The 57,671-nt window shown below is 52.0% G+C and carries 46 protein-coding genes (1 of these 46 running past the window's edge); 27 read left to right on the forward strand and 19 right to left on the reverse strand.

Annotation, left to right across the window (positions count from 1 at the left end; genetic code table 11):
• The first annotated feature begins 304 nt into the window (after positions 1-304).
• The 11 genes from ON072_RS07805 (at position 305) to ON072_RS07855 (ending at position 10,900) form a co-directional block, all read left to right on the forward strand.
• Complete coding sequence (locus tag ON072_RS07805; RefSeq protein ID WP_107005516.1) at positions 305-613, forward strand: hypothetical protein; 309 nt, start codon at positions 305-307, stop codon at positions 611-613.
• Between the two features lie 272 nt (positions 614-885).
• Positions 886-1,266, forward strand: coding sequence for a Tox-REase-5 domain-containing protein (locus tag ON072_RS07810; protein ID WP_170946731.1), 381 nt, complete (start codon positions 886-888; stop codon positions 1,264-1,266).
• Positions 1,266-2,015, forward strand: a complete 750-nt coding sequence (locus tag ON072_RS07815; protein WP_107005518.1) for an Imm52 family immunity protein — start codon at positions 1,266-1,268, stop codon at positions 2,013-2,015. Before ON072_RS07810 ends, ON072_RS07815 begins: the two co-directional genes overlap by 1 nt.
• Positions 2,016-2,104: 89 nt before the next feature.
• Positions 2,105-2,467 carry a hypothetical protein gene (locus tag ON072_RS07820; protein WP_045283139.1) on the forward strand — a complete coding sequence of 121 codons (363 nt, stop codon included), beginning with the start codon at positions 2,105-2,107 and terminating at the stop codon, positions 2,465-2,467.
• 491 nt (positions 2,468-2,958) lie between these two features.
• Positions 2,959-3,156: a YheV family putative zinc ribbon protein gene (locus ON072_RS07825; RefSeq protein ID WP_025890053.1), complete on the forward strand. Its 198-nt coding sequence runs from the start codon at positions 2,959-2,961 to the stop codon at positions 3,154-3,156.
• A gap of 173 nt (positions 3,157-3,329) precedes the next feature.
• Positions 3,330-7,001, forward strand: a complete 3,672-nt coding sequence (locus ON072_RS07830) for an ATP-binding protein (RefSeq protein WP_274626013.1) — start codon at positions 3,330-3,332, stop codon at positions 6,999-7,001.
• On the forward strand, positions 7,001-7,651 hold the full coding sequence (locus tag ON072_RS07835) for a hypothetical protein (RefSeq protein ID WP_025011291.1): 651 nt from the start codon (positions 7,001-7,003) through the stop codon (positions 7,649-7,651). Before ON072_RS07830 ends, ON072_RS07835 begins: the two co-directional genes overlap by 1 nt.
• Positions 7,648-8,868: a hypothetical protein gene (locus ON072_RS07840; protein WP_028781085.1), complete on the forward strand. Its 1,221-nt coding sequence runs from the start codon at positions 7,648-7,650 to the stop codon at positions 8,866-8,868. The genes ON072_RS07835 and ON072_RS07840 overlap by 4 nt, the downstream gene beginning before the upstream one ends.
• Before the next feature lie 274 nt (positions 8,869-9,142).
• Positions 9,143-10,285: a transglutaminase-like domain-containing protein gene (locus ON072_RS07845; protein ID WP_071237224.1), complete on the forward strand. Its 1,143-nt coding sequence runs from the start codon at positions 9,143-9,145 to the stop codon at positions 10,283-10,285.
• 16 nt (positions 10,286-10,301) lie between these two features.
• Positions 10,302-10,619: a mercuric transporter MerT family protein gene (locus tag ON072_RS07850; protein ID WP_037468212.1), complete on the forward strand. Its 318-nt coding sequence runs from the start codon at positions 10,302-10,304 to the stop codon at positions 10,617-10,619.
• The gene (locus ON072_RS07855) at positions 10,616-10,900 is read left to right on the forward strand and encodes a heavy-metal-associated domain-containing protein (protein ID WP_025011288.1); all 285 of its coding nucleotides are present in this window, start codon (positions 10,616-10,618) and stop codon (positions 10,898-10,900) included. The genes ON072_RS07850 and ON072_RS07855 overlap by 4 nt, the downstream gene beginning before the upstream one ends.
• Positions 10,901-11,002: 102 nt before the next feature.
• Here the strand turns inward: ON072_RS07855 and ON072_RS07860 are convergent, their stop codons facing one another.
• Positions 11,003-11,422, reverse strand: a complete 420-nt coding sequence (locus tag ON072_RS07860; protein ID WP_025011287.1) for a CBS domain-containing protein — start codon at positions 11,420-11,422, stop codon at positions 11,003-11,005.
• A 247-nt stretch (positions 11,423-11,669) separates the two neighbouring features.
• Here ON072_RS07860 and ON072_RS07865 point away from each other — a divergent pair, with 247 nt between their 5' ends.
• The 5 genes from ON072_RS07865 to fdhE all read left to right on the forward strand — a co-directional run bounded on the left by ON072_RS07865 (position 11,670) and on the right by fdhE (position 19,587).
• Positions 11,670-13,433, forward strand: coding sequence for an alkaline phosphatase D family protein (locus ON072_RS07865; RefSeq protein WP_274626014.1), 1,764 nt, complete (start codon positions 11,670-11,672; stop codon positions 13,431-13,433).
• 706 nt (positions 13,434-14,139) lie between these two features.
• Entirely contained in the window at positions 14,140-17,157 is a 3,018-nt protein-coding gene (fdnG, locus tag ON072_RS07870) for a formate dehydrogenase-N subunit alpha (protein WP_274626015.1), read from the forward strand.
• Between the two features lie 2 nt (positions 17,158-17,159).
• Positions 17,160-18,065 carry a formate dehydrogenase subunit beta gene (gene fdxH / locus ON072_RS07875; protein WP_274626016.1) on the forward strand — a complete coding sequence of 302 codons (906 nt, stop codon included), beginning with the start codon at positions 17,160-17,162 and terminating at the stop codon, positions 18,063-18,065.
• Positions 18,062-18,685, forward strand: coding sequence for a formate dehydrogenase subunit gamma (locus ON072_RS07880; RefSeq protein WP_028781091.1), 624 nt, complete (start codon positions 18,062-18,064; stop codon positions 18,683-18,685). Before fdxH ends, ON072_RS07880 begins: the two co-directional genes overlap by 4 nt.
• 2 nt (positions 18,686-18,687) lie before the next feature.
• A complete protein-coding gene (gene fdhE, locus ON072_RS07885; protein ID WP_208185135.1) occupies positions 18,688-19,587 on the forward strand; it encodes a formate dehydrogenase accessory protein FdhE in 900 nt (299 codons plus the stop codon).
• A gap of 149 nt (positions 19,588-19,736) precedes the next feature.
• Here the strand turns inward: fdhE and ON072_RS07890 are convergent, their stop codons facing one another.
• The 4 genes from ON072_RS07890 to ON072_RS07905 all read right to left on the reverse strand — a co-directional run bounded on the left by ON072_RS07890 (position 19,737) and on the right by ON072_RS07905 (position 25,982).
• A complete protein-coding gene (locus tag ON072_RS07890) occupies positions 19,737-20,282 on the reverse strand; it encodes a hypothetical protein (RefSeq protein WP_274626017.1) in 546 nt (181 codons plus the stop codon).
• Positions 20,283-20,321: 39 nt separating this feature from the next.
• Positions 20,322-21,149, reverse strand: coding sequence for a hypothetical protein (locus tag ON072_RS07895; protein WP_025011282.1), 828 nt, complete (start codon positions 21,147-21,149; stop codon positions 20,322-20,324).
• Between the two features lies 1 nt (position 21,150).
• The gene (locus ON072_RS07900; protein ID WP_274626018.1) at positions 21,151-25,374 is read right to left on the reverse strand and encodes an ankyrin repeat domain-containing protein; all 4,224 of its coding nucleotides are present in this window, start codon (positions 25,372-25,374) and stop codon (positions 21,151-21,153) included.
• 143 nt (positions 25,375-25,517) lie between these two features.
• On the reverse strand, positions 25,518-25,982 hold the full coding sequence (locus tag ON072_RS07905) for a hypothetical protein (protein WP_096141968.1): 465 nt from the start codon (positions 25,980-25,982) through the stop codon (positions 25,518-25,520).
• Positions 25,983-26,264: 282 nt separating this feature from the next.
• Here ON072_RS07905 and ON072_RS07910 point away from each other — a divergent pair, with 282 nt between their 5' ends.
• Positions 26,265-27,752 carry a DUF6892 domain-containing protein gene (locus tag ON072_RS07910; protein WP_274626019.1) on the forward strand — a complete coding sequence of 496 codons (1,488 nt, stop codon included), beginning with the start codon at positions 26,265-26,267 and terminating at the stop codon, positions 27,750-27,752.
• Between the two features lie 57 nt (positions 27,753-27,809).
• Here the strand turns inward: ON072_RS07910 and mgtE are convergent, their stop codons facing one another.
• Positions 27,810-29,165: a magnesium transporter gene (gene mgtE / locus ON072_RS07915; protein ID WP_144224929.1), complete on the reverse strand. Its 1,356-nt coding sequence runs from the start codon at positions 29,163-29,165 to the stop codon at positions 27,810-27,812.
• Between the two features lie 22 nt (positions 29,166-29,187).
• Positions 29,188-29,844: a hypothetical protein gene (locus ON072_RS07920; protein ID WP_144224928.1), complete on the reverse strand. Its 657-nt coding sequence runs from the start codon at positions 29,842-29,844 to the stop codon at positions 29,188-29,190.
• A 543-nt stretch (positions 29,845-30,387) separates the two neighbouring features.
• Here ON072_RS07920 and ON072_RS07925 point away from each other — a divergent pair.
• From ON072_RS07925 to mtgA, 6 genes are all read left to right on the forward strand, one after another.
• Complete coding sequence (locus ON072_RS07925; protein WP_052657933.1) at positions 30,388-31,440, forward strand: endonuclease/exonuclease/phosphatase family protein; 1,053 nt, start codon at positions 30,388-30,390, stop codon at positions 31,438-31,440.
• 163 nt (positions 31,441-31,603) lie between these two features.
• A complete protein-coding gene (locus ON072_RS07930) occupies positions 31,604-32,794 on the forward strand; it encodes a class I SAM-dependent rRNA methyltransferase (protein ID WP_025011273.1) in 1,191 nt (396 codons plus the stop codon).
• A 194-nt stretch (positions 32,795-32,988) separates the two neighbouring features.
• Entirely contained in the window at positions 32,989-33,729 is a 741-nt protein-coding gene (locus ON072_RS07935) for a sporulation protein (protein ID WP_028781102.1), read from the forward strand.
• A gap of 80 nt (positions 33,730-33,809) precedes the next feature.
• A complete protein-coding gene (gene trxC / locus ON072_RS07940) occupies positions 33,810-34,235 on the forward strand; it encodes a thioredoxin TrxC (RefSeq protein WP_028781103.1) in 426 nt (141 codons plus the stop codon).
• Positions 34,211-34,879, forward strand: a complete 669-nt coding sequence (locus ON072_RS07945; RefSeq protein WP_144224926.1) for a lipase family alpha/beta hydrolase — start codon at positions 34,211-34,213, stop codon at positions 34,877-34,879. Before trxC ends, ON072_RS07945 begins: the two co-directional genes overlap by 25 nt.
• 206 nt (positions 34,880-35,085) lie before the next feature.
• Entirely contained in the window at positions 35,086-35,802 is a 717-nt protein-coding gene (gene mtgA, locus ON072_RS07950) for a monofunctional biosynthetic peptidoglycan transglycosylase (protein WP_037475400.1), read from the forward strand.
• 46 nt (positions 35,803-35,848) lie between these two features.
• Here the strand turns inward: mtgA and ON072_RS07955 are convergent, their stop codons facing one another.
• Positions 35,849-37,051: a porin gene (locus ON072_RS07955; RefSeq protein ID WP_045284007.1), complete on the reverse strand. Its 1,203-nt coding sequence runs from the start codon at positions 37,049-37,051 to the stop codon at positions 35,849-35,851.
• A gap of 631 nt (positions 37,052-37,682) precedes the next feature.
• On the opposite strand from ON072_RS07955, the gene ON072_RS07960 reads away from it, so the two are divergent.
• Entirely contained in the window at positions 37,683-38,885 is a 1,203-nt protein-coding gene (locus tag ON072_RS07960) for a NupC/NupG family nucleoside CNT transporter (protein WP_028781105.1), read from the forward strand.
• Between the two features lie 32 nt (positions 38,886-38,917).
• Here ON072_RS07960 and ON072_RS07965 read toward each other — a convergent pair whose 3' ends face one another.
• On the reverse strand, positions 38,918-40,660 hold the full coding sequence (locus tag ON072_RS07965; RefSeq protein WP_261753118.1) for a sensor domain-containing diguanylate cyclase: 1,743 nt from the start codon (positions 40,658-40,660) through the stop codon (positions 38,918-38,920).
• Between the two features lie 118 nt (positions 40,661-40,778).
• Complete coding sequence (locus ON072_RS07970) at positions 40,779-41,222, reverse strand: Lrp/AsnC family transcriptional regulator (protein WP_025011267.1); 444 nt, start codon at positions 41,220-41,222, stop codon at positions 40,779-40,781.
• Positions 41,223-41,330: 108 nt separating this feature from the next.
• Here ON072_RS07970 and ON072_RS07975 point away from each other — a divergent pair, with 108 nt between their 5' ends.
• Positions 41,331-41,915 (forward strand): LysE family translocator, encoded by a 585-nt coding sequence (locus ON072_RS07975; RefSeq protein ID WP_028781108.1) that lies wholly within the window; start codon positions 41,331-41,333, stop codon positions 41,913-41,915.
• Between the two features lie 77 nt (positions 41,916-41,992).
• Here ON072_RS07975 and ON072_RS07980 read toward each other — a convergent pair whose 3' ends face one another.
• Positions 41,993-44,020 (reverse strand): S9 family peptidase, encoded by a 2,028-nt coding sequence (locus ON072_RS07980; RefSeq protein WP_093982364.1) that lies wholly within the window; start codon positions 44,018-44,020, stop codon positions 41,993-41,995.
• Positions 44,021-44,323: 303 nt separating this feature from the next.
• Here ON072_RS07980 and ON072_RS07985 point away from each other — a divergent pair, with 303 nt between their 5' ends.
• Complete coding sequence (locus ON072_RS07985) at positions 44,324-45,691, forward strand: L-cystine transporter (RefSeq protein ID WP_028781110.1); 1,368 nt, start codon at positions 44,324-44,326, stop codon at positions 45,689-45,691.
• Positions 45,692-45,831: 140 nt separating this feature from the next.
• On the opposite strand, the gene ON072_RS07990 is transcribed toward ON072_RS07985, so the two are convergent.
• Together ON072_RS07990 and hipB are read right to left on the reverse strand one after the other, a co-directional pair.
• Positions 45,832-47,133, reverse strand: coding sequence for a type II toxin-antitoxin system HipA family toxin (locus tag ON072_RS07990; RefSeq protein ID WP_144166193.1), 1,302 nt, complete (start codon positions 47,131-47,133; stop codon positions 45,832-45,834).
• Entirely contained in the window at positions 47,133-47,381 is a 249-nt protein-coding gene (hipB, locus tag ON072_RS07995; RefSeq protein WP_025011264.1) for a type II toxin-antitoxin system antitoxin HipB, read from the reverse strand. Before hipB ends, ON072_RS07990 begins: the two co-directional genes overlap by 1 nt.
• A gap of 511 nt (positions 47,382-47,892) precedes the next feature.
• On the opposite strand from hipB, the gene ON072_RS08000 reads away from it, so the two are divergent.
• Entirely contained in the window at positions 47,893-49,584 is a 1,692-nt protein-coding gene (locus ON072_RS08000) for an ATP-binding cassette domain-containing protein (RefSeq protein WP_261753119.1), read from the forward strand.
• Positions 49,585-49,596: 12 nt separating this feature from the next.
• On the opposite strand, the gene ON072_RS08005 is transcribed toward ON072_RS08000, so the two are convergent.
• From ON072_RS08005 to ON072_RS08030, 6 genes are all read right to left on the reverse strand, one after another.
• Positions 49,597-49,971: a PH domain-containing protein gene (locus ON072_RS08005; RefSeq protein WP_014386412.1), complete on the reverse strand. Its 375-nt coding sequence runs from the start codon at positions 49,969-49,971 to the stop codon at positions 49,597-49,599.
• A gap of 10 nt (positions 49,972-49,981) precedes the next feature.
• Positions 49,982-51,907: a peptidase U32 family protein gene (locus ON072_RS08010; RefSeq protein ID WP_261753120.1), complete on the reverse strand. Its 1,926-nt coding sequence runs from the start codon at positions 51,905-51,907 to the stop codon at positions 49,982-49,984.
• 213 nt (positions 51,908-52,120) lie between these two features.
• Positions 52,121-54,646, reverse strand: coding sequence for a hypothetical protein (locus tag ON072_RS08015; protein WP_261753121.1), 2,526 nt, complete (start codon positions 54,644-54,646; stop codon positions 52,121-52,123).
• Positions 54,646-55,251: a hypothetical protein gene (locus ON072_RS08020; RefSeq protein ID WP_025011261.1), complete on the reverse strand. Its 606-nt coding sequence runs from the start codon at positions 55,249-55,251 to the stop codon at positions 54,646-54,648. Before ON072_RS08020 ends, ON072_RS08015 begins: the two co-directional genes overlap by 1 nt.
• A 944-nt stretch (positions 55,252-56,195) precedes the next feature.
• Positions 56,196-56,453, reverse strand: a complete 258-nt coding sequence (locus tag ON072_RS08025) for a DUF2999 family protein (protein WP_025011260.1) — start codon at positions 56,451-56,453, stop codon at positions 56,196-56,198.
• Between the two features lie 209 nt (positions 56,454-56,662).
• Positions 56,663-57,671, reverse strand: partial view of a hypothetical protein gene (locus ON072_RS08030; protein ID WP_025011259.1) — the 3' portion only. 494 nt of this gene lie beyond the right edge of the window; 1,009 of the gene's 1,503 nt are visible here — the last part of the coding sequence; the start codon falls outside the window, past its right edge — the gene reads right to left on this strand; it ends in the stop codon at positions 56,663-56,665.

Below are 57,671 nucleotides of genomic sequence, written 5' to 3' on the forward strand. Positions count from 1 at the left end.
TCGCAGTTTTTGTATGAAGCACGCAGATTACTCATCTCAGAGAGTCTCATTTCCAAAAATCCGTCGTTATTTATCAGAGACTGACACCCTGCAGTGAGCTTTTCCTTTTCCTTATAGCTCAGAAAGTGTTTAGGATGTCCTATATATCTCATATATCTTTTCCTATATATCTTATGCTATATATCTTATGATGTTGTCTATAACGATACTCGACATCGAATTAGTGTTACAATTTCCGACAATGGCTTTATTGTTGGTGCGAACCCTCAATCGCGTTTAACCCCATATATCTCGGAGTAAAAATATGCCTAATAGATTAAAGCTTTTACCTGATTGTGAATGTTATGCTCTTTGGGATGTTGATAGTCTAGATAATTTAGATTCGAGAAAGCTTTCTATATCGGATGAATTAAAAGAGAAGATATCTAAATGGGAAGAACTTTATGATTCAACTCTTAATAATCATGATCCTAGTCAATCTGGTTTTTCTAATCTTGATGAGGAGAAAGAATTCGACTTAGAAGGGAGAGACATTTGGAAAAAACTGAAACTGGAATTAGGGGAAGAGTACGAAATTAGTTACTTTAGTGTTGTGGAGAATAAGCTGATTTAGGACTGGGCTATTTCTTAGTCTGATTCAAAAAGCAGAAGAATATGGACACTCAGTCTTAATGCTGCGCTAGAGAAAAAATGGAGAAACCCATAATTCTTGGCAGATCGTAGGCTCCTTGTTCTAACTAACTGATTCTATTTGTGCTACACATTGCAGAACACTTGTGGCGCAAGGGTTTCCGAACTTGTGTTATTGAACCCAGCTCACCAGGCTTAGTGTTCTAACTGCGTCAAGTTACTACTTTAGACGATATCGGTGCAGTGCTCTATTATTTGGAGCAATTATTTAGTCGGCATACACCAGAAAAAGGCGCTGCATATCAAATTGAAGTCACGGGTGCTCCACGGCATACAGAGTATGTTGTAAAGACGGATTTAATGAAAAGCGGTGAAATCAAATTTGATGGATTCAACCCTGAACGTGGAGTTTTAATTGATGCTAAGGATTTTAATAAATGGCCCAAAGATGAGGCTTGGTCGCTTGATGTTGTTTTGCGAGATGCGAGAAAGCAGTCAGCTGTAGCATCACAGGTGAAAACGAAAGTCGAGTGGCATATACCTAATCAAGAAAAGTTTGATCTTGTAAGTCAGTTGTTAAGAGAGAATAAAGTTAAACATATTAAACCAGTTTATACGCCTAAGGGTGGTCAATAATGATTAGAGCAAAAGAATACATGGGATTCTATTGGCAAGACAGGCAACAGTGCCTAGATGAATACTTATCTTTCATCATTGATTTACTCATAGGTATTGAGGCAGCGGTAGAACGCCCGTGCTCATTTGAAATACTCTCAAAGGGACTAAAACTAGATGTGATGCCAGATGATTTTCTCGAACAAAAGAGTAAAATTATTAGTTTAGTGCTTGACCCTGATGTCGCATATACAGAAGTTGTTCAAGAAGATTCGACTGTTTCCCTATTGTCCCCTTTGGGGTTCACATCGCAGTGGAAAGTTAAATTGGACTGTGGGCCAGTTTTTTTTATTATAGTGAGTTCGGGAGCATATGGTACTGCTAGCCCAGGAAATTCTGTTGTATGTAAACTAGATTATCCTGTTGAAAGTAGAGTTAATGAATTGCAGTTTTTTAGGCAAGTTTGGAAGCTTTTAGTTACACAATGTAATCCAGAATTTGCAGTGTTCACGTCTCATGATTTGGCTTGCAAAATAGATCCTGATATGGAGTTTGACAATAGTGTCGGTTGGATTTCATACGTGAGTTCTACAGTCAACAGCCAGTCTATACCTAGTGATATCATAATTAGTAATCTAGCTAATGGTTGTCAGTTGGAGGTAATTGAACGCTTAATGGGTGTTAATGATTCTGAAGTTGTTAATCTATTGAGAAATACTCAGGTTGCATTGGTTAATGCAGGAATTATTTCTGTTGAAGATGATTTCTAGCTAGTTTATCTAACTAAAAGGTGTCTAGGAAAGAAATCAGTGGCAATTCATTGTATTATCATGGGTAGCTTGATTTTTTGTGATTGATTATGAAGGTTGAAAAGTTAAATTGGACTTCAAAGTCAGCTCAAGAGGCTGAACTGACAATTACTGATGGCGAATATAGCTGCATAGCATTTTGCCAGCCATGTGAGTATGAAGAGGGAGCAGAGGTTGATTATCTTCATGCATTCATGGCTAAAGAAGTGATGTTATCTAATTCTGGACTTGTATCTATTGAAGCACTTGAGGAGAAAGTCTTACCCCATCGAGTGACAGCAGTAGTTGAGGATCGATTAGAGAATATTGTAAAGGTTGGCTCCATCATTATAGAGCTAGACTGTGCAATACCTGCAGGGGTTGATAAAGGTATGTTGGTTGATTTTGAGTGTTCTAGGCTTGATGTTTGGTAAGTTGCAGATAACCAGTTGTTCCAAACAGAGAGCTTGAAAATGTAGTCAGCCTAAATAGCTGTTCCTAAATTGTAGTGCTTCAGACCTTATCTGACAGCTACTCCTTTTCATCGAGGCCTGTCAGATTAAATTTGAGCTAACCGTTCATCTACAAGAATTGATTTCCCATCAAGTAATGTGTCCATGGGGCGGTCACGATTCTATATCATTAACAGTTAATCCCGCTTCATCCCTAATAGATAGGCTCAGAAGAATGTGTGTGGTTCTATTGGCAGGAAACGAAACTGTACCGAGTTTTACCCTTGAACAGCAACTGCGCATGGCTAAGACAACGCCAGTAGGCCCGTTTTGCTAACGTCATCATCCGGCACAGGGATCCCCCGCTTTTCCAGCACCTTGGCGCAAACATTGCCGTAATGCTGTTTAAAATGCGCCACAGCGGCCACAGATATGGCAAAATAGCGTCATTGCTTATCAACTAGACTCAGAAGATGAACAGGATCAAGAAACGCTTTGTGGCCGGTGCCAAATGCCCCAAATGTCAGGCTCAGGACAGCATAGTGCTGTTCAAGGAGAACGGCATAGAAACGGTCGAGTGTGTCGAGTGTGATTACCGCGAGCAGCAGACCGATGACAAGGTCAGCCATAAGGCGACAGGTGAAGTGATAGGCCTGTTCAAACCTGAATAATATTCTTTGAAACCCGCAGCGGATCCCGCTTTCTTTACCGGCCCTTCAATTGCCAAGGGTGGGTCTTTCCATTAATTTAAGGGTTTTGCTGTATTGAGGCGGTTTGCCCGCCTGTTGCCGCGAGTGCCGGGGCCTCTGGCCGTTTGGTGCTTGCTGTCTGCATAAGGATTTATATGCCAAGCTTGATTCGAATAGTGCTGATCGACACCCATCTGCCGGGCGTGGTGGAACTGAAGCTCGATGGCCATACCAATATCTGTGGTACCAACGCCTCGGGTAAGACCACGCTGCAGCGTCTGGTGCCTGTGTTTTATGGTGAATACCCCAGCCGGGTCGTGCCTTCGACCCGTGACAGCTTCGAGCGCTGGTATCTGCCCAGAGAATCCAGCTATATCATTTACGAATACCAAAAGAGTGATGGCTTGCTGTATCAGGCGGTGCTGGCCTCGGCCGGCGACGGCAAAGGGGTCAACTACCGCTTTATCGCCAAGGGATTTGAACTGGAAGACTATATCAAGTCCCAAAACGGCGACACTATTTTGTGCCATACCATGGCCGAACTGGGCCGCGAGATGAAACGCGCCGGAGTGAACCATACCAAGCTTTTGAATACCCGAGAGTTTCGCGCCATCATCCAGAATGATCGCACCTTGCTCAACACAGGCACCAGCCGCACTGAGCTGCGCAGCTATGCCCGTTTGTTCTCTCTGTGCGAGGCCGACCATTCACTGCGCCATATTGAAAAACTGGCCAAGGCGGTGCATTCCAAAGAAGGCAAAATGGAAACGGTCAAGTCGATGATCGCCGCCATTTTGGAAGAGGATGGCGTTAACCCGCCGGCATCAAGGCTCAATCCACAACGAGTCGAGGCCTGGATCCGCGAGAGCCAGCTGATCGCCGGATTTGAGCAGATCCGTCCCGAATTTGACAAGTTGGAGCAGGAGTTCAACGAGCTGCTGTCGGCCGAACTGCGTCTTGGCAGCCTGGCCAAAGGTTATCGCAATGACGAAGTGCTGGAGGCCCAGCGTCAGGAGCAAAATCAGACCCTGTCGCGGGAGCTGAACTTCCGTCTCAAGGCATTGGACGATGAGTGGAAAGAGCAGCGCGACGAGCTTAACCAGGAGCTGTCTGCCGCCAAGGGCGATGTCGCCAAGCTGGAATATGAACTCGACGCCATCGAAAACCAGCATGCGGCGTTTCTCGATGCCGATATCGAACAGGCCAAGGCCAATCTGGAACAGCTGCCGTTGTGGCGTAGCGATCTTGAGAACCTCAGCGAAAGACACAAGCTGCAAACAGAGAAACACCAGGACATAGAAGCCGCCTATAACGCCCGCCGCAGCAAGATTGGTGAACAGCTCAACAAGGAGCTGGAAAAGCTGCAGCAGGAGCTGGATAAGCAACGCGAGGCCCGCGACAAGCAGCGTGAAGTGGCCCGGGAAGACTTGGCGCGCCTCGATGCCGAATTCCGTGAGCAGCAGGAAAACGGCAAGGCCAAATTCCAGGAGCAGGAGTACCAGCTCAAGCTCAATGCGGCCGAGCTCAAGCTGCAGGTCGACAGTGTGACTTATACCGAGGAGGAGAAGCTAAGCCTGGCGGTATTCGACGAGCGTATCGACCGTGCCGATGCCGAGCAGGAGGCTGCCAACGCCAAGGTGGAGCGGCTGATGAGCGAAGAGCGTAAGCAGCGCTCACTCAGGGATCAGGCCAGTGAATCTCTCAGAATTGCCGCGCTCAGAGTCACGGAGCGCCAGGGCGATCTGGACGATCTCAAACACATGCTGTTCCCCCAGTCCCACACCTTGCTGGAGTTTCTGCGAAAAGAAGTGCCGGGTTGGGAGCAGCACCTGGGTAAGGTGGTACATCCCGACTTGCTGCACCGCACTGACTTGCACCCCAATGTCGGCGCCGAAAGTGACAGCCTTTTCGGGATCTCATTGGATCTCAAGGTGCTGGAGATCCCCGAATACGCCAGTTCAGAGCCTGAGCTAAGGGCCAAGCTGGCCAAGGCCGAAGACGCGCTGCAAAACGCCTATGGGCTGCAGGAAGAAGCGGAAGAGCGCCTGGTGCAGGCCAACGAAGCGCTGGATAAACTGAGCCGTGAGCTGACCTTTGCCCGCACGGCATACAAGAATTTGCGTGACGATTTGCGGCGTCTGTTCGAGGAGCGCCGCACTGTGCAGGAGCAGATCAATAAGGCGTTGGCTGAGCGTAAGGCACAGGCCGGTAAACGCCTGACGCTGCTGGATCAGGAGATGAAACAGCTGCGCAACCAGCACCTGGAATGGTTGGAGGAGCTCAAAGAGCAGGCGCTGGATGCCAGAATGGAAAAGAACGCCTACTGGCAGGAAGTGGTCGGCGCGCTGGAGCAGCATCTGGAACAGCTCAAAGAGAGCATCAATCAGCGCCGCAGTCGTACCAAAGAGGAGCAAAAAGCCTGCGAACAGTGGTACAAGAACGAGCTTAAGTCCCGCGGGGTGGATGAAGACAAAATTCTCGCCCTCAAGCGGGAGATCCGTGAGTTGGAAGGTGCCATTGCCGCCGCCGAGCAGCGCCGCAGTGAAGTGCTGCGCTATGACGACTGGTATCAGCATACCTGGCTGGTGCGTAAACCCAAGTTGGTGACCGACTTGGGCGAAGTCAAGCGCGCCGCTTCCGAGCTGGATCAGCAATTGAAGACCAAGGCCAACGAAGTCAAACATGCCCGCCAGCAACTGGAGCTACAAAGGCGCCAGTCCGATGCCGCTCAGGTAGAGGCCTCGGAAAACCTCACCAAGTTGCGCGCCTTGCTGCGTAAGCTGGCCGAGCTGAAATTGCCGCGCAACGATGAAGAGCCCCAGGGCAGCCTGGGTGAACGTCTGCGTCAGGGCGAGGAGCTGTTGCTCAAGCGCGAGCATCTGCTGGGTTCGGTCAGGCAGTATGTGGATCATTTCGATCAGGTGATTGCCAGCAAGTCAGGCTCCAGCCTATCCGAGTTCTGGGAAAAGGCCCGTGAAGAGTCCAGCTCAGTCAATGACAAGGGCATACGCCTGCTGGATTACCGCAAGTTGGTGCCGCATCTGGCCCAACTGCTCAATGTGATGGTGCCGCAGTCGATTACCGCATTGCGTGAACAGGGCCGAATCTTCGGTGTCGACCTGACCGCCTTCTACGATGTCTTGGCCGATATCGACCGCCGTATTGCCTCCCAAAGTGCCCGTATTACCCGCGAAGTCGGGGAGGAGCTGTTCCTCGATGGCGTCTCTGAATCTGCGGTCAGGATCCGCTCGCGGATCAGCGAACTGGAGTTCTGGCCTGAGCTGGAGCTGTTCGTCAAGGCGTTCCGTGCCTGGAAGGCCGAAGGCTTCACCGGCCTGCCGGATGAGCACTATACCAACAGCATGCGCCGGGCACTGGATATCATAGGCCGCTCGGCCCTGACCGGCGGCATCGCCAAGCTGCTGGAGATTGAGCTGCGCCTCAAGGAGGGCAACTCGGATCTGGTGATCCGCACCGACCGTCAGCTCAACGAGTCATCCAGTCATGGTATGGCTTATCTGATTCTTTGTAAGTTCCTGCTGGCCTTTACCCGCTTGCTGCGGGGCAAGGCGGATGTCACTGTGCACTGGCCGATTGATGAGCTGGGCACCTTGCACCACGCTAACGTGAAGAAGATCTTCGATGCCTGTGAAAACAACAATATCAGCGTGTTGGGTGCTTTCCCCAACCCTGAGTCCGAGGTACTGAATTTGTTTGCCAACCGCTACATCATCAACAAGCAGACCAAGCGACTGCAGGTGGTTAAACCCAAGGTCGATCCCATAGCGCAAAAGCTCTCTGAGCGCTTGGCCAAGGAGGCGGTGTAATGAGCGAACTGCAAAGCACTATCGTCGGCTCAGGCGCCCTGATTGAGCGCCTGCTCAAGGGTGAATTTATCTGCCGCACCACTGACGAAGAGGGTTGGCGCTCACTCAAGAGTCCGGCCACCCGTGACAGAGTCGAGGCCTATCTCAACCAAATCAACCGCACTGTGGCCCAGGCCGCCGAGGGCGAAGTCTTTTTCTGCGGTTATCTGCAGTTGGGAGAAGACGAGCGCAAAGTGATTTCGGCGCAGTTTCGTGATATCTGCCAGGCGTTGATCCCCATGGTGGAATGGCTGGTATTGGTGCAGGAAGCCAGCGGCCAGGATGCCCCCCTGACCGAAGGCGCGGCGGTGCGGCTTACCGAATTGCAAAGCCGCATTGAGGATACGCCGGCGTTTCGCGAGCAACTGGCCAAGCTGAGCCAGTATCGGCTGTTCGGCTCCAGCTCAAGCAGTGTCGATGGTCAGATCAAACTGGTTTTCAAGCGCTTGCAGGAGCTGGGTTATCTGGTGCGGCCGAATCCGGAAAAACAGATCTATATCGCCACCGGCAAGCTGGATTACCTCTACGAAGTGATCCGCTTTATCGATGAAACCGAGGGCCTCAGTCTGGAGGCTCAGGCTGAAACCGCCACCCAGAGGGATCTGATATGAGCAGCAACCTGCATCAGGCCGGGGTCAAGCTGCTGAGGCTGCTTGGGCGTAACGCCGAACTGGTGATGGACGCCTATCTCTCCGGTAGTCTGGACGAGACCCGGCAGGAACCTGCGCTGCTGAAGAAGCTTACCGACAACGGCATTCTCTGGCGCCCCGAGCCGGATGAACCGCTCAGGTTGTCGCGTAATGTCAGGGCCCTGCTGGAAGAGGGCCTCAAGGATGAGCGTAACCGCCAGATCAACGCCAACGTCGGTTCGGCTCTGGCCACCATCAAGACCTTGGCCAATCACTACCGTGAGGCGCGCGCCAGTGTGGATTACAGCGCCGCCGAAGCCTATCTGGCAGACTTGACCGAACACGTATTCAGCTTCACCGAGAGCCTGCGTTACTCCATTCGTGTGCTCTGGGGCCGGATCAATAACGAGTTCGGTTATGTGGGTTCAATTAACGCCAAGATCCGTGAAAACGAGCTGGCCCAGAGCCAGGTATCGGAACTGCTTAACGGCCTGGAGCTGTTTGAGTTTACCGAGCTTGGCGAAATTGCCGGTGATATCCGTGAGCTGCGCCGCCTGCTGGTGACCATGTTGCAGGACACTCTCAGTGATTGCACCCAGGAGCTGAGCGTGGTGCAGGGGCGTCTACTGGAATTGCTGGGACGCTTCAGGCAGATCCGCGGTCGTACCCGTTTGCTCAAAGGCTGGTTGCTGTATACAGATTTGCACCCAGACTACCAGGTGGCCGACCATGTGGCGCACAAGCAGGTGCCTGTGCTGTTCAATCATGCTGAGGCCTTGCTGGCACCGGCATCTGTGGATGTGAACAACAGCGGCCAGGAACTGCAACTGATGGAGATGGTGGCCCGTATCAAGGCTATCAGTCGTGACCATCTGCCCAAGAGGTTGCAGGAGCACGATGTGCCGGTTGCGGTTAATCCTCAGGAAGACTTTGATATGCCGGATAACCCGCTCAAAGAGGCCGTGGATGAGTACTTCTGCGCCGTCATTGACTCGGGCCGCAACACTTCGGCGCTGGAATATCTGCAGCAGCAACAGCTGTCCTGGGATCCGGAAAGCTGGCTCTATCAGGTGATAGGCGGCTTCGAAGGGCTCAGTGAAGAGCACAAACGCTTCTTTGCCTTGGAGCCTTTGGGTGAACCCCATCCGCTTTATTCGGGGAACTTCATTATCCGCGACGTGGAAGTGGGGCTGAGATAAGCCCAGGTAAGAATGTGATCCGGCGCCGATTTTTCCCTCTGCCATACCGGCTTTACATTGGTAAACGTAAGGCGAGACAAGATGACCAATATGGTTGTTTTGTCTCGCAAACTTGTTAATTTTTCTTATTATTCCACCTTGCTGGTGACTCTGGCTGCACTGACCCTGTGTCTGCGGCTTTGTTGCGGTGCCAGGGGCCGCCACTTATAATGCTTCGGCCCGCCAGCGGGCACCTCATTGACTCGTCTGTTAATCAAACGTAAGGAATCGAATAATGCAAAGACGCAATTTTTTAAAAACTGCGGCTATTTTGTCGACGGCCGGTATCATCAGCCCTGTGATGGCGGCCACATCGAAGACCAAGGCCGTCGAGCATTATTCCGCCGACGGCCGCAGACATTTCACCCTGACTCAAGATTACCAACTGATCGCACCCGAGGGCTCAGAGGGCGTGGTCAAGTTGTGGATCCCGCTGGTGGAAGACACCCAGTTTCAGCAGCTACGCAAGCTGAACTTCAAAGGCAATTTCCAGGACGCCTATATCACTGCCGATAACAGCTATGGCGCCAAGACTCTGTTTGCCACCTGGCCTGATGCCAAAGGCAAGATGGAGCTGCAGTTGGTGATGGAGCTGGAAACCCTCGACTGGGAACCGCTGAAAAACGGCGAGTTAGAGCATTATCGCGCCCCAAAAACTATCCAGTACCCGGTAGATGTGGAGCGCTATCTGCTGCCCACCAAACATATGCCCATTGATGGCATAGTGAAGCAGACTTCAGACAAGATTGTTGGCAAGGAAACCGACCCGCTGAAAAAGGCCCGCCTCATCTACAACTGGGTCAGCGCCAATATGTTCCGCGACAACGATGTTATCGGTTGCGGTACGGGTGATGTGGCCACTATTCTCGAGAGCGGCAAACTGGGTGGCAAGTGTACTGATATCAACTCGGTATTTGTGGCCTTGGCTCGCGCCGCCGGCATACCTGCCCGGGAGATGTTCGGGATCCGTGTTGGACAGGCTATTAAGATGGGCAAATACTCCAAGAAAGCCTTCGGCAGCAGTGATGCCAATGGCCTGGCCAAGGTCAGTGGTGGTCAGCACTGCCGTGCTATGTTCTATCTGGCGGGTTACGGCTGGTTGCCGGCCGACCCTGCGGATGTGACCAAGATGCGTTTGACCGAGAACAAGCAACACCAGGATCCCGATGTGCAGGCGGTCAACGACTATCTGTTCGGTAACTGGGAAATGAACTGGGTTGGTTTCAACTTCGGTCGTGACTTTGATCTGGCGCCCATGGCCGAGCAGACGCCGCTGAACAACTTTGGCTATCCTTATGCCGAAGTGGATGGCGACCCTGTGAACTACTATGACCCCAAAGTTTTCGCCTATGATTTCCAGTCAACAGAACAGCTCTAAGGGTTTTTTGGCGACACTGGTGGCTGCAGTTGTTGCCGCTGTCGCCTCCAGTCTGTGCTGTATTGGGCCGCTGATCTATCTGGTGTTTGGGGTATCGGCGGCCTCGCTGTCGGGCATTGAACAGCTCGGCTGGCTGCAAGTGCCCATGCTGGCGCTGTCGACTCTGTTGATCCTGCTGGGCTTTTGGCGTTTGTATTTTTCCAAAAAGCCTCTGTGCACCGCGACCATGAGCCGCACCAGAATGTTGCTGCTCTACTGGCTGGCCGTGCCTGTGGTATTGGCGTTTCAGCTTTACCCTTTTGTATTACCTTGGCTGTTAGAGGTGTTTGAATGAGAAGCTTGTTACTGGTTTTACTGCTGCTGTGCACGCCGTTTGCCTGGGCGGGCAATCTGGTGGTTACCCTGGATGTTAAAGGCATGACCTGCCCTTTGTGTGTCACGGTAATCAACAAGGCGCTGCGCAAGACAGAGGGCGTGATTAAGGCCAAGTCCTCGCTCAAGACCCAGCAGGCCAGAGTGATAGTGCCTGAAGGCTTTGATATGGATGCGCTGATAAAGGCGGTGGATGAAACCGGCTATAAGGGCAGTATCAATAAGATAGAGCCAGAGGCCTAAGAACTAAGAATTAAGACCTGGTTCATTCAATAGGTTCAGCTTGCGCCAAAAGCAAAAGCTCAGTCCAAAAAAGCGTGCTCTAAGCACGCTTTTTTGATGGGTTCAAGCCTTGAGCAACGCCCGGCACAGTTTGACAAAGTCAGAAGAGGTGACTATGCCCTGCACCTTGTTGTGCTCGTCCACCACAGGCAGGCAGCCATGCTTGTTGGCGATAAAATAATCCACCACTTGGGTCAGTGGTGCATCGGCCTTGAGTGGTTCAAAGTCGGTTTCAATCAGATCGGCTATCAGGGTACCGCGTTCTTTTCGTTCCAGCGCCCCCTGACCGTAGCGGGTCAGCAGATTGACTACAGTGGCAATCATCTTTTTATGAGTGAGTATCCCTACCAGAGTGCCGCTGGCTTCTGATATCACCGGCAGATGGCGCACGCCCCGGGAATGCATCAGTTGGTGGGCGTCCTTGACGCTGGCGCCGTCACTGATACACACCACCTGGGTGCTCATGATGTCTTTGACTTTCATTGTCTTGTTCCTTCACCTGGGCCCTGAGAGGGCTAATTCTCTGTCCTGTAAGGCATTTTGCCCCCTGTTACCGCGGGCTGCAAGTGCCTTGGCCTAAAGCGGACGTCATTTTGTTTAACCGACTGAATTCGTTTGAATATCAACAGATGTTTACCTCGTTGTCACGATTGTGTAATAGTTTGACTTCACAATCTGGACATCCGACCTCATACCAGCATTATGAAGCGTTTTTAAAGGAATAATAACAATGACCCGCAACTTCTCCCGTCGTGACTTTCTTACCCTCTCAGCCAAAGGTGTTGGCGCTGCCGTACTCTCATATGGCCTGATGGGCTGCTCCAGTGACAATGATGACAATACTGTCGCCGCCGATTTTCTTCATGGTGTCGCCAGTGGTGATCCCACTCAGGATGCCGTGATTATCTGGACCCGGGTAACACCGCAAACGGCGGGGGATGTCAGAGTATCCTGGCAGGTGTCCCGTGATGGTGCCTTCAGCGACTTGGTGACCACAGGTGAAATGGTGACCAATGCCGAGCGTGACTACACGGTTAAAGTCGATGCCATAGGGCTGGAGAGCGGCAGCCGCTACTTCTATCGTTTTATGACGGGTGACAAGACATCCACAGTCGGTATGACCAAGACCCTGCCCGAGGGCGCGGTCGATTCGGTCAAACTGGCGGTTATGTCCTGCGCCAATTTCCCGGCCGGTTACTTCAATGTCTATGAACTGGCGGCGCAGCGGGACGATCTCGACGCCATGCTGCACTTGGGCGACTATATCTATGAATATGGCCGTGGTGGTTATGCCAGTGAACATGCCGCCGAGCTGGGCCGTGAGGTACTACCCGCGGGAGAGTTGCTGTCCTTGAGCGATTACCGTACCCGTTATGGCCAGTATCGCGGCGATGCCAGTTTGCAGAAGCTGCACGCCAAGCTGCCGTTTATTACCGTCTGGGACGATCACGAAGTGGCCAACGACACCTGGAAGGATGGTGCCGAAAACCATAACCAAGGGGAAGGGGACTTCGACGCCCGTAAACAGGCGGCATTGCAGGCTTACTTCGAATGGCTGCCTATCCGCCCATGGCGCGAGGGCAATCATGAAGAGATCTACCGCAGTTTCAGCTTCGGCGATCTGCTGGATCTGCATATGCTGGATACCCGGGTGTTGGCCCGTGACAAACAGTTGGACTATGGCAACTATCTGGATCCGGCTACCGGTGCTTTCAACGATCAGCAGTTTCTCGCCGACGTGACCGACACTCAGCGTACGCTTCTGGGCCAGACCCAACTGCTGTGGTTGCAGGGAAAACTGTTGCAATCCAGCGCCAAGTGGCAGCTTTTGGGGCAGCAGATACTGATGGGGCGGATGATGTTGCCGGCGGCGATAGCCACTCAGCAGCTGTCTATTCCGCAGTTTGCCGAGTTGGCGGCATTGGCCCAGCTGGCAGCTCGTGCTCAGGCCGGCGATCCGACACTGACCCAAGCGGAACTGACCTATCTGGCTGCCAACCAGGCCAAACTGACGCCGGAAGTGCTGGCACTTTTGCAACTGCCGTCGATCCCCTACAACCTGGATGCCTGGGATGGCTATGCCTATGAGCGTGAAGTCGTGCTGGCCACTGCCCGGGCCTCGGGTAAAAACCTGGTGGTGATTGCCGGTGATACCCACAATGCCTGGGCCAATGATCTCAAGGACAAAGATGGCAACATGGTTGGGGTTGAGTTTGCCACCAGTTCGGTTTCCTCCCCTGGGCTTGAGTATTACCTCAACCTGCCTTCAGAGCAGATCCCGGCGACAGAGGCGGCCGTTGTAGGGCTGGTGGATGACCTTAAATACGCCAACCTGTTGAACCGGGGTTATATGACGCTGACCTTCAGCAGCGAAGAGGTGGTCAGCGAGTGGTTCTATGTGGATAGCATTCTAAGCAAAGATTTCACTGAAGCAGAGGGGCGCCGTGCCATTGCCCGTTCTTTGGATGGAAAGCCGGGGATCTTGCTTGGCTGACAAGTGCTTCAGGCATAGATAGTTTCAGACATGCCTGAGGCGTTTGCACCTTTTTGGATGAGTTGGGTTTGAAATAGGTGCCAAACGAAAACTTAAAGTCATACCTGAAAAAAGGACAGTCCAAGAACTGTCCTTTTTCGATTCAAAATATGGCCAGAATCTTTAAATCATTTCAGTCTGCCAGGTTCATTTATCAGTGCTTTGTTGCCAGCCAATTTACCCAGTATCACCATGTGCTTAATTAGCAGTTCTCTGCTGTTTGATGCGAATTTCCCCTCTCTAATGAAATTAAAGATCCTTGAAGTGAGAAATGGGTCACAAATAAGCTTTTGCTGATTTAGCTCTGTTAACAGACTCTATATTGATTAATTGGTGATGTATGTCACGCTAATTAATTGCTTCACTATCAAAGTTATACATTATGGTCATTTTGACCGGACAATTTGACTAATGGCTATTTGGAGTTAAATCCTGTTGATTTGTGTTTTCAAATAGACTTTCGGTTTTTAATTCTTTTTCATAAATTAATTTTGGTTTTAATTTCTGTGGCTGTGATAGTGTGTTGCTGATCACATGTCTGTATTTGTTATTTATTGTCATTTCTTAGGATACTCCTGCTGTGAGTAAGGACTTTACCTGACTCGAGTCTGTGGCACCCATGCCGCAGTTGGAAATTGCACATAACAAGAGAGTGTGTGAAATGACAATGAACAGACGACAGTTTTTCAAACTCTGTGCTGCCGGAGCTGCAACATCTGCAATCTCTGCACTGGGATTGATGTCTGAAAAGGCATTTGCTGCGGTCAGACAATTCAAACTGCTCAGGGCGAAAGAGACGCGCAATAACTGCTGCTATTGTTCAGTAGGTTGTGGCTTGTTGATGTACAGCCAAAGCAGTAATGGCAAGAATGCCGAGCAGCACATCTTCCACATCGAAGGTGATGCCGATAACCCAATCAATCGCGGTGCCTTGTGTCCCAAGGGGGCCGGGTTGGTGGATTACGTGAACAGTCCTCATCGACTGAAATACCCTGAAGTCAGGGCTCCCGGCAGTGATAAATGGCAACGTATCAGTTGGGAGGAAGCGTTTAAACGCATCGCTCGCTTGGTCAAGGATGAGCGTGACGCGAACCTGGTTGAGAAAAACGCCAAGGGCCAAACTGTAAACCGTTTGACCAGTCTGGGGATGATGACCTCATCGGCACAGGCCAACGAAGGTTGCTTCATGACCCATAAATTTGGTCGTGCCATAGGCATGCTGGGCCTGGATAACATTGCCAGGGTATGCCATGCGCCGACACCGGCCGCCATGGCACCGACCTTTGGCCGCGGAGCCATGACCAACCACTGGGCCGATATGAAAAATACCGATCTGGCGATTGTCATGGGGGGAAATGCGGCTGAAGCACACCCGGTTGGCTTTGGTTGGGTAACCGAGGCGATGGAGCACAATAATGCGCGCTTGATTGTGGTAGACCCTCGCTTTAACCGCAGCGCTGCTGTGGCTGATACCTATGCTCCATTGCGATCAGGTACAGACATCACCTTCTTGCTTGGGGTCATCCGTTATCTGCTCAGCACCAATCAAATCAACCTTGAGTATGTTAAAGCCTATACCAATGCCTCGTTTATCGTGCGTGAAGACTTTGACTTCAACGAGGGGCTGTTCAGTGGTTTTGATGAAACGGCCAACACCTATGACAAGTCTTCCTGGTTCTATGAATTGGATGATGAAGGCTACGCTAAAGTCGATCCAAGCATGCAGCATCCACGCTGTGTGTTGAAACTGTTGAAAAAGCACGTTGAACGCTACGACCCGGATACGGTTTCGAGTATCACAGGTACCCCCAAAGAAGCCTATTTGGATGTATGCAAACAGCTTGGGGCTACCCATGTCGACAACAAAGCGGCCACCTTCCTGTATGCACTGGGCTGGACGCAACACAGTGTCGGCGCGCAGAACATTCGTACCATGGCGATGATCCAGTTGCTGCTGGGTAACATGGGGATCATGGGCGGTGGGGTCAACGCGCTGCGTGGTCACTCAAACGTGCAGGGGGCTACTGACTTGGCGTTGTTGTGCCAAGGTCTGCCTGGTTATCTGAAACTGCCACAGGATCAGGATATTAATCTTGAAGCCTACTTGAACCATTACACGCCCAAACCGCTGCGTCCCAATTCAACCAATTACTGGCATAACTACCCGGCCTTTACTGTGTCGCTGCTGAAATCTTTCTACGGCGATTACGCCACGGCTGAAAACGATTACGGCTATGACTGGTTGCCCAAATGGGATCAACAGTACGATATCAACAAACAGATAGACATGATGGTTCACGGTGAAGTGAATGGATACTTTATTCAAGGTATCAATACCCTGAACTCTCAACCAGATAAACAGAAAGTATCCAAAGGTTTATCAAACCTGAAGTTTCTGGTCATTCTGGATGCCTTGGCGAATGAAACTTCAAGTTTCTGGCGTAATGCGGGGCAGTTCAACGATGTTGATACCGCCAATATTCAAACCGAAGTATTCCGTCTGCCAACCACCTGTTTTGCCGAAGAAAGCGGCTCTATTGCCAATTCCAGCCGTTGGCTGCAATGGCACTTTAAAGGTGCCAATCCACCGGGAGAAGCCCTGTCGGATCCTGCCATTCTCTCCGGCATCATGCTGGAACTGAAACGCTTGTATCGTGAAGAAGGCGGCCGTTTGCCAGAGCCTATAGCAGCAATCAAATGGGATTATGCCATCGAACATGAGCCAAGTTCGGAAGAGCTGGCGAAAGAGATGAACGGCTACGATCTTAAAACCGGCAAGCTGCTGAACAGTTTCACTGAATTGAAAGCCGACGGCTCAACGTCCTGCGGTATCTGGATCTACTCAGGTCAGTGGACAGAGCGGGGCAACATGATGGCCCGCCGCGACAACAGTGACCCATCGGGTAAGGGGATAACGCCCAACTGGTCATTTGCATGGCCTGCCAACCGCCGCATTCTGTACAACCGTGCTTCATGCGATGTGCAAGGAAAGCCGAGGGATCCCAGCCGTGTATTGCTCGAGTACAAAGACGGTAAGTGGCAAGGCATAGATGTGCCTGACTTCAATGCCAAGTTGAATGCTCAGGATTCGGCACACCCATTCATCATGCAGGCCGATGGGGTGGGGCACTTGTTTGCACTGCGTGATTTGAAAGATGGTCCTTTCCCTGAACACTATGAACCCTTTGAATCACCGCTGGCGAGCAACCCCTTGCATCCCAAGGTCACCAACAACCCCGTGGCCCGTATGTTCCAGGGGATGCGTGAAACCTTCGGGACCAATGAAGAGTTCCCATATGTAGGCACAACCTATTCAATGACAGAGCACTTCAACAACTGGACGACTCACTGCCGTTTGGCGGCCATTACCCAGCCACAACACTTTATCGAAATCGATGAAACCCTGGCGGCTCAGAAGGGCATTGCCAATGGGGATTGGGTGAAAGTGACCTCCAAACGATCCCATATCATCACCAAGGCTTATGTGACCAAGCGTCTGCAACCCATGATGGTACAAGGTAAAGCTGTGCACACCATAGGTATTCCACGCCATGGCAGTTATGAAGCGCTGACGCAAAAGAGCTATATCGTCAATGAGCTGACTTCTGCAGTGGGGGATGCCAATACGCAAACTCCTGAATATAAAGCATTCCTTGTGAATATTTCTAAAGCGGAGGGCTTTTGATTATGGCTTCTCAGGATATTATTCGCCGCTCGGGTACCGCAGATATCACTCCGGCCGCTCATGCCCGCATCGGTGCGGTACAACAAGTGACCAAGCTGTTTGACGCGACCAAATGTACCGGCTGTAAGGCTTGTCAGGTTGCCTGTTCAGAGTGGAACGACCTGCGTGAAGACGTTGGTACTTTCCAGGGCAGTTACCAGAATCCTATGACTCTGTCTCCGGACAGCTGGAACATAATGCAATATCACGAAGTTGTGGATGACAACCAACTGCGTTGGCAGTTTACCCATACCGCCTGTATGCATTGTGCCGACCCGGCTTGTTTGAAAGCTTGCTCAACCGCCGGGGCCATAGTGCAGCATGCCAACGGCACAGTGGACTTTGATTCTGACAAGTGTATCGGCTGTGGTTATTGTGCCAGCGCTTGTCCATTCAATGTGCCCAAAGTGAGCGCAAAGGATAACAAGGCCTATAAGTGTACTCTGTGTTCAGACCGGATCGCCGTGGGTTTGGAGCCGTCATGCGTGAAGACCTGTACCACAGGGGCTCTGCGATTTGGAACCCGCGAAGACATGTTGTTCTACGCAGAAAAGCGGGTCGCACAGTTGAAAGAGCGGGGTTATGCCAACGCCGGCCTGTACAACCCTGAAGGGGTTGGCGGCAGTCACTACATGATGATTCTGCACAATATCAATAAGCCAGAAACCTATGGCATGCCGATAGAACCTCGGGTACCGGTTGCAACCGAAATCCGCCAGGACTGGTTGAAGCCTTTGGGCGCTGCCGGCCTGTTGGCCACAGCGGGTATTGCCTTGCTGCACAGGATTACCGTGGGTCGCAATATCGTTGAGGAAGATCAGCCCGGATATGCAGAGCCTGTCACCGAAGCAGAGGAGGAAAAACAATGAGTAACCAGCCGATGATTGTTCGTCATAAGCTCATTGACCGGATCTGCCATTGGGTCATTGTCTTTGTGGGCCTGGTCACCTTCCTGACCGGGTTTGCCTTCTTCTTTCCATCGTTTCAGTGGCTGAGTGGCATAGTGGGTACGCCACAACTGGCGAAAGTGATGCATCCCTTCTTTGGCATAGCTATGTGTGTGCTGCTGGCAGTGATGCTGCTGCGCTACTACAACCACAACAAATGGAACCGGTATGATCTGCCGTGGATGAAGGCCATTGTGTGGGTTTTGCTTCAGAAAGAGGAAAACATTCCTCCAGTTGGTCATTACAACCCTGGCCAAAAGATGTTGTTCCGCTCGTTTGTGGTTTTCGTGTTGGCGTTTATCGTCACCGGCTTCATGATGTGGCAGCCCTACTTTGCTCCTATGTTCTCTGCCGAAGCGGTGAACTGGGCCACCTTGATCCACTCGGCCTGCGGCATCCTGATGCTTATAGCCTTGGTGGTGCATGTATGGATGGCTTGTTGGATTGAAGGTTCTATCACTGGCATGTTGTACGGCAAAGTGTCGAAGGCCTGGGCCCGCAAACACCATCCGGCCATGTTGAACGAACACGAGGATAACTGACCATGAGTCTTGCCGGCGAGATCCCATCAAGTTTTACCGACAGCTCCCCTTTGGCTTTGAAAGTGCTGATCACGGCCGATCCCAAAGAGGTTTACCTACGCCGCGCGGAGCGCTTGGCCGAGCTTGCCAAGGATTCTTCGCTGGAAGATTATTTGGCGCTGTGTCGCTCCATGGTGTTGGTGCAGCATAAACTATGCGACACCCTAATGGGGCCGGCACCGGATATCGACACCGGCGCCACTATGCCACTGCGCGGGATCCAGAAAAATGGCTACTGGATAGCACTGTTGCAACAACTGCTCAGTGAACTGCTGGATACTGTGCCTACCAATGTGGCGCAAGTGATACGGCAGTTGATGCGTCAAACACCCGAGCAACTGCAACAGTGGGCAGGCAGCCTGTTGGATGGCCGATTCAGCCAGGTACCGGCAGAATACCGCTTGTTTTTGTGGGCTGCGTTATCTGTTTATTGGAGTCATTGGGCAGCGGCCGTAGCCAGCCGTATGGATACCACTGAGATTAAACAGCAATCCATGTGTCCTGTGTGTGGCAGCCATCCGGTAGCCAGTGTGGTGGTTGATAAACCCCGTGAAGGCCTGCGTTATTTGCACTGCAGTTTGTGTGAAACACAATGGCATTTTATTCGGGCGCATTGCAGCAGTTGCAATCAAGCAAAAGAGATGAGTTTGTGGTCGTTTGACAAATATCAGACGCCGGTTCGCATTGAAAGCTGCGATGATTGCCACGGCTACAGCAAGATGCTGTTTATGAACCTAGATCCCAGGATGGATGCGGTTGCGGACGATATTGCCTCTATGGCTTTGGATGCCAAGTTAAACGCAAAAGGCTTTCATGCTACTACGGTAAATCCGTTTTTGCTGGCAGATGAGCTCTCTGATTAGTTTGGTTATTGGTGTGAATGGCTAAAAACGCGAACTAAGCTCATAGCAACAAGGACAGCTCAGGGCTGAGACACAACAGCTCAGGGCTGTCCTTGTTTTTTTAGTTCTTGCTTTTTGACGCCTGCCGGCTCAGAAGGTTGTTTCCCTGCTCAGGGATGCTGCCGATGGAATTGATATCTGGCCTGATGGAACTCATCCGGGCTGTCCGGCGCTTCGCTCTCGCAGTAGTCGCTCAAGTGGGCTTGGCTCAGTTGCCATCCTGCCCGCTCGGCGATTTTCCGCAGTTCATCCAAGAGTGCTTCTTCCATGTCGAAATGCAATGCCTGCAGCATACTCGTGCCCCAGAGGCTGAAGCAGCCGTCATTGCTGTATTTGACCAGCGGGCTCTCGGCTATCGGGCGCTTGGCTTCACCGCGCCAGTAACCCAGGTACTCACCATCGGGCAGTTCGGCCACAAAGGCGATGTGCTTGCAGGTATCACTTATGGCTTTAACGTTGGCGGCTATTTCGGGGTCGGCCCAGTCATCTTCATTCAGGTAACTGGTATCCTCCCACGGCGCCCAATCTTCATCTTCAGGAAAGCGGACGAACAGCTCGCTTTCAAGCCAGTCTCGGCAATGTTTAAGCAGGAAGGCCAAATCTTCGGGGCAAGCTTCATTGCCCAGTCTGTGACTGGATATAAAGGTTGTAGGCATAGGTCCCTCTTGGTTGGTGTAAGTTATTGATGGTCAAATTCAATTTTCTTGGCGGTTTTGCGGCAGTGGCCTGAAGACCAGAGAGGGAAAGGCCCGGCTCAGAAGCTCGCTGTCCAAAGACAGCGTTTGGGGCACTATTCCCTGTGTTTCCGGCTGCAGCTTGCCAAACTTCCTTGGTCGATAAATTTTGAGGCAAGCCCGCGCCTCAAACAGTTGATATGGCGCCAGAGCCGAATTTAATTTGCGCTCCTTGAGGCCCAATTTGAGGCGGACATTGTCCCCGAGCCGCTCAGGCAGCAAGGTCGGCGCCAACTCGCTTGCCAAGTTGGCTTGCCGCTCCTTGGGTATCAAATAAGCACAGCAATCTGGGTTATCCAGCAGTAGACGGGTCAAGCGTTGCAGCCAAGGTGTCAGGGTCTCGCTCCCTTCCGGTGGCATCACCAGCAAGAGTTGCTGCTGGTGGAGCTCGTTGGCGCGAAGATGACGAAACAGCCACAGTGGGCCGCCGAGCAGATCGGACAGCTCTTTGAGCCTCGCCCGCTCGGCTTGGGCCTGCTGCCGCTGTTTTGCCCGCGCCTGCGACAAGCGCTCAACCGATATCTCTTCGCGTTTAAGCTGGTACAGATTCAGGTATTCACCCAGAGTTTGGCTGTAGAGCTCCAGATTGTAGCGCCCCTTACGGGGCACCAACTCGCCGCCGACAGAAAAGGGGCGGCAGTCACTCACTCTGAGGTCGGCGCCGAAATGGCGCCGACAAATCCAGGTGGCTTTGAGCCCTGCCAGTTTGGCCGGCAAGTAGTAGCGTGCAACTACCGGTAGGCTAAGCAACATCAGCAGGGCATACAGCAGCCAGTTGATGGCCTTCAAGTCAGGCCTCGGTCGGTAGATGCTGGCGTACGGCCATTACCTGTTGCATGAAGCTCTGCTCTGTGTGGAACAGTTGCCGCAGCAGTTGACGGAAGTTTTTCACCAGCTCATGTTTGACCCCGGGTTCATCCTCAAGCACCACCCGGAAGTAGTTGCCTATGGCCTCAAAGGAGATGAGATCTGTCTGTTCGCCAAATTGGTTTTGGCAGATGGCCTGGATGATCCTGCTCCAGTCTTCGGCGTTCATCTCCAGTGGCAGCAGGCTTTGCACGCTGGCGGCTAGCTGTTTCATCGTGGTCGAGTTCAGCTTGAAGATCACGTTAACAAAACCGAAGTTGGCCATGATCTGGTACAGATCGCGAAGATCCAATGGTACGGCCTCATCAGGGGCTTGTGCAGAATCTTCCGTGGTCTTGTCCTCGGCTGAAGTTGCGGCGCTGGCGGCTTGCCATTCAATCTTATGCTGTACTTCCTCGAGGGCGCCCAGCACAGCTCTCGGGGTGGCAAACAGTTCTCGGAACAACTGCCCCAAGGCCTGCATCTGAGTCAGGCTTGATACCTTGGCGGGCTCTACCTCGAAGACACATAGACCTTCATCATCCTTGGCCTGCAGCGCTTGCGCCAGCTCAGGTGCTCTTTGATTGAACACGGCACAGATAAAGCGTTGCCAGTTGACGGGGTTATTCATATTGGCACCAGGGCACTGGGCCTCGATGGCCGCGCCCAGGGCGCGGGTTTCCTCAAATGCCAGATCCAGACTAACGCTGATACCCTGCAAGGTAACCGATTGGCGGATGATGCGACGGAATTTGAGCCGGGTTTCGTTATCTTTAAAGGTAAGACTTGGCTCAATTTCGGCCCCCGGCGCCTGAGGTGTTTGGGATGGCTGTGGTTTTGGCTGCTGAAGCTCCGCCAGTTTGGCCGCTGCCTGCGCCGGGCAAACCGGTGGCCGCATGGCTTCAAGGTCTGCAATCGCCGAGACTATGACGTCATCACCATAGTAACGGGCAATGATTTGCAGATATTGTCTGGCCTTTTCACCATGCATCAACAGAAAGCCCAATGGATTCATGCCATCGGCATCCGGGGTTTGCGGTTTGACAAAGCCTATGCTGCCCGAGGATTCTGACTTGAGATTAGGATCCAGCATCCAGGGATCGGCCCCGAGCTCCAGCAAGCACTCGAAGATCCCGGGGCGATCGGCGAAGGCGGCCTCGAGCAAGGGATGGCTGCGCCCGGGCGTCAGTTGATTGATCTTGGCTCCCTGTTGCACCAGTTGAGTGACCAGCCCCTTCTTGCTGGCTTCGACAGAAGAGTGGGCATCGTAACAGTACTGGCTGGTGATGGCCGCCAGCAGTGGGGTGTCGCCCAAAGGCGAGACGGCATTGATATTGGCCCCGCGGCTCAACAAAAGGTCGATACAGGATTGAATACCAAAGGTGCAGGCCGTCATCAGCGGCGTTGCCCTGGAGTCGGGATCCGGATCCAGTACCTCTATGTCCATTCCGAGATCCAACAGGGCAGCCACAGTCTTGGCGCGATCGATTGGATTGATGTCCGAATAGTTGGACAAACATTTATGCATGGCATTGGAATGATCGAAGCCGCCGACATGATGAATGTCAGCACCGTGCTCGGCAAACCAGCGCAGCAGTTCCGAGCGTCCCGGCATGGCGGCGGCAAAGATCAGGTTATTGCCCAGATTGTTGACTTCATGGATGTTGAATCCGGTTCTTTGCCACAGATAGCGGACAAACTTGAGACTGGTTTCTTCGTTGATAATAGAATGATATCTCTGAACCGTGCTCATCACCCCGGATTCGTGGAACTGTCCCACGGGCACTGTCGGGTCGACACCATAGTCGATCAGCAGATCAAACATCGGGCGGCAGTATTCAAAGTCGTTTTCCGCATCGTAGAGAATGCAGGAGAAAATATGGGTGATATCCGGCTTGGTTGGCGTGCGCTCCACATCCAGAGAGTAGGGCTGATCCACAGCGGCTCCCGCCTCCAGCAGAATTTCCACCGCACTGAGATAGAGTTGTTTGTGTTGTTTGAGCTTGGCGTAGCGGAAACAGAGGAAATACAACAGGCTCCAACGACAGGCATCATTGCCATCAAAACAGAGGCGATCCAGATCCTGTTCGCGCTCTATCAGAAGCTGGAACAGTTCCAGGCCGTCCTCTTCAAGCTCCCACAGTACATCTTCGGTTAGCCAACGCACCTCGGTCCAGGCGCGGATAGTCGGGAAACGTTGCAACAGATATTGCGCCAAAGACCAGCGTTTTTTATGCAGTGCCAGGGTAATTGCCGTTGCTGGGGCTTTGTGGTTGCCGGAGAAGCTCTGATGCACATCGGCCAGTTCAAAATCCGGGAACAGGGCAACGATATCGCCCACAAGTTGTGGACTTTGCAGTGAGTGTACCGCCCAGGCGACCGCATCGGCCGGGATCTGGAATTGCTGTCTCAGCTGCAACAGGCGCCGTATTACAGGCTCGTTGCGGGTGCGTATCGCCAGCTCCAGCAGTGAACCTCCGTCATATTGCCGTTGCAGATCCAATCCCAGACGCAGCAAGAGTTCAAAAATGGCTTCGCGATCCTGAGAGGTTTCCTCCGGTTTGTTGGCGAAACAGTGGAAATAACCTGAGACCATCTCCTCTGTGACTTCAACCTGGGTATCACTCAAGGCAATTAAGGTTTCCAGCGTGGCCAGGTCACTGCAGTATTCGAACGCCCAGTTAAGGGTATTTGGGCTCAAGGGCGGCTGGAAACCTTCGCCCAGCATCTGCTGCACAAACTCATGATCTCTGCGAAGCAAGGCGATATCCAGAGCGGTCCATGCGGAATCTGTCTGCAGCAGGCTGCTGAGCCCTGCCTCCTGCAGCATGCTGAACATGGCACGCTTTTGTGCCGGGTTGGGCTTAACCCTGAGATGGCTTGGATAGAAATGGCTTACCCACATTTCATCATCCATACGGCAGTTTTCATTCACCGGCTCGCCGCGCAGAGCAAAGTTGGGGTTGATGCCACCTTGCAACAATACCTTGAGCAGTTCGAGCCTGGCCTGGCTGATAGTCAGAAACAGGGCACTGCGATTCTCAACTGGATCCACGGCGCCGTGGCGCAGCAACAGGGCGACTTCATCCAGTCTGTCCTGCTCCATGGAACACAAGGCATAAAGAGGCGTGCAGAAGAGTTCGGTGCCACCGGCCGTGGTGAAAGCGAATGCCTGGTTGACATCGGCGCCCTTGGCAATGGCCAACTCGGCAAATCGGCAGCGTTGGCTGGATGACAGGTTGGTGTGACACAGGATCGGGCCGATAACCGACTTGCCAGTGAAATCTGCTTGGGTTGTCAGATAACGCTCAACCTCGGCGGCATCGGCAGAAAACAGATCCAGGCTGTCATCCAGTACCAGACGGGACTGCAGCTTCTCCTTGTTCAGCAGCATGCGCGCCACTTCCGGCTGATGGTGGCTGATATCCGCTCCCAGTTCTACCAGGCGAGTCAGCAATAGGCGTTGACCATTCTTTATCGTCATCGCCAGCAAGGTGTTACCAGAGTAACGTCGCTCTAAGTCACAGTCGTATTGCTGTTCAGTTAACATATTGAAAATGGAGAGTATTTTCAGTTCTGGCATGGGAGAGTTGAACAGCTGAAACAGCAGTGAATCACAATATTCGCGCTCTTCACTGCCTTGATATTCAATGCCGTGAGACAGCAGTAACTGCACAGTTTGTTGCTCCAGCACCGGGTTACGACTGAAGCAGTGCCAGAAGAAACATTCATCATCCAAAAGCGGCAGTTGCTGTTCCAACACCGCCTTGACCATACGATAGTCACCGCGGCAGGTGGCCAATGACAAGAGGTTAAATTCACCCTGCCACAGTATATTGAGATTAACCTCTTGCTCGCTGAGCATCTGCACCATCTCTGCCGAGCGCAGCGCTCGTTGCAGCAGATGATTGGGTTTACGCTCTTTATCCAACAAGTGACGAATACCGGCGCCCAGTTTTAATAGGTGCTGGACGACTCTGTCAAACTTGGGATCGGCCTGTTCCAGCACAAAGTCCAGTGGCCTACATTGGCGAAGTCCGTCCTGAACCAGGCTGTGATCGACATTGTCTGTGCTGACAATTTGGCTGATAGCCACCAGATCCTGGTTGAGAATGTGATCCTTGAGCGCACCGCCTAAGCTGCGGCTGTCTTCCGTGAAATGTTCCATTGATTAGTCTCTTGATGTTGTAACTGCATCACCGCCTTGCGGGCGTGATTACACTAAAGGGTCTAAGTCCATTGATAAACCGGACAAAAGGGACAGCAAGTGTGAGAGATTGCCCCTATCACTAGCGCCATTTGGAGTCGTTTTTACTTTATGAACCTGGGGCTGTTATCACCGAAATCCATGATGGCCAGCTCGCTTTGGTTTGCTGCATCGTCAATGATTCGTTTGACCAGTGACAAACAGTCGCGAAAGCTCTGCTCTGCTTGGCCCAGACAGTTGTGGTGCACTATGGCGCCGTGGCTGAGTATGCCAAGGGCTGTGAGCCGGGTCTGAAACTCCCGGGCAAATGACTGTATCTGCCCGGCTTCATCGTCGCCGGATAAATACTCAAGCGCTAAGAAAAGCATTGAATCGCTGAGCTTTTCGACACATTCGGCGTCGAGCTCAAATTCAGTAATGAGTGTATTGAGTATCTCGATTGACGCGGCCACCTCAGTATTCAGCTGGATAATCAGCATATAAGGAGCGTCATAGTCGTCGAGTCGATTGAGATAGCGTTGTACTTCGTCGGTGGGTTGGGCGCTTTGCCACTGTGCAATACCTTGCATATATTTCCCTGTCATGGCGGCCTAGAGGCCTGTCCAGTGATTTATCCCGCTGAGCCTGCCTAGGTTGGGCTTGTCAGCGAAATGGCCGACGGGGATTATCCCACTCTCTTGCTTTACTGCAAAGTTTGCAAAGGTAAATCTTTGAGGTTGCCCATTGTTTACTCGATTTCCTCTGAAGCAGAGTTTTCCGGTAACATCTCGCAGTGACAGAGCCTGCCGATGCAGGCATCTGTGCCGTTATTTCGTCTTTTTCACACGAGTATGGGAGGTAGTGTGGTGCGCATGGAAGCAATAGAGGAAGGTTTCAAGTTAGTGGCCGAGGCCAAGTTCCGTAACAAGTCTGCTCTGGATAGAGCCAGAAAAATCTGGTCGGGGAACAATGTGAAGCCTTGCCTGGATAAGTTTGTTTTTCTCTTGAAAACGACTGATTGGAGCAATCAAGCTGAAGCCGAATTGTGTGCCAAGGTTGCCGTTGCCCTGTGCTCATCAAAAATATCCATTGCTTCAAGCATCATCTCTGCCAAATCCCCTGAGATTATCGCCGTTACCAATACTCTCCTGGACCGAGGGGAGTGTGAGCTTATCGCTGATCCCAAATCTAACTTCAGCTCGGTAGAGCTGGCCCTAACCCTGTGCCAGCTTTATTTCTATCATGGCTATGCTGACCCACAGACCCGCGCCTCGATAGCTCCGACTGTAGTAAAAATGCTGGAGTTGTACCCTAACCTTGATTGTTCCCTGGCGCTGGGGTGTATCTCCTGTCATCCGCAAGCCGAGAGCCTTTATGCGAGGGTGATATACGCCTGTATGCTCAATCGTGACATCTATAGACGTTGTCCTGCAATAGCCGATATTGCCAGAGATATGCTGGCGGCCGGTGAATACAAAGGCTTTTTGTATAAGCACTCTTTGAAAGTCTTTGAGAAAGTTATCTCCTTCAAAGAGAGCTGGGATGCATCTGAACTCGGCTATCTTATTGAACGTTTGCTCATTGAGCCTCTTGATGTGGAAATGCGCAGCCAGGCAGAGCTAATTGAATTGAATCATAGACTTGCCAAGGTGTTAAGGAGCAAGTCGGATAAAAAATATTATAAGCAACAGGCCGAGTATATTGAGCATCATTATCCGGAGTTTATTAGCCTCAATCGCCAGGAGGCAGTTCGCAAGTTGGCTGTGTCCAGGAAGTTTTATGATTTTGCTTGCCGAGTTGCCGGGCAATATGCTGCCATCAATGACAAGGCCAGACAGCTGTCTGAGCTACTGCTCGAGGCCAATCGCTTTGCCAAAGGCCCGAAAAAGTTTGCCCCCGCGTCAACTGTGGTGAATAGTTTTAAAGATTTCGGGTTGAAGTTGCTGGTTATTGAAGAACTTATGTATAGACAACACTCGCTTTCGCCCAAGTTTTCATTGGCGGAGTTTGCCGCAGAGTATTGTGGTGGCGAAATTGAGCGCAATGATGCCGGGGAGATACCACAGGTGATAGATTTTTATCAGGCGCTGGATATTGCCGATACGGAACTGGCAAAGGTAACCGAGCTCTATCAGGACGATGGTTTATCCGGTGGGGCTGAGGTCTATTACAATATCAATCCTTATTGGGATCCCGGATGCGGCGACAGCATATTGGCGGTGAAGGATATCGCGGCTGAAGACTTAAGCCTGCTTCCCAATCTTAAATTGATCACCACTACTGACCTTAACAACCTGAGCGCAGGTTTTATTGCGGCAGCCGAAAAACACGGCATTAAAGTTGTCGAAGAGTGGAGTTAAGCCGTTTGGGGATGGCACAACCTGGCTTGGTTTCAGCATAGGTTGTGCCAAGGTCAATTAACCACTGACAGGCGGAAAATCCAAAATAGCGGTGGCGACATTGAAGTAGACGATGACACCTATGATATCGGCTATCGAAGTCACCAGCGGCGCGCTGGCCGAGGCCGGATCCAACTTGAGCTTGCTCAGCAAGAAGGGCAGGGACATGCCTATCAGGCTGCCGATAATCACCACAAGTTGCATAGTCAGGGCGACCACCAGGGCGATATCACCGCCGCGCCAATAACCCAGGGTAAATACCGCAATGGCCATGGTGGCGCCCAGCAAGCCGGCTACAAATAGCTCTTTGGCCAGTAGCGACAGCCAGTCTTTGAGGACGACCTCCCCGGTGGCCAGCGCCCTGACCATCAAGGTGGCAGACTGCGAACCGGCGTTGCCACTGCTGCCGATGAGCAGTGGCAAGAAGAACACCAGGGCAACATAGGCTGTGATGGTATCTTCAAAGTAGGCGATCCCTGTGCCGGAAAACACATTACCGAACACCAGCAACACCAGCCAAAAGACTCGCTTACGATAGAGCATGCCAATGCTGGCTTCCTTGAAAGAGCATGCCAACTGCCCCACGGCGCCGTGTTTGCTGAATTCGGCATCGGCCTGGGCACTGGCCACATCCATGGCATCATCATAAGTGACTATGCCGACCAGTTGGTCGTTGCCGTTGACCACGGGCAGCGCCAGCAGATCATAGTGGGCTATCATCTGCGCCGCTTCTTCTTTGAAGGCTTCCGCTTCTATGGCAATGGTCTGCTCTTTCATAAAGTCTTTCACCAACGCCTTGGGCGGCGCGATGATGAGCTGACGCAGCGACACATTGCCTATCAGGCGTCCGCGCTCATCCACCACATAGGTCTGGTAAATGGTTTCCAGATCCGCTGCCACTTTCCTCAGGCTGTCTATGGCCTCTTCTGCGGTTTGATTGACCCGCAGCAGGGCATAGTCAGAGGTCATAATGGAGCCAACCTTGGAGTCATCATAGGCCGCCAGGGTACGCATGTCCTCGCGCTCCGCCTTGGCCAGTGTCGGCAGCAGCAGGGCCTGCTGCTCAATCTCCAACTCGTTGTAGAGGTCGGCGCGCTCGTCCGCCGCCATCTCCATGATAATTTTCCCAAGGGTTTGATGATCCAGTGCTTCCGCCAGCAGCTTTTGCTGCTGATGGGACAGATATCGCAGCAGCGCCGCCGCGGTTTTGGGCTGGCACAGGGTCAGTATTGAGGCCGTTTGCTGGCTGTCGAAAGCCGGCAGCACGGCGGCTATGTCCGCCGGGTGCAGCTCGGATGCCAGCATCTGCATCGCCTTGGCGTCTTTGTTGGCCAGAATAAGGTGCAGGTTGAGTATGATGTTGTTGCTGTTCATAGGTCATTCTCCCAATGAGCTATCAAGAAAAGAAAAATTGTATGCCGGCGCCAAATTGGCGGGCGCCACCGCCATACTGATTGCCATAACCCAATTGCCACTGCCAACGGGCGCTGGGTTGGTTTTGCCAGAGTAGCTGGTAGCCATAGTCGCCTTGGCCCAGATACTGGTTTTCGAACAGCAGGGTTTGCTGCTGAACTTTGAAGCCGGCTCCCAGGCCAAAAATCATCGCCGGGCCTTCACCCGACTCCAGGCTCAGCCCTAAGTTGTTGCGCACAAAGAAGCCTTGGGTGGCAATCGGCAGATCGCTACTGAACAGGGCGTGCCCCTGCCAGCCATCTCTGTGATGACGCCCCAGCTCCAGTGCCAGTGCCAGAGCCTGAGATAAGCCGTTTGTGGCCAGCGGTTGTTTGTAGCCGAGTTGCCAGCCGCGGCTCTCATGCCTGTCCCAGGGGGCATCCCGGTTGTCTGTTTGCAGTTCCAGCGCCAACTCGCCGCCAAAGACGGCTTGGTTGAGCCCCAGGGCAAAGCCGTTGTTGCCCGCTTGTCGTTGCCAGTCGACAGCGAGCTCTGTGGCAGCGGCAATATCGGGATCTTCCAGCAACTGAATGCCGGCATGCAGTTGTCCATGCCAGAGCAGGCCGCCCAGCAGCAGCGCATTGGTATATCTGAGTTTCATGCTTGTTCCTCCTGTGTGGGGGAACACTCAAGGTCGTAGATGGGGCAGCAAGGCTACCCGAAGCAAACCTGTGTTGGTGCAAGCGCATTAAGCTGACAGCCACAGGGGATCGCTGCGGTATGCTCGCGCATGCAAAGTTCAAAAGGTTTTTAATGGGGAGTAACGGAAAAGGGATTCTTTACTACGCTACTGCCAGGCCTGGCAGTAGTTTGCGAAGCTGCAGACTAGTGCCGGGCAAATAATCCTGTCTGACTGACAGGGCATCTACTGTCACCTATGTGTGTGTCCACAGTGGGTCTCCGTATGGTTAATTCAGCGGCGATTGTATGGTCGAAACCAAACAAGTCAAGCGGGAGATTGAAAAAGCCTGTCAAACAGGGTTTTTGAGTCACAAATAGCGGCGGTATGTTGTTTATTTGTTGGGCTATTGGGGTGGAAGGGGTAGCCGTAAGGTTGTTTTTTGGGCGCTATTGGACAAATCCCAGCAGCGGCTTAATATCAACACTATCACTCAGCAGAGTTACCGGAGCCGCAACGCTTTTCATGTCTTCCAATATCCGCATCGCCAGCCTGAATCTGTTCAACTTTGCCATGCCGCCGCTGGCGTTTCATGAGTTCAACAACATCTATACCCAAGGACAGTGGCAACAAAAGTGCGACTGGATAGCCCGCTGGCTGCAGCAGGCGCAGCCAGATCTGGTGGGTTGGCAGGAGGTATTCAGCCCCGAGCCGCTACGCGAATTGTGTCAGGCTGCCGGCCTTGCCCACTTTGCGCTGGTGGATTCGCCGGTCATAGAAGGCTTTATTGCCCGCAAGAGTGTGGTGGCTCTGGCAAGCCGTTTTCCGATTGTTTCCTTGGCGGCGGTAGCGCTGGATGCCGAACTGGCATTTTCACTGGGACTCAAGGATGAGTTTCAAAGCAGTCGTCAGATACTGAGAGCCACCTTGATGCTGCCTGGGATCGGCCACTGTGATACCTATGTGGTGCATTTCAAATCACCTCGCAACAAGTTGCCCAAGGGCGCAGTCGAGTTGCAAGGTGCCGCCGGGCTGCTTGCCGAGAGTGCGCTGGGACGGTGGTCAGCCGCTTTGCAGCGTGGCAGTGAGGCCATGTTGTTGTATCAGGCGATACTCAAGCGGCGCCGGCAAAGCGACAACGCTGTGGTGCTGATGGGGGATTTCAACGCCGGCATAGATTCCAGTGAACTCAAGGGCCTATTGGTGGGCGCCGGGCAGCTCTACAACGGGGATATTCGCGCTGCAGGCCTCCACGGCTTGCCTGATGAAAGGTTGAAACTGCAACTGGCACATTTTCAGCTGCTTGACGCCTGGCAGCTCTGGCGAGAAGTCTCTGAGCCAGCCTGCGGGCAAGTGACAGTGACTCGCCCCGTGACCCATTTTCACGGCTCTCAAGGCAGTGTGGTCGACTATCTGTTGTTGAGTCAGGAGTTTGATGCCCGTAGCCAGCATAGCCTGGCAGAAGTGGTGGATTATCGGGTTTATGACAAGCATCTGCTGCGGCCGCAGTTTGAGCAGGATGCACAGGCGAGCGACCATACACCAATACTGGCAGAAGTCCGTTTACGCCATCCCTGACGCTGCACTCAAGTGGGCTAATCAAACGGCCGAAAGTCCCAAAAACGCGCGAAAAAGTTGTCGAAAACTCCTGTGGTGAGCCGACTTTTAGGCTATTATTCGCCCCTTGAAAAGTCAGTCGGGTCATCAGGACCCGGTTGCCGACACTCCAGACAGGCGCATCATGGTACTCAAAATCAAACTTAGACCCGGCCGGGAAAAATCCCTGCTGCGGCATCACCCCTGGGTCTTTTCCAGCGGCATTCACAATATCAAAGGCAAACCACAAATGGGCGAAACGGTTGAAGTTGTTGCCCATGATGGCCGCTGGCTGGGGCGGGGCTCCTGGTCGCCGGAGTCGCAGATCCAGGTGCGGATTTGGAGCTTCAATCGTGATGAAGAGATAGACAGGGAGTTCTTCAAACGCCGCATAGTGCGGGCCCAAAAGGGACGTGATGCCCTGATTGCCGAGCAGGGGCTTACGGGTTACCGCCTTATTGCCGCCGAGTCGGACGGTTTGCCCGGGATCACCATAGACAAGTATGCCAATGTGCTTGTGTGCCAGTTGCTGTCGGCCGGCGCCGACTATTGGCGCGATACATTGGTCTCTGTGCTCTCTGAGCTCTACCCGGACTGCGCCATCTACGAGCGCTCCGATGTCGAGTCACGTAAAAAAGAGGGCCTGGAGCTGGTTACCGGCCTGCTGCATGGCGAATTGCCGGCCATGCCTGTGGTGATAGAGGAAAACGGTATCAAGATCGCCGTGGATGTGACCAAGGGTCACAAGACGGGTTTCTATCTGGATCAGCGTGACAATCGTGCCATGGCTGCCCGTTTCGTCAAGGGTCAGTCTGTGCTCAACTGCTTCTGTTATACAGGCACTTTTGGCCTCTATGCCGCCAAGGGCGGCGCCGCCAGTATTGAGAATGTCGATGTTTCCAAGCTGGCGCTGGACACGGCGAAGCAGAACATGGCACTCAATCAACTGGACGACAGCCATGTGCATTACCATGAGGCCGACGTCTTCAAGCTGCTCAGACAATATCGCGATGAAGGGCGTAAGTTTGATGTCATAGTGCTGGATCCGCCCAAGTTTGCCGATAACAAGGCGCAACTCAACGGTGCCTGCCGCGGTTATAAAGATATCAATATGATCGCCATGCAGCTGTTGCAGCCGGGCGGCACTCTGTTGACTTTCTCCTGCTCGGGGCTGATGCAGGCGGATCTGTTCCAGAAGATAGTGGCCGATGCGGCGTTGGATGCAAAGCGCGAGTTGCAGTTTATCGAGCGCCTGTCACAGGCTTCGGATCACCCCATAGGTGGCGCTTTCCCGGAAGGCTTTTATCTCAAAGGTTTGGTGGCCAGAGTCTGGTAACTCAGGCCACTTTGGTTAACCAGGCATGATCAACAAAGAACAAAGGGGGCGTGGCTCCCTTTTTTGTTCCTAATCTTTTTTCAACCACCGCTATCTGTGCTGTTGCCGTCTTGGGTTAACCCCTGGTGCCCTTTACTCTATGGGGAAAAGGGGCTTAAATGCGGCAAGGTCTATTAAGTAAACAGGAACAGAGGATGTTTAAGAAACTGCTTGCCGCAATTGGCGTTGGTGGTGCCAGTGTAGATACCCGCTTGCTCAATGCCAGCCTGCAACCCGGGCAAACCTTTGAAGCCAGAATCGTGCTCAAAGGCGGCGAGGTAAGCCAAAGTATTGCCGGCCTGGAGCTGGCCCTAATGACCCGGGTTAAGGTCAGTGATGGCGACAGCAGCCACTTTATCAATCATTGCCTGGCCAGCTGGCGCATCAGCGAGGGCTTTGAACTTCAGGCCGGAGAGGAGAGAGAACTGCCTTTCATCGGTCAGTTGCATCCTGAGACCCCATTTACCGAGTTGCCCGTGCGTAACAATCAATGCCGGGTCTGGCTGCAAACCGGGCTGGCGATAGATTACGCCATAGATCCGGGCGATCAGGATCTGCTGCAGATCCAGCCTACCCAGCTGTTGCTGCACCTGCTGCAGGCCATGGAGGAGCTGGGCTTTGTCCTTAAAAAAGCCGATGTCGAGCAAGGCTATATCAACACCTCTGGGTTTCGCAGTGGTTCAGGCTGCTATCAAGAGTTGGAGTTTGTACCCGCAGGGCTTGGGATCCGCCTTTTGCGTGAAGTGGAGCTCACCCTGGTACCGGCCGGAAAGCAAACCCATATCTTGCTGGAGCTGGACCGGGCCTTTCGCGGCGATGGCTATCTGAGTCTGACCTTGGATAATCAGGCCGATTATCCCCAGGTGTTGGCCGCGTTGCAGCCTCATCTGGTTTGAGTCGACTGGCTTGAGCCTGGCGTGAGTCATCCCCATATCTCACAATGTGCGGCGATAACGCCGCTTGAGAGGAGAGTTCTATGTTGATTGCTTGTCCCCAGTGCGCTGGAATGAACCGGGTGCCGGAAGAACGGCTGTCTCAAGGCCCTAAGTGCGGTCACTGTAAGCAGCCTTTATTTCAGGGCAAACCCTTTGAGCTGACCGGCGCCAACTTTGCCAACCATGCCCACAAGTCAGAGCTGCCGTTGGTGGTGGATTTCTGGGCCAGCTGGTGTGGCCCCTGCAAACAGTTTGCCCCCATATTCGAGCAGAGTGCCGCCGAGCTGGAGCCGGAGTTTCGTTTCGGCAAGCTGGATACCGAGGCTCAGCAAGCGCTGGCGGCTCAGTATGGGATCCGCTCCATTCCGACCATAATGCTGTTCAAAAATGGCCGAGTGATAGCCCAACAGGCCGGTGCCATGCCCAAACAGGCATTCCAGCAATGGCTCAAGAGCCAGCCAATTTGAGGCTGGATAACAGCAAAGCTCTGGTGGTGCTGGTTCATGGCTTCAACAAAGATGAGCGCGACATGGAGTTTCTGGCCCAAGGCTTGGCCCGGCAATACAGTATCCTGTGCCCCAGATTGCCCACCCGTTTCGGCTCACTGCAACAAGCGGTAGCGACATTGCGCCAGGCGCTGGATAAGCAGAATTGGCAGCAGTATCCCAGGGTGCACTTTGTGGCTCACAGTATGGGAGGCATAATCGTCCGGCAACTGCTGGCAGAGCAGCCGCCCGACAATTTGGGCCACAGTGTGTTTATTGCCACGCCCCATGATGGTTCACCACTGGCGAGCCTGGCCGATAAGCTTCCGGGATATTCCAGGCTATTTCAGCCGCTGCAATCTCTGCTGCCGGGGCAGCGCTGGGCAAGTTGGCGCGAGGATAGTCAGGCTCATCTTGGGATCATCGCCGGCAGTGGGACTCAGGATCCCTTGGGTACCTTGATTGACGGCGAGTCCGATGGCCGGGTATCCCTGGCGTCCACCCGTTGTGATGATGCTAATGATTGGATGGTGTTGCCCCTGTGCCATAAGGCCATACATTGGCATCAGGATACGCTGGCGGCGGTACAGGGTTTTCTTGAGCGCGGCCGCTTCGGCGCTGACTAACGGGCATTGGTAATCGGCACTGGTTAAGGGCTCTGGTTAATAGGCACTGGCTAAAGAAAAGTGCCACTGAGTCTCCCGGGTGTTCCGGATAAGCTTACAGATTGTCATTCCGGACCGGGTTCGCACCTTGCAAAATACTCAATTATTATTCACAGAGGGTTTCCAGGCTCACTCAGTTTGGGGGAGCTTATTTATCAGGAGCGAATTTGGCCGCGAAAAAAGGATGGTTGAGGCGACTGACAGCCTGGTTGATAAAACTGCTGTTGGGGCTGGTGATACTGTCCCTGCTGATGGTGATTACCCTTAAGTTTGTTAACCCACCGCTGTGGAGTTGGCGTATTGAACGCTATTGGTTTCCGCCTGCGCCGGTCAAACAGGTACAACATCAGGTGCAACATCAATGGCAGCCGCTGACTAAGATATCTGCCAATATGCAACTGGCGGTGATCGCCAGTGAAGATCAGCGTTTTGCCCTTCATTCCGGTTTTGATCTCAAGGCGATTCAGAATGCCATAGAGGAAAAGCTCCAGGGGGAGCGTCTCAGAGGCGCCAGCACCTTGAGCCAGCAAACCGCCAAGAACCTGTTTATGTGGTCTTCGCGCAGCTTTATTCGCAAGGGGGCCGAAGCTTGGTTCACCCTGCTTCTGGAGCTGGTGTTGGATAAGCCCAGGATCCTTGAGTTGTATCTGAATATTGTCGAATTCGGCCCGGGGATCTACGGCGTCGAAGCGGCGGCGCAGCACTACTTTCATAAGAGCGCCGCCCAGTTGTCGTCCCGCGAGGCAGCCTTGCTGGCCGCCTTGTTGCCCAATCCCTGGCAATATCAAATCAATCCCCCCAGCGCTTACATGAACCGCCGCGCCGACTGGATCCAGCAACAGATGCGGCAACTGGGAAGCGGAACCCTGAAGCAATTGCAATAAAAAAGCCCGCTGGTCAAACGGGCAAACCTGCAAAGGGAGAACAGGTCTAAAAGTTGTATTGCACTCCTATGGCTGCGCCGTCATCTTCTGAGTCGGCCATGCCGGCGAGGCTGGAATGGATCTCACTGCAGTCTTTCCGAGCCTCCAGGAATAGGGTCACACTGCGGTCCAGTTGATAATGCAATCCGGCAAATACGAACTGCCGCTTGAATTCATCGCCGCCATAGGCGCTGGCATATTCGGCACCGGCATCGAGCATGTTGTAGGAGATGAATGGACGCAGGCCATTGATAAATTGATAGGATATCCAAGTTTCCACACCTTGGGATTTTGGCAACATGCGCCCCAAGTTATCGGTATCGTGCCAGGCGTTGTGATTGTAGTTGGCTGCTGCAAACAGGCCGTCACAGCCAAAGCAACCATAGCTGACTCCCATGCCATAGATGTAATCTGTCTCTTGTTGCTGCCGTTGGCCGGTACGTATGATATCTATATCACCCGTGTTGCCACCCAAGGTGAGTTTCCAACCTCCGCCCAGCTGGTAGCCAAGGGCAACTCCGTAGGTGTTGTACATTCGCACTTGAGTGTCATGGAATGAGTCATTCAACATGGAACCCGGAGGGAAAGGATTTATTGGGTCACCACTGGCCTTGAGTTTGGTTAATTCATCTTTAATTTGTGCCTGAACAGCCAACTCGAATGCTCCCCAGCTGTTGCGGTATTGCATGATTTTGTCACCGCGGCCGACACCATTGATTGCGCCATCGCCTTTGTTATAGCTGAATACTCCGGCAGCGTTGCCATCCCACACCATGCCTTGGTTGGTGGCACCGACAACGTCGTACCATACCCCCCATTGCTTACCGAAGGAGAGGCGGCCATAGTTTTCATGGCTGAAGCCGACATAACCCAATCTATTACTGAGAAAATCGTCACTTTCGGCATGTAAGGCACTGTCGCTGCTGTATACCAAATCGGTTTTGCCAACGGCGTTGACGCCCCATTCGAATAGGGTGTCTATGACCCAGCCGTTATTGAGCTTATGGTCGAAGCCGAAGCGTACTCTGGAGCCGGCATTGGCCATCTCGGTTTTTCCCTGGGTGTTGATCACATGCAGTTGCAACCTACCGCCTACAATCACCTGGTTATTCTCATCGCCATAGATTTCGACGGCACTGGCCGTAAAACTTGCCAATATTGATATGACCAATAAGGCTATGGGTTTAATTGCCGGACTTGAACCTTTCATCTTGTTTTTGTTTCACTCTCACTATTTTTATCCGGATTTTATTGAGGCTTTTTCTTTTTGAAAGTGGTTTGTTCTGGCTCTTGTGGAATTAACACTTGTTGCCGAGTTCTGTGGCTAAATTATTGATGGGTTTTAATCTACGTTGATGATGGTTGTTTTTCTCTAACCTTTTAATTATCGGTATTTTGTATTTTCCTTTGAGTAGGTTTTTACACTTAAGTGAAAAGTGGAATATAAAGCATGATTAATTTTTGTGTTTAATCCGTTTTCGCTTTTCGGTTTTTTGTTGTTTTTTGGTGGTATGGCTTGTTTTCAGGTTGCAGTTGTTGGCTTTTGTGATTGGTTTTGTGTTTTGAATTGTTGCTATATATTTTGTTTTTTTATTGCTAATAAGAAGATTGTTTGTTTTTTGAACTTGCTCTTATCAAGCTTGATCGATAACACTATGAATAGATTTAATAATCTATTATTAATTAATATTCATGAATTTGCTTGAATTCACTGTTGTACTATTGCCGATCACATTGTTTTTAACTTATTCAAGATTATTAAAATCACAACACTCTCATATTCAGTTTCTACTGAATTAAATTTCGAGTGGCTAAAAATAAAACAGCGTTAGGTGGATGCTATGGAATATGTAAATTTTTTTGTAGGTATGTTGGCCATTCTTGGCTTGGCACTCTTGGCTAACCTTAATAACTGGCGCCAGATAAAAATCCGTTATGTGATACAACTGCTGCTGGTGGAATTGTTGCTGGCTTGGTTCCTGTTGAACTCTTCTGTTGGGGTGACAATAGTGGGAGGCTTTGCTGCCGCCTTCTCCAAGTTACTGGAGTTTGCCAAGCAAGGGACGGATTTTGTATTTGGCAGTGTGACCAATGAGGGGGGATTTACCTTTTTCTTCATGGTATTGATGCCGATTATTTTCATTTCTGCCTTGATAGGTATATTGCAGTACTTGAGAGTCCTGCCCTTGATCATCAAGGGGATAGGCATCTGTCTCAGTAAGATTAACGGCATGGGAAAGTTGGAGTCATTCAATGCCGTGAGCTCCATGATTGTGGGCCAGTCAGAGAACTTCATTGCCATCAAGAACCTGGTTCCCCACATGACAGACAAGCAGATGTACACCCTATCTGCCACAGCCATGTCCACAGTATCCATGTCGATTGTCGGTTCCTATATGCAGCTTATAGAGCCGCGTTTTGTGGTGACCGCCTTAATACTGAATATGTTCAGTACCTTTGTGGTGCTCAATATTATTAACCCCTATGAAGTGGATAATTCGACCACAGACCAACTGATGACTGCCGATAAAAAGAGTAGTGGCAAGGTCAGTTTCTTCGAGATGCTGGGGGAATATATCATTGCCGGTTTTACCGTTGCCGTTATAGTCGCGGCCATGTTGATTGGCTTTATCGCCCTGATTGCTTTGGTCAACTATCTGTTTGAGGTGGTGTTCGGTATCAGTTTCCAACAGGTATTGGGTTATGTGTTCTATCCCTTGGCCTGGTTGATAGGTATTCCTGCCAGCGAAGCGATGCAAGCAGGCAGTATCATGGCCACCAAGTTGGTAACCAATGAGTTTGTCGCCATGATAGATATGAGCAAAATGGTCAAAGAGGGGGCCTTGTCGGCTCATACCACGGGAGTGTTGTCGGTGTTCCTGGTGTCTTTTGCCAACTTCAGTTCAATTGGAATGATCGCCGGCGCGGTGAAGGCGCTCAGCCCCGAAAAAGGTGCTGTAGTATCCCGCTATGGTCTCAAACTGGTTTACGGGGCGACTCTGGTGAGCTTATTGTCGGCGGTTATTGCAGGCATCATGCTCTAAGCAGTGGGGAGCCGAGGCTCCCCCGGTTTTTTTCAAACCGAGTCAGCGGCAGCCGGTAAGCTCTCTAGCGCCCCTGGCGTGTCGGCGCATATGCGATTGCGGCCACTGTTTTTGGCTTGGTATAGCGCGCGGTCGGCTCGTTTTACGGCCGCTTCTATCGATTCTGTTGCAATTTCAACCTCGGCGATGCCCAAGCTTATGGTGCAACTTATCTTGTCTCCCGTGTCGGCGGTTAGCTGCATCGCTTCGACATTGAGGCGCAGCTGCTCGGCTCGCTGCAAGGCTTGGTTTAGTGGGGCTCCCGGCAGCAAGATCACGAACTCTTCACCGCCGAAGCGGGCCGCCATCTCGGCTCCTTGGCAGTGTTGCTTCAATAATTTGGCCAGGGCGACTATCACCCTGTCGCCCAAGTGGTGACCAAAGTTATCGTTGATCTGCTTGAAACTGTCTATATCCAGAATAAGCACAGAGATAGCTTCGCCATTGCGGCCGGCCAGCTTAAGTTGATAGTCGGCCTCAGAATAGAAATAGCGCCGGTTATAGAGTTTGGTCAGAGGGTCTGTGGCCGCCTGGCGCTTGAGCTCTTCCTGCGAGGCGCGGATATCTTCAAGAATTTTGATCCTGTAGGAGATGATAAACGCCAGGGTCAGGGCTTCCAGCATAATGCCTATGCCGACTCCGTGGCTGCTGAGATAGCTCGGAGAGATCAAGCCCTTGTAGAAGAGCACGGCTATGCCGTTGAAGATCACGAAGAAGCTGTGGCCCACCAGAAAGTACTTCACCAGTGGATTGCCCTTGCGATAGAGGGAGATACTCACAGAGAAGGTCACCAACATCATGAGTGCTGCCAGGCTACTGGCGGGTTTGAGTGCTGCTGAGATATCAAATAAGCCCCAGAACAGGGTCGCCAGCAGTAACAGCAACATCAGCTGCAACGCCTTGTGCTCTGTGGGGTAGAACTGCCTGGTCTCGAAGATGGCCGTCATAAACAGCAGCAGGAAAATCGGCATGGTGATCAGCGACAGATTGAGCATGAAGACGCTCGAGCCGTAGGCGTTGAACACGCTGGCAACTAAGCCATAGGAGAGGGCAATCCACACCAGACCCGAGATCAGATACAGCGAATAGTAGATGTTCTCTTTCTTACTGGTGGCGAAATAAAGCAGGCAGTTGTAGAACACCAGTGCCAGCAACATGCCCACCATAAGTGCAATATCATAGTGAGTGCTCACCAGGGCCCGCCGCGAATTTTCCTCATCCATCAGTGTCATGGCAAACCATTGATGGGAGTAGGCGTGGCTACGAATATACAGGGTTGTTATCTGATCTGGGGCCAGCTTCAATGGGTAGACGACTGTACCCCGATACATGAGTGGGTTGTCGGCGGCCTGTTCGAGATCCAACTGCTCGTGTCGTTGCAGTTGTTGGCCGCTTTCTTCATAGATGTCGATTTGCTGCACATGGTAAGCATGGGGCAGGTGTAAAAACAGCGGCTTTTCCTGCGAGAGCTTATTGTGCAGTATCAGCTTGAACCAAGTGACCCTGGCATTGGTGCCCAAGGTGGTGACATTATTGGTTACGCCGAAAGGCTTCTGGCTTGCCTGCTCAAAACCGAGGCTCTTGCTGTCATCAACAAAATAGCCGATTTTGAATTCATCAAGCGCGACGTTGCTTTGTTCTATGTCAACAATGGGAAGCTTAACCTGCTCTAATGCAAATAGTTTTAGGCTGGTTAGCAGCAAAAACAAGCACAGCAACGCATATCTCAATTCCATTCAGGTATCCATCTTCCCTGGCGCCGGCATGTCCAGGCGCCTCTTTATTGCTCAATGGTACCCAAGGATAAAAAGTGTCGCCAGCAATACCATGCGACATGCGGTTTATCGCAGACAATTATTGACGTTGATCTTTCGGTGAATCCATTACCACCATGGTGGTGATGGATTTGACTTGAGGATATTCTCCGAGGACTTCGGCATGAAAACGTTTATAACTGCTGAGATCTTTGGTCTCGACCCGCAACAGGTATTCGTTGGCGCCTGTGATATTGTGGCACTCGATCACTTCTTTGGCGTAGCGGATATGCTCTTCAAAGCCCAACTGGGATTGTTTACTGTGACTGTTGAGGCCTATGGCGACGTAAGCAATAAAACCTATGTTCAGTTGGCTCTTGTCCAATACGGCCCGGTAGCCCTTGATCAGTTTTTTTCGCTCCAGTTCCTGTACCCGCCTCAGGGTGGCAGAGGGAGATAATCCCACCCGCTCGGCCAGCTCGACATTGGAGATCCGGCCATCACTCTGTAGCCCTTGCAATATTCTTTCGTCAAATCTATCCATGGTGATGTTTTATTGCTTACTTTTCACTTTAAGAGCAAATATAAGCACAAAATTGCGTCCCAATCCATCTAGTATTTGCTGACTGTTTATTTCAGGAGTAAAGCAAGAATGGAGCCTAATTTGCTATGGCCTTTGGTGATGTTTGCCTTTGTTTCAACCGTGACCCCAGGGCCCAACAACATCATGTTGATGACTTCAGGTGCCAATGTGGGTTTTGTTCGCACCTTACCGCATATGCTGGGGATAGTGCTGGGGTTCAGCCTGATGCTGTTGTTGGTGGGGATCGGCGTGACCGGCTTGTTTCAGGCCTATCCTTGGTTGCACCAGTTACTGAGTTTGCTCTGTATTGCTTACATGGTGTATCTGGCGCTGAAAATCGCCTTGAGTCGTCCGGGAAATACCAATGAAGGTTATCGCAGCATGACCTTTATCCAAGCGGCATTGTTTCAGTGGCTCAATCCCAAGGGATGGTCCATGGCGCTGGCGGCGGTGAGTCTATACAACCCGAGTGCCAGTTGGCAGCAGTTGTTGCTGATCTCTGTAATATTTGCCTTGGTCAATGTCCCGTCTGTCAGTATCTGGACCCTTATCGGCAAACAGTTGAGTCGCTGGCTGACGGCGCCCAACTACGCCCGTGGTTTTAACCTGTTGATGGGCGGTCTTTTGCTGGCATCCATAGTACCCATGCTCTGATGTTCGCTTTCCATTGCATTAATATGAAAGAAGGCGACCCTGAGTCGCCTTCTTGCTTGGATGCCGATTATCGGCGATTAACGCGGGCCCGGCTCGGCATAATGGGTCATCCAGTCTTTGACCTGGTTATACCAATAGATGGAGTTATTGGGCTTCATGATCCAGTGGTTCTCATCGGGGAAATAGATCATCCGCGATTCCACTCCACGGCTTTGCAGGGTGCGGAACAGCTCAAAACCTTGTCCCACGGGCACCCGGTAGTCCAGCTGACCATGGCTCACCAGCGTCGGTGTATTGAAACCGGCGGCAAAGTAATGGGGTGAAATCGACTGGTAGATTTCCGGGTTTTCCCAGTAGTGGCCGAAGCGGGTGCTGTGTACGGCGAAGTCGGAAGCCATCTGGGAGTACATGTCGTACACGGCGGCATGGATCAACAGCGCCTTGAACGGATGTTTCTGCCCGAGGATGATGGAAGTCAGATAGCCGCCGTAGCTGGCACCACCGGCCACCATGCGATCGCTGTCGATCCAGCTCTTTTGTTCAAACCAGTCGGCTGCCTTGAGGACATCATCCAGAGACTTGTTTTTCCAGTCCGGGTTGATGGCATCGGCAAAGTCCTGGCCGAAGCCGCTGGAACCGTGGAAATTGGGCCAGGCAGTGACATAACCCCAGGAGGCGAAGGTCTGGGCGTTCCAGCGATAGTGGAAACCATCACTGATGGCGTTGTGTGGGCCGCCGTGTACCAGCATAAACAGCGGGTACTTCTTGCTGCGATCGAAACCCGGTGGGTAGTGCACCCACATCTGGATATCCTGGTTGTTGTAACCCTTGTAGGTCACAGACTCATAGCTGCCCAGATCCACATCCTTGAGCAGTTCATCATTGAACTGCTCCAGCCTTTGGCCCTTGCCGTTCTTGGGATTGATCGCCAGCAGTCGCGCCGGATAAAGGAAGCTGTCGTTGAGGGCAATCAGAGTACCTTTCTTGCCTATCTGCGGCTGACCATAGTTGGTGTCCTTGGTGATCGCCTTCACTTTGCCGCTCTTGGCATCGATATGATAGATACGGCTGGTGGCGGCATCATCAATGGCGGCGTAGAAGCCTTTGCCATCCGGCGTCCAACTGAACTGAGACACAGATCTGTCCCAATTGGCGGTCAGGGTCTTGAGCTTACGGCTGTGGATATCCAGCAGCATCAGCCTGGAGGTGTCGGCATAGAAACCCGGGATCTTCTGGCGAGTGAAGGCCAGCGTCTTGCCGTCGGGGCTGAAGCTTGGGCGGCTATCGGGCGCTTCGTTGTCCGGTGTCAGGTTTTCTGCCTTGTCTGCGCCTATCTTGCCGAGGAAGATGTCCAGCTTGGGATCGACCCGGTTGTCGGAACCGTAGGCGTTGAAGGCGATCAGTTTCTCATCGGCAGACACATCATAGCTGCCGGCGCTTTGACTCGAACGAGGCAGCTCATGGCCCAGTGTTTGAGTAATGGCTTCTATCTCGCCGCCCTTGGCAGGAATTCGGAACACATGCGCCTGACGACGTTCATCCAGCCAGTGATCGAACTGGGCATAGGGCAGCGCATTCCACTGCTTGGCCGAGGTCTTGTTGTCCTTGTCGGCTTTCAGCTGCTCTTGCATCTGCTTCCAGTCCTGCCCGGGGAAGATGTTGCTGATGAAATAGAGATGTTTACCTACCCATTTGATGCCGTACACGCCGGTAGGCACTTCGGTCAACCGCTGGGCTTCACCCGGGCCATTCATCGGCAGCAGATAGATCTGCCCGGCATCGTCTTCATTACGCTGGCTGACAAAGGCCAGAGTGTTGCCATCAGGAGAAAATACCGGGTTGCTCACCTTGAGTCCGGCGGCAGTCAGTGGGCGTTGATGTTTGCCATCGGCATCAAAGTACCAAAGTTGGGTCGACCCTTTGTCGGCCTTGACATCATACTCGGTCACGGGGGCGATGATATGCTCGCCGCCGGGCGATACTACCGGGCTGCCGATACGCTTGAGTTGCCACAATAGCTCAACCGACAAGGGCTTGCCCGGCTCTGCCCACGCCGATGCCAGTGGCATCAAGAGGCAGAGCAACAGAATTCCAACCTTCTTCACGGAAAGTCTCCTTTAGATACAGATAGTTATTATATTCGGCAGCGAAGGCTGCCTCGGGAGTATATCCCCGGATGATGAAAACAAGCTTATCCGGGCACGGCTTGATGGGATTATTTTGTGTAACTTTCTGTTAGCGCTTGTACGGTATCGTGCGAAATTTGGCCGTTTTGTGTGGGGTTAAGTCAGGTTATTTATAATCAGAGGCTATAAAGAATAATAACTTAATATTTTGTCGTGCTTAAACTAGCGCTTATTATGCGGTAGATTCTCTCTTCATATACCGTTTCCCGTATAAGGTTCCATATGTCTATTGCAGTTATCGCATCCATTGCGGTATTTCTCGGCGTTCTGTTTATTCTGTTTCACCAACAGCAAAAAGAGCACAAATTATCCCGTCTGGTGCTGATCGGTTTAATCCTCGGCAGTGCCTATGGTTTCCTGATGCAGTCTTACTTTGGCGTGGACAGCCCGGTCACTGCAGAGACGCTCAGTTGGATAGCCATAGTCGGTGGTGGCTATGTGGCCTTGCTGAAGATGGTGATCATGCCCTTGGTGTTGGTGTCCATGGTAGCGGCAGTGGTCAAGTTGGATAAGGGCGGCTCGCTCGGCAAGATCTCCTCCCTGACCATATTTATTTTGATGGCGACCACGGCCGTAGCGGCTTTGATAGGTATTCTGGTCACTTCCATCTCAGGGATTTCTGCCGAGGGGCTGATAGCCGGTAGCCGGGAAACGGCGCAAATGGCGGTATTGGATACCAAGGCGGCTTCGATTGCCGATCTGACTGTACCGCAAATGCTGCTGAGCTTTATTCCGGTAAATCCTTTTGCCGATCTGGCCGGTACCCGTTCCACTTCCATCATTGCCGTGGTGATTTTCGGTATCCTCCTCGGGATAGCGGCCCGCAAAGTGATGCATGAGAAAGAGCAACTGGAATCCCCCATACGGACCTTTGTTGAAGGTGCGCAGGCGATTGTTATGCGCCTGGTGAAGATGATTATGGCGCTGACTCCTTATGGTATTGCCGCGCTGATGGCCAAGGTGGTCGCCTCTTCCAGCGCTGCCGACATGCTCAACCTGTTGGGTTTTATTCTGGCGTCTTACGTCGCCATCCTGCTGATGTTTGTTGTTCACGGCATGCTGGTGGCCATGGTAGGCGTTAGCCCGCTGGACTACTTCCGTAAAATTTGGCCCGTGCTGACCTTTGCCTTCTCGTCGCGCAGTTCGGCGGCGACTATTCCATTGAATGTCGAGGCTCAGGTGACCCAGCTGAATGTGCCGCCGGCCATTGCCAATCTGGCGGCCTCGTTCGGTGCCACTATCGGTCAGAACGGCTGCGCCGGTATCTATCCTGCCATGTTGGCTGTCATGGTGGCGCCCAGCATGGGCATAGATCCACTGGACTTGCATTTCATGCTGTCCTTGATTGCCATAGTGACCATCAGCTCCTTCGGGATAGCCGGCGTCGGTGGCGGTGCAACATTTGCGGCGCTAATTGTCCTGCCTGCCATGGGGCTGCCGGTGGCCATTGTGGCGCTGCTGATCTCCATCGAGCCGCTGATTGATATGGCGCGTACCGCCTTGAACGTATCCGGCTCCATGACCGCAGGTACCATGACCAGTCGGCTATTGAAGCAAACCACGGAAAACCAGACGGCCGAGCAGCAGTAAGTTGCCCCGGCTAACGGCTTGAGAAAAAGGATGCTGCGGCATCCTTTTTTAGATTGGCACGGGTAATGAAAATCTTACTTAAAAAGGAAATTAACCCGCATCCGCTTATGGAAATAGCATTTAAAATTAATAGCTTATAGCTAGATTTTTTTAATTATTTTGTTGGCATTCTCAAAAATTGAGTTGGAGATATGCTCTGGAAAGCCCTCCGGTAGATTCGCCCTTACTTGCGAGATTGCCTCAGGTAACGCACCTTTCATTTCATCCATTATTCTTTGCATCTTATCCTGACTAAAATTCACAGCTTTAGCAGTATCTAAAAAGTGACGAGGCAGGATTTTATTGATTTCATACTTCTTGCCTTTTGTGGCTTTTAACCCCATTGCGAGCTTAAGTTGTCTAATATTGAGTCCTTTTCCTCCCAGTAATGGGTAGGCTGAAAGAATGTCGTAGAATGGAGTGAGTCGATAGCTACCTCCTCTATCAATATAGATAGAAAAGTTTTTAGCATGTCCATCCGTAGCCCCAATGATCCATTGAAATACCTGGAATCTCATGAAGTTATATTGATCTTCAAGTGCATTACTTGAGCCCATTAGTAACTTCATGATCTGTTCTATGCCTGGACCACCTTGAGATTCATATTTGATGGATGATGGCATACCAAACACTTGGCAAATATCTTCTTGAGGTAAGCGTAGCAAGCCTGCTCTGTCTTTTGTCCAGCGTCGATCAAATCGTTCTACAGCTAAAGCTTTAAGGTTGTCTGTTTTGATTATATTGACGCTGGGAACTGCGAATCCCAGCGCTTTAGCTAGCTCAATGCAAAGATATTCATTTTCTACGCTATCTTTGAGATCCAGTGTCGCGCTAGCTTGTGGTATTTCGCCTATTGGCAGCTTGATAATGTGAGTGGTTGGGGTGTTTCCTTTCGGTATACACCATTGTCCATCAATGAATAAGAGTGCGGTTTTTTCTTGAGCACCTGCCACTGAGATCCTAAAGTCTTCTTCCTCTTTGAGCATTCCGAGGGGAATATCAGACTTGTATGCAGAAAGAACGGCTTCTAGTTTCTTGTTATCCAATATTTCGTAGCTGAGTGGCTCTTTTTTATAGGGGTGTTCGGGAGGAAATAGTGCAATAGCACCAACACTATCCTTTCCAATTTCTTTCAAGAGATCAAATGGTTGTTTGGACGAGGCTCTGTACCTTGCAACGATCCTATCTCTGACTTGTGGGCTGTCTGGTAAGAGGTTGTCAAAATAGTTGATAACGGCATCGGAAGTGATAGTCGGTAATTGAAGCCTCAAAGACAATGACAGTGGGCGAGCCATTGCATTGGTTATCCAGTCCTTATCATATTGAAAAGTGTGAGCGCCGTTCTTATGCTTCGCCAAGGTGCCAACAAGTTCACCATTCATGTATGCTATTAGCTTTTGCATTACCAACTCTCATCATCATTTTCACTTGGCGAAGTCAGCTGTGTTTTTTCTTGGATACTCAGTGTTAGATCCATCGCTTGTACAAGCTTAAAGAAGGTAGAAAGCGTTGTTTTGTTGGGGTTGTTCTCGAAGTTCGAGATTGTTGCTTGCTTTATACCGACTTTTTTCGCCAACTCTGACTGAGTCCAGCCATTCTTTTGGCGTATCAGTAGCATCATATCTGCGAGTTGCTTTGGACTATATATCATTAGTTCCAGCCCTCAATGATTAGAGATGAATTTTAAAGTTATCTCATATCCCCACTAGAGGATGAGATAACATTTATCCCTTTGTTGGGATAAATGTTACTTTATACCCCGGTGGGTATAATTGACTAAATATCCGCTATTGAGGATATTTAGTCAATAGAAGTCAGAAGGAACAATGATATTGAGCTGAGTCATAGACTGCTCTAGCATCCTGTTTAGTTTTGAGCCGCACTCTCATCCCAAAGGACAACCCCCAAAGGGGACAAGCTGGATTTTTGTTGTCTCAGGCGGTTATAATTCCGCCATCCTCGCCTATTGGAGCTCACGCCAAAATGAACAACTGACACCTGATCACCAATCTTTTTTACTTTTCCATTATTAGATTGGCAGGGTCGGTCGGCGTGTTCGCTCAAGTCTTTATTGTTGCAGTCAGTTGGCACTCATTCGCCATATCATGACTGCTTAAACCCGGATCGGATCTCGCCGTGCCTCCCTGTCTGCAGGAGGCAAGATGCAGGCATTTAATGCAAGACAAATCTCACTCTATACTCATGGCCTTGAGCCATTGTTTGCCGATATCAGCTGTAACCTGAGCGCTAGAATGACCGGCCTGATTGGTCGCAACGGCATAGGCAAGAGTTTGCTGGGCGAAATACTCTGCGGTTTGAGAGCGCCGGATAGCGGCACGGTTGAGCGCCGGGGCATTTGCGGTATATACCGGCAGCAGCAAGAACCAAAGCTGCTAACGGCCGCAGCAAGCCGGGTTGATGGCCCCTCATCCCAAGTGCCAACAATGCAAACCGGAAGCTACCTGAGCCAATGCCTGGGTTTGGCGACCAGATTACAGGCACTGACACAAATAGAGCAGGGCTGTTGTGACAGTCATTGGTTTGAGCAGCTCAATGACGACTGGCAGGTGCGGCAAACCTTTTGCGAACTCTGCCGGGAGCTGGGGTTGCCGGCAGAGCCCGAGCTTGAGTTCGAACGCCTCAGCGGCGGCCAGCAGGCCAAGCTGAAACTATGGCGTTTGTTTCAAAGCGAGGCCGACTGGTTGCTGCTCGATGAGCCTTCCAATCATTTGGACAGAGGCGGCAGACAGTGGCTGTGGCAGCGGATGTCGGCATTTTCGGGGCAGATCCTGCTGATAAGCCACGATATAGATCTGCTGCGACAGATGGATGAAATCTGGGAGCTCAACAGCTTGGGGCTGGATTCCTATGGCGGCAACTATGACAGCTATTGGCATCAGCACACCCTGGCACAGCAAGCGCTTGAACGCAGGTTGGAGAATGTCGTCAAGGCCCGGTGTCAGGCAAGAAAGCAGGCGCAGTTGAGTCGGGAGCGGGCACAACAGAGAGCAGCCAAAGGGGAGAAATTGGCGCGCAGTGGCAGCCAGGCCAAGGTGTTGCTCGACCGTCAAAAAGAGCGGGCCGGTGCCAATGCGGCGGCCATGTCGACCCGGGAGCGGCGACATCAGCGACTGCTGGACTCTGAGCTTGACGGGCTGAAACAGCAGTGTGAGCAAAGGCGTAGGCAAAACCTGACTCTGGGGCGCGAAACCCATGGCCAGCCAGTGGCAAAGCAGAGTTTGGTACGGCTATTGGACGCTGTCTTGCCCTATGGCAGTCGAGAACCTATCAATTTAACCCTCAGCAGTGGCGAGAAACTGCGTTTGGCGGGGGCCAATGGCAGTGGTAAGTCCAGCTTGCTTCGGGTCTTGCAAGCTAGGCTGGCGTTGAGCGCTGGGCAAGTGCAACTCAATGGCCACAGTGTCTATCTGGATCAGCATTTCAGCTTACTCAAGCCAGAGTGGACACTGTTGGAAACCCTGCAGCGCTGTGCTCAAGTTGATAGCAGCCCGATTGATCATAACCAGGTGAATCCCAGCCTGATGGATGACAGTCAGCGCCGCACTCTGCTGGCCCAGATAGGCTTTCGCGCCGAGCAGGTGCACCGCACTGTGGCTTGTCTCAGCGGCGGTGAAAAGATGAAGCTGGCCATGCTTTATGTCAGTCACCAGCGGAGCAATCCCTTACTGCTGCTGGATGAGCCTGACAATCATCTGGATATTGAATCGAAAGCGCGTCTGGCCGCGGCGCTGGCAGCATACCCTGGCGCTTTTATTCTGGTCAGTCACGATGAGGAGTTTGTGGCGCAGACCGGCATTGAAGAAGCGCTTTCCCTGTCAAATAGCGGATCTTAGACTTTTTTAACCTCAGAGCGTGAATTTGGCTATGGTCTTTTGAATACCCACCACATCAGTGCCGCGCTTGAGCTCTTTGACCAGGGGCTCTGCCTGGCCTGAGATCCACAGCTTGAGTTCGGCATCCATGTCGAAGCGCCCGGCGGTTTCCACTTCAAAGTGCACTATCGCCTTGTAGGGGATGGAGTGATAACTCACTTTCTTGCCGGTCATGCCTTGTTTATCTATTAAGATCAGGCGCTTGTTGGTGAAGACAAACATGTCGCGAACCAGTTTATAGGCCAGCTGCAACTGTTCGCTGTCGGCCATAATCGGCGTCAGTTCTTCGTTGAGTTTATCCAGATCCACTTCACTGGCGTTGCCCATCAAGGCGTTCAAAAATCCCATGTTTTTCTCCTTAACCCACCAACAGCATTTCACACTTATGGCAGTCGAACACCAGCTTGAACTGCTTGCCACCCAGCTCCATTTCCAGCGGCTCTGCCTTGATCCCCGGCACTTCTTTGGGGCACATGTTGTAGCTGTAACGTATGCAGTGCTTGGTGATCATCAAAGGCGCATCGCCTTTTACCGGCCGCACTTCATAGGCATCACGGATGGACACCACCCCGTGACGGGTATAGAAGTCCTTGGCTTTTTGGTTGGCCACATTGCCAAGATAGGTCAGGCTGCGCTGCGGGAAGCGGGCGCTGTCGTCCCGTACCCAGGGCGTGGGTCTTTGATACCCCTGAATGCGCGCTTCGTCCAGCGCAGCAATGGCATCACGGCGCAGGCCATTGATGATGGATGCCGGTACAAAAACGGCTTCGGCATCGCCCAAATCCACTTGTCCGAGACGAAAATCTGTATTGCCCAGCTTGGCGAGATGCTTGCCGAGTGATTCACGGTTGCGGGTAATATCCTTGGCCTGCTGTTTTTCGAAGTCAGCGGTCACTGTCGCCTGATGGCCATGACGGTCGGCGGCGGTCAGCGCCAGACCTGTCTGGGTATTGCTGAGGCTGAAGTCCAGCAACAGGGTTCGCTCGGCAGATTCTTTGGCCAGCAGGGCTTCAAAGGCCTGATCTTTGTTGCGATACAAGGTGGCACCGACATAGAGATCTTTCGGCATGTTTTTCAGGTACAGGGTGTTACCCTCGGCGCGGTTGACCCGAAAACCTGTCAGCTTGTCATCCGACAACCTGGCCTTTTGATAGTTGGCGGCGAAGAAGCCCAGGCCATCACCGTTGTGGAACTCGGCATCCGAGTCGACCTGGATGAAGTCTTTGCCTATCTTGCTGACTTTGCCTACCTCTACTCCCAAGTATTTCGGAGTACGGAAGTCGCCGATGTCCGCCTTGCGTTCATTGACAAAGTAGTCCGTCTTGCCACGGTTAAAGCTCTTGTCCGGATCCGGGGTGAAGCTGTAGTGGCAACGGCCGTGGGACGAGGGTTCAAACTCGGGCCGACGCGCCATGATGGCATCCAGTTGCTGGCGGTAGTGAGCGGTAACATTCTTGACGTAGCTGAGGTCCTTGAGTCGGCCCTCTATCTTGAAGGAGCGGATCCCGGCATCGATCAGCGCTTCGAGGTTATCTGTCTGGTTGTTGTCCTTCAGCGACAGCATATGGTCGTTGCTGGCAATGATGTCGCCCTGGCGGGTCTTGAGATTACCCGGCATCCGGCATTGCTGCGAGCATTCGCCGCGGTTGGCACTGCGGTCTGTGTAGGCCTCACTGATATAGCATTGGCCGCTGTAGGCCACGCACAGGGCGCCATGGATAAAGAACTCCAGTCGCATCTTGGTCTCGGCGGCCACGGCGCGAATTTGGCTCAGACTCAGCTCCCGCGCCAACACTACTTGGGAGAAGCCCACATGCTCGAGAAAGGCGACTTTGGCCGGAACCCTGTTATCCATCTGAGTGCTGGCATGCAGTGCAATCGGTGGCAAGTCCAGCTCAAGCAGCCCCAGGTCCTGCACAATAATGGCATCGGCACCGGCCTCGTACACGGCCCAGATCAGGCGCTTGGCCTCTTCCAGTTCATCGTCCAGCAATATGGTATTGAAGGTGACAAATACCTGGGCGTGATACCTATGGGCAAACTCACACAGGCGGGCAATGTCCTCGACACAGTTGCCGGCAGTATGGCGGGCACCGAACGCCGGGCCACCAATGTAGACGGCATCCGCCCCGTGGCGAATGGCCTCAATACCGAAATCGGCATTCTTGGCCGGAGCCATCAACTCCAGCTTGTTGTCGGCCAGTTGCACCGCTTGGCTGGGGGCGGCATCAGGGGCTTGTGCCTGTTGGCCGGGATTAAAGAGTTCAACACCTGTAGTGGACATGGCTTACCGCTCGTCTGGAAATGCCTGGAAATTTCGGGCACAAATTATAGCAGAGCCAGTAATTCATGAAAGCCTAAGGAATTAGATGCACCAATTTCTTCGGTTGGAAAGTGGCAGCCTGGCTTGAGAACAACCGCATGATGGAAGGTTTTAGGCAGACAAAAAACGGGAGCCCTGAGGCTCCCGTTGGCAGTTGTTTACTTCAACTTTGCATCAATCGTTCAGGTGGGCACAGCGACCAAACTCGGCTCCGCCTTTGACGGCAGCAACAACCTGTTTTGGGAAGCTGAGCTGAACATCCTGGCCCTCCCGGCAGACAAAGGCCTTGTTCAGATCGACATCGATAGACAAGACAGCTCCTGCGATACCACCCATCATTTCAGAGCCGTTGGCACTGATGGCAAAAGGGTTGTCTATGGTCAGTGCCTTGGCTTCGGTAACGCCTTGCTTGGCGAAGAACTCCTTGGTGCTCATCCAACCCAAACCTTCCAGGTAGATACCACCACTGAAACCGGTAAACAGGCTGCCGGAGCGAGCGGTAATCATCGACAGATCGTCGCTGGCATCAAGCAGCAGCATACGCGGTACGCCAAATTCGGCACTGATACTGTCGTGATCCCAACCTTCGGCACACAGATTACCCAGGAAGAAGTGATTGAAAGGTACCTGCTCACACCAGCGCAGGCTGCCTATGTGCTCCTGTTGGCCCGAGTCCGTATGCCATAGGGTGACTCCGGTGCGGGTGCCAAAGCCAACTGTGCTGCCGTCGTTGGATATCACCGAGGAGTCCTGGGCGCCAAACTCAGCAGAGGTGTCGTGGAAGCGTCCATCGACCCAGGCAACCTGACTGGTGCCATCATAAGTGCCGGTAATAGTACTGCCGTTGCCGGCTATCCTGTCGGCACGCAGCCACTGAACCTTTTCGGCGAATTGGTAAGGCAGTTGCTGCATACCGGCCTTCTTGGTCCAGATAAAGGGCACTATCTCGTCCTTGAATGCACTCTGGCAGGCGCCGTTACCGTCAGTATCCAGATAGGCGGTGCCGACAACTGTGTCGCCATTGTCATCCATATCCCAGACATAGCTGGAGTTGGTGCCTGACTGCCCCGAGCCACCGCAGCTGTTACCGTTGAGATCCCCAAGCGAGGTTAGTTTGTCGCTACGCAGATCCCAGATGGCGGCATTGCTGATGCCGTTGCCACTGAAGTCCGCCATAACACCGGCCTTGGTGGCGTTTTTGTTCATGGTGGCGTGTCCGGCAACCACGGCATTACCGGCCGGGTGCAGCTCGAACAGGGCTTTCTTGGTGCTGTCATAGAGGAAAGGCGTAGTGCCGGCTATCCCCATGGCACGTTTGCCGTTCTTGGCATGATCCAGCACAAAGGCGCTTACCAGCGGTGTATATTGGATGCCATCGCTATAGCCGTTGAAATAGATATCGGCCTGTTTGGTCACCCCGGCTTCGGCAATGATAGGAGTGAAATCACAGGCTCTATCGCTGGCCGGATTGCTGCTTTCATTGCTGTTCCAGTATTCGGCCTCTGACAAGAGGGCGGTTTGTCGGGTTGGATAGCCTCCCGCCTTGATAGTCTCCATATAGAGTACATAGCGACCGCCGGGTGTCAGACCATTGATGGTGAACTTGCCATCCGGGCCTACAAGCCCTTGAGTCAGGTTGCCGGACTGTTGAGTGACCACATCGTACAGAGGGTTATCCAGGTTGCGGGCCACCATGTTCATACCCGAATAGTCCACTCCTTCCTTGGTGTACAAGGTGCCGGAAATCGAGCCGTAGCCAGAACGATATTCCGCTGTAGGGTAGAGATCGGACAGGTTGACTATGTCGTCGCGCACATTGACCGTTGATTGCTCGGCACCCTGAACTCCTAACACATTGATGAAGGGGAACATGGTTTCAATAGTGTCCGGCGCTATCTGGCTGGCGCTGGTGTATTGATTGGTAATGGCGCAACCCGGTACCCCGTCATATTGCGGGCTATAAGAGGCTGACATATAGCTGAGATGGCCATTGGCCTGGGAATGCGACATGTTGAGGGCGTGGCCGAATTCATGGGTAAATACCCCGGCAATCATTTCGCCTTCTGTGTCATCTATACCCACGTACCAGCCGTTCATCAAGGCAGTGGCCTCGAGGATTTCACCGGTTTCTTCATCGGCCCACTCGGGGAAGGCTATCCCCAGGACCTGGCTGCGTGGTACGCCGAAATACTGTTCCAGTATCTGGCCGTCGGTGTCATAGTTGACCCAGAAACCATAGCCGTTTACGGCGGAATAGATCTGATCGACATTGGTTTGATTGACGTCCTTGATGCCGATTTGCTGTTCAATGGTGCCCTGCACCGACATCTCAAAGGTGGAGGTTTCCACCGCTGACCATTCGCCCACGGCCTTGGCGGTAATGGCATTGGCCTGAGCTATGCTGAGGAAGGTGTAATCCCGGTCCAGCACTGTACCTGCCGGGATAACAGTGCCGTCCGGCAGTGTGATGTCGAGATTGAACACCTGCCCCTTTTCCAGAATGGTGAAGGTTTGTACGTCAACCCCATCCTTGTTTTTAATCACAGGTCCGCCGTCGGTATAGACGGGAATCGCACCCTTGGAAGTATCCCACTTATAGGGCTGCATTGTGGGTTCGTGAATATACAGCGGGCCACCGGCCAGCGCGGCAGAGGAGACTGAGCCCAACAGTAAGGCCGTGGCAATTCTTGAAAGCTTCATTATTTGGCCTCCTGTACCAGTTTGCCAACCAGAGACATAAATGCGGCGGCATCCACAGCACCGGCTGTGGTGATAAGGCTCTGCTCTTCAGGGCTGAGCGACTGGGTGTTCATGCCATCAAACAGGCCTATGTTGCCCAGTTGATTGCTGACTTTGCCGTTTTGCACAATGAATTTGCCTTGTTCCAGCCCTACGGTAGAAGTCAGGCCTGCACCAAGATCCGGATTCATAAAGGCCACTACCTGCTCGCCAACCGACCAGCGGGCGAAGCCTTCGGGGGATACGCCCAGGTAGACTTTGCCGTTACCCATGGAACGGGGCTTGAGCAAACCAAACTGGCGGAAGGTATATTCGCTGCCTGCCTTATGTTTGTTCTTGGCATCCATACCTACCCGAATAGTGATCTGGGTATAGGGGCGTTTGCGCTCATCAAAGCCATCGGTCACAGACACCACTTGGCCCGAGACTATGCTGGACGCCTGACTGGTCAATTGACTGAGATTTTGTTTGAGATGTTTTTGGGCCACGGCTGCCGGTGTCAGCAGCAAACTGGCTGAGACGAGACATAGCGCCGATAGACGCTGGAACCACTGAGATCTTGTCACTGTAATACCTCCTGTATGATTGGGATAAATTCAGCTTTCGATCATCGACCCATACTTCCTTGGCCGAATATTGACCGAGCACCTACTTAAGCACGCCGACTCAATGGGAGGCACGGCAAATGATGTAGCGTTTTGTAGCGTTTTTGTTAAGCGCACACGGTTTGTCTCAATCTTGTGTTAGGTGAGGGCGATGGCGGAGAGACAAGAGGGAATAGATTGGCTTTCAACACACCTTTGGTTATCTTTTGCTCAGCGTGAGCTGTTTGCCATGCTGAATATCAGTTAATAACAGGGAGAGTGCTGATGAGCTGTAACTTTTGTGGTGGGCGTTTGAATAACGGAATGTTACGTAAGCAGGAGCCGGGAAGCGGTCGGAAGTTTAAGTCGTGTCCCAACTGTTCAACGACTCATGGTGAGGAACATATATTTCATCCCTATCCCACTGATTTTGGTAATACGCCGGCACGAGTGACAGCGGCCAATCCGGACGGGCATCAAAGTTATTGCAGAAATTGCCGGGCGCTTGATACGGGTATTGCTTCAGAGAACTATCAAAAATGGAAGGTGCGAACAAGTCCCATGTGTGCTCTGCGTCGGCTTACAGGCCTGGATGCAAGGCGTGGTTCGCAGCAAATGGCCCTAGTCCTTTGCAAGAAGCACAACACAGCAGACAGGTCTGTAAGCCACGCCCTTCGGGGCTTTCACAGCAACCGGCTCTCTGCGTTATCCGACTTCAACATGCCCCGGCATGCCTTCAGTCAGATGCCTTGAGCGCCAATTGCTGTGTAAGCCAGAGTGCCACGAGGACCTATTCGCACCTTCCTAAGCGTTGCAGCGAACTGAGCTGATGGCACAGCCAATTTGTCAGCCTAATACCTGATGAATGACAGAACATGACATCGGCCCTCAAAGCCAAATGAGTCAGGCCTTGAGGGCGCACAAGATTAAACAGACTTGTTCATTTGGGCTTTGGCGGCTTCAACCTTGGAGAAATCCAGTCCCAGTTCTTCCACGGCTTCTTTGATCAGTGCCGGGTTCTGCATCACTTGCATCATCAACCCCTGCAGCTTTTCCGGCGGTAATCCCAACTGCCCCAGAGTACCCATGGCCATCAGGGGATTTTCGGTCAGGCTCTGGAACAGACTGTTTATTTGTTCATCGCTGATATTGTGCTCTTTCAGCAGGGCAATAATAGGATTCATAAGCTCCTCATTGGTTTGAAACATTCAATTTGCGCTGATTTTAACAGAAGAAACAGACCCGAATAGGTATTTCCTTACTAGTGAAAGAAAATGAAGCAGGATATCGATTACATCAGCCCTAGTCATAGTGGCAATTGGTGGCTAACCAATTGCCTATATTGCAAATATTAAGCAGTTCCACTCGATAGCCGACGAGTACCTTTGGCAGCTTATAACGCCTCAGCTAATCGAATCAGATTGTCATTGTCTATGTTCATCGACAGAGAGGTTATTGCCGCCCGACTCTGCTCCGTGTCACCAAGCTTGATGAGCAGTGATTGGACTATGCTGGCACGTGCGGTTAACTGATCAACGGTCAGGTTCGGATAAGTGCTATTGGCTATCGATAATGCGTGGATGGTCAATGTCTGGCTCTCCAGCTTGTCTGCATCGCGGATAGTTTGTCGATTATTGGCGTAATCGCTATAAAAATCAGTGACCTCGTAGAGGGCAGACTCCACTTTTTCTGAGGCAGGGCGTTCAGTTCCGTAATCGACTGAAGTCAGTGCACCATTGGCGTCGAATACGGCCGTAAAAGAGTTACTTTCTCCAATATGGTTTTGGTAGGGCAAAATGCCTACGTGGCCGAATTCAGGCGCATTAATAAAACCGCTGAATACCATCGTCAGGTTATTTTGTTTCTTAGCAGTGTCTTGTCGCACTAATAGTAGTTTGCGGGTTCCGAACGTTGTGTAATACAACCCCGGATAATCCTCTTCCGCTTTTAAGGTGCTCTCTTTCGCTAATCCGACATCAGCCAGTTTTTCAAGTGATAGTCCAAATAGGTATCTATTGGCCATAGTTATCGCCACGTCATTTCTTAACTCGGTATCCCGGGATATTACCCAAGGCAAGAAATCATCACTAACAAGAGGCAATAGATAAGGCTGATTTTGGGGGATTGATACTGTATCTATGGTGTATTCGCGTTGCACTGAGATTTCTTTCTGGAATGTATCGAGTTCAAGAGTCGCCATGGATACGGCTTTCTGTGCGCTGAGTACCGCAGCTTCTTCTGCAGAGGTATTCCCTTTTTTTGCGGCCAGGAGCTTCTGTTTTTTCTTCAGCTCTCCTTGTTTATTTGTCACTGTAGCTTTCAGGTTATCGATAACCACGGATACCAAGGGTTGATGCAAAAGTTTTGGAATACAAGCTGCTTTGGGAGGCGTAACGCCTTGC

The organism is Shewanella sp. K8, from assembly GCF_028823715.1.
GTDB classification, from domain to species: Bacteria; Pseudomonadota; Gammaproteobacteria; order Enterobacterales; family Shewanellaceae; genus Shewanella; species Shewanella algae.

Excerpts from the sequence above, each read along its gene's own strand:
- ON072_RS07805 (WP_107005516.1), top strand. The coding sequence starts at position 305 with ATGCCTAATAGATTAAAGCTTTTACCTGATTGTGAATGTTATGCTCTT.
- ON072_RS07815 (WP_107005518.1), top strand. The coding sequence starts at position 1,266 with ATGATTAGAGCAAAAGAATACATGGGATTCTATTGGCAAGACAGGCAA.
- ON072_RS07820 (WP_045283139.1), top strand. The coding sequence starts at position 2,105 with ATGAAGGTTGAAAAGTTAAATTGGACTTCAAAGTCAGCTCAAGAGGCT.
- ON072_RS07825 (WP_025890053.1), top strand. The coding sequence starts at position 2,959 with ATGAACAGGATCAAGAAACGCTTTGTGGCCGGTGCCAAATGCCCCAAA.
- ON072_RS07830 (WP_274626013.1), top strand. The coding sequence starts at position 3,330 with ATGCCAAGCTTGATTCGAATAGTGCTGATCGACACCCATCTGCCGGGC.
- ON072_RS07835 (WP_025011291.1), top strand. The coding sequence starts at position 7,001 with ATGAGCGAACTGCAAAGCACTATCGTCGGCTCAGGCGCCCTGATTGAG.
- ON072_RS07840 (WP_028781085.1), top strand. The coding sequence starts at position 7,648 with ATGAGCAGCAACCTGCATCAGGCCGGGGTCAAGCTGCTGAGGCTGCTT.
- ON072_RS07845 (WP_071237224.1), top strand. The coding sequence starts at position 9,143 with ATGCAAAGACGCAATTTTTTAAAAACTGCGGCTATTTTGTCGACGGCC.
- ON072_RS07855 (WP_025011288.1), top strand. The coding sequence starts at position 10,616 with ATGAGAAGCTTGTTACTGGTTTTACTGCTGCTGTGCACGCCGTTTGCC.
- ON072_RS07860 (WP_025011287.1), bottom strand. The coding sequence starts at position 11,422 with ATGAAAGTCAAAGACATCATGAGCACCCAGGTGGTGTGTATCAGTGAC.
- ON072_RS07865 (WP_274626014.1), top strand. The coding sequence starts at position 11,670 with ATGACCCGCAACTTCTCCCGTCGTGACTTTCTTACCCTCTCAGCCAAA.
- fdnG (WP_274626015.1), top strand. The coding sequence starts at position 14,140 with ATGAACAGACGACAGTTTTTCAAACTCTGTGCTGCCGGAGCTGCAACA.
- fdxH (WP_274626016.1), top strand. The coding sequence starts at position 17,160 with ATGGCTTCTCAGGATATTATTCGCCGCTCGGGTACCGCAGATATCACT.
- ON072_RS07880 (WP_028781091.1), top strand. The coding sequence starts at position 18,062 with ATGAGTAACCAGCCGATGATTGTTCGTCATAAGCTCATTGACCGGATC.
- fdhE (WP_208185135.1), top strand. The coding sequence starts at position 18,688 with ATGAGTCTTGCCGGCGAGATCCCATCAAGTTTTACCGACAGCTCCCCT.
- ON072_RS07890 (WP_274626017.1), bottom strand. The coding sequence starts at position 20,282 with ATGCCTACAACCTTTATATCCAGTCACAGACTGGGCAATGAAGCTTGC.
- ON072_RS07900 (WP_274626018.1), bottom strand. The coding sequence starts at position 25,374 with ATGGAACATTTCACGGAAGACAGCCGCAGCTTAGGCGGTGCGCTCAAG.
- ON072_RS07905 (WP_096141968.1), bottom strand. The coding sequence starts at position 25,982 with ATGCAAGGTATTGCACAGTGGCAAAGCGCCCAACCCACCGACGAAGTA.
- ON072_RS07910 (WP_274626019.1), top strand. The coding sequence starts at position 26,265 with ATGGAAGCAATAGAGGAAGGTTTCAAGTTAGTGGCCGAGGCCAAGTTC.
- mgtE (WP_144224929.1), bottom strand. The coding sequence starts at position 29,165 with ATGAACAGCAACAACATCATACTCAACCTGCACCTTATTCTGGCCAAC.
- ON072_RS07920 (WP_144224928.1), bottom strand. The coding sequence starts at position 29,844 with ATGAAACTCAGATATACCAATGCGCTGCTGCTGGGCGGCCTGCTCTGG.
- ON072_RS07925 (WP_052657933.1), top strand. The coding sequence starts at position 30,388 with ATGTCTTCCAATATCCGCATCGCCAGCCTGAATCTGTTCAACTTTGCC.
- ON072_RS07930 (WP_025011273.1), top strand. The coding sequence starts at position 31,604 with ATGGTACTCAAAATCAAACTTAGACCCGGCCGGGAAAAATCCCTGCTG.
- ON072_RS07935 (WP_028781102.1), top strand. The coding sequence starts at position 32,989 with ATGTTTAAGAAACTGCTTGCCGCAATTGGCGTTGGTGGTGCCAGTGTA.
- trxC (WP_028781103.1), top strand. The coding sequence starts at position 33,810 with ATGTTGATTGCTTGTCCCCAGTGCGCTGGAATGAACCGGGTGCCGGAA.
- ON072_RS07945 (WP_144224926.1), top strand. The coding sequence starts at position 34,211 with ATGGCTCAAGAGCCAGCCAATTTGAGGCTGGATAACAGCAAAGCTCTG.
- ON072_RS07955 (WP_045284007.1), bottom strand. The coding sequence starts at position 37,051 with ATGAAAGGTTCAAGTCCGGCAATTAAACCCATAGCCTTATTGGTCATA.
- ON072_RS07960 (WP_028781105.1), top strand. The coding sequence starts at position 37,683 with ATGGAATATGTAAATTTTTTTGTAGGTATGTTGGCCATTCTTGGCTTG.
- ON072_RS07965 (WP_261753118.1), bottom strand. The coding sequence starts at position 40,660 with ATGGAATTGAGATATGCGTTGCTGTGCTTGTTTTTGCTGCTAACCAGC.
- ON072_RS07970 (WP_025011267.1), bottom strand. The coding sequence starts at position 41,222 with ATGGATAGATTTGACGAAAGAATATTGCAAGGGCTACAGAGTGATGGC.
- ON072_RS07975 (WP_028781108.1), top strand. The coding sequence starts at position 41,331 with ATGGAGCCTAATTTGCTATGGCCTTTGGTGATGTTTGCCTTTGTTTCA.
- ON072_RS07985 (WP_028781110.1), top strand. The coding sequence starts at position 44,324 with ATGTCTATTGCAGTTATCGCATCCATTGCGGTATTTCTCGGCGTTCTG.
- ON072_RS07990 (WP_144166193.1), bottom strand. The coding sequence starts at position 47,133 with ATGCAAAAGCTAATAGCATACATGAATGGTGAACTTGTTGGCACCTTG.
- hipB (WP_025011264.1), bottom strand. The coding sequence starts at position 47,381 with ATGATATATAGTCCAAAGCAACTCGCAGATATGATGCTACTGATACGC.
- ON072_RS08000 (WP_261753119.1), top strand. The coding sequence starts at position 47,893 with ATGCAGGCATTTAATGCAAGACAAATCTCACTCTATACTCATGGCCTT.
- ON072_RS08005 (WP_014386412.1), bottom strand. The coding sequence starts at position 49,971 with ATGGGATTTTTGAACGCCTTGATGGGCAACGCCAGTGAAGTGGATCTG.
- ON072_RS08010 (WP_261753120.1), bottom strand. The coding sequence starts at position 51,907 with ATGTCCACTACAGGTGTTGAACTCTTTAATCCCGGCCAACAGGCACAA.
- ON072_RS08015 (WP_261753121.1), bottom strand. The coding sequence starts at position 54,646 with ATGAAGCTTTCAAGAATTGCCACGGCCTTACTGTTGGGCTCAGTCTCC.
- ON072_RS08025 (WP_025011260.1), bottom strand. The coding sequence starts at position 56,453 with ATGAATCCTATTATTGCCCTGCTGAAAGAGCACAATATCAGCGATGAA.